Genomic DNA, 52,143 nt, shown 5'->3' with positions numbered 1-52,143 from the left:
CAGGTCGCGCCGGCTGATGCGCCGCGCCAGCGGATGTCGGTTGTGCCACGCCACCACCTGCGCCGCGAGCAGCCGCCGCGGCGACGGCAGGCCGTGCGCCCGGCCCGCATGCACGCGCGCCGGGACATGCACCCGCGACGCCGCCGACCGGGTGTGGCGGCTGCGCGCGGGACGCTTGGGTGTCGGGGGCACGGTCATGGGGGGCACCGACCGGGATGGTGCGCTCAGAATTCCAGCCACTTCATGGCTACGCCGCGGCGCGCCAGCACCTCGGCCAGGCGCTCGGCGTCGGCCTGCGTCGGCAAGGGCCAGATCGTGACGACATAACCTTCGGGTGACGGCATGATCTGTGCCTGCAAGTGGGCCATCGCCGGGCCGAGCACCTGGTGGACCTGGGCCAGGGTGGCCTCGGCCGCCGCGCGCTTCTTCGCCGGCGCCGAGACCAGGGCGAAATGCGGGCCGGACGGCGCGGCCGCCGGCGGCACGCTCGCCCCGCTGGCCGCCACGGAGGCGGGCACCGGGACCGCCGGCACGGCCGTCGACGCCGGCAGTGGCACCGGCGGGGCGACGGCCGATGCGACCGCCGGCGCCGCGGCGATCGGCGCCGAAGCCGCAGCCGCAGCGGGGCGTGCAGGCGCCGGCGCCTGGCGTGGGCCCCCGCGCAGCACCAGCGCCGCGGCGGCGGCCAGTGCCATCAGCACGGCCAGCGCCGCCAGCCCGATGCGCAGCCGGCTCAGCTCACGCCGGCCCCAGATCGCGGCCCCCTCGGGCGCGATCAGCAGCCGGCGCGGCATCGCGCTGCGCGCGCGGGTGTCGTTGATCGCAGCGGTGAGCAGGTAGCGCGTCTGGGGCGCCGGCTCGGTCGAGGCATCGGCCCGCTCGACGGCGCGCTGCGGCCAGTCGGCCGCGCCAGGGCGGTAGGGCACGGCATGGCGCTGCGCGAAGTCGACCAGTGCGCGGTGCGACAGCCCCGGCAGCAGCCGCGGCTGGTGGTACAGCGGCGCCGGCTCGCCTGCGCCGCCGGCCGGGCCGTACGGCAGGGCGATGACGCCGAGCCCCGCCACCTCGCCGGGCTCGACGCGGCGCGCGAGCGGGTGCCGGTGCTGCCAGGCGCACACCCGCAGGGCGAGCCGGCGTGCGGCATCGCCGCTGTCCTGGGCCGGGAGGCTGTCGGTCAGCGGCAGGTCGACCATCGCTATTTGGGGTCGATTCGCGGGCCGATCGGCCGGGGGGTCAGCGCAGCGGCGCCAGGCCGCGCAGGGTGCGCACCGCGCCTTCGCCGATCGAGGCGCCGAAGCGCTTGGCCAGGCGCTCGGCCACGTTCTCCTGCGGCGTGTAGTCGACCACGTCCTCGTAGCCGACGACCTCGCGGGCCACGTAGTCGAGGTTGCCGAAGTGATCGGCCAGACCGAGCTTGACCGCCTCCTCGCCGTTCCAGAACAGGCCGGAGAAGGTCTCGGGCGTCTCCTTCAGGCGGCTGCCGCGACCGTCGCGCACGACCTTGATGAACTGCTGGTGGATCTGCCCGAGCATCGCCTTCGCGTACGCGGTCTGCTTCGGGTCCGCGGGCGAGAACGGATCGAGCATGCCCTTGTTCTCGCCGGCGGTCAGCAGGCGGCGCTCGATGCCGAGCTTGTCCATCAGGCCGGTGAAGCCGAAGCCGTCCATCAGCACGCCGATCGAGCCGACCAGGCTGGCCTTGTCGACATAGATCTCGTCGGCGGCCACCGCGATGTAGTAGGCGCCCGAGGCGCAGGTCTCTTCGACGACGGCGTAGACCTTCTTCTTGTGCTTGGCCTTCAGGCGCTTGATCTCGTCGTTGATGATGCCGGCCTGCACCGGGCTGCCGCCGGGCGAGTTGATGCGCAGCACGACCGCGCGCGCACCGTCGTCTTCGAAGGCGGTGCGGATCGACGAGACCAGCAGCTCGGCGCTCGCCTCGGTGTCGGCGGCGATCTCGCCACGCACCTCAACCAGCGCGGTGTGCGGGCCGGTGGGCGCGCTGGGGTGCCCGCCGCGCTGCGTCGCGATGCCCCAGACGATAGCCAGCAGCAGACCGAACCAGCCCAGGCGCAGCATCAGGTTCCAGCGCCGGGCGCTGCGCCGCTCGCGCAGCAACTCGCCGGAGACCTGGCGCACCAGGCTTTCCATGCTGGCCAGCGCGTGCGCCGTGTCGGCCGCCGCGGGGGCCGCCGGGGCCGGGGCGGGCGGGGGTACCGGGTCTGCCGCGGGCGCGGGCGCGGCTTGCACGGGTTCTGCGGCCGCGGGCGGTTCCGCCGGGGGCGGGGGCGCGGCGTCGTCGGGAAGGCTCATCGGAAGCTCGGTGGGGGCGTGAAGGAGGCGTGGAAGGGGCAATGGCCGTGCCGGATGTGCTGTCTTCAGTCGAACACGACCGGTCGGATGTCGGGGCTAGGATACCAATACACCTGCCCGTCACGCTCCACCACGTCGAGCGGCATCAGGTGCTCGCCGCGGCAGGGCCCGGCGATGCAGTAGCCGTCGGCCGGCTCGTAGGTGGCGCCGTGGATCGAGCAGATGATCCAGCGCTTGTCGAGGTCGAGGAACTCGCCGGGCTGCCAATCGAGCTCGGTCGGCACGTGGGCGCAGCGGTTCATGTAGGCCACCACGCGGCCGTCGAAGCGCAGCGCGAAGGCCCGCGCCGGCTGGCCCCACAGCAGCACGTCGAACACGACCGCCTTGCCGCGCTCTTCGAGGTCGGCGCTGGCGCACAGAGCTTGTTCAGCCATTCGTGACCAGCCAGTCGTGCAGGTCGCGCGTCGAATGGGCGACGAACAGCGGCGAGAAGGGCTGGAACGACTCGTGGTCGTGCGCGCCGAAGCTGACGCCGACGCACGCGGTGCCGGCGTTGGCGGCCATCTGCAGGTCGTGCGTCGTGTCGCCGACCATCAGCGTGCGCTCGGGCTCGATGCCGAACTCGGCCATCAGCTCCTGCAGCATGCGCGGGTGCGGCTTGGAGAAGGTCTCGTCCGCGGTGCGCGAGCCGTCGAAGACGCCGCGCAGCTCGGTCAGCGCGAGCACGTCGTCCAGCCCGCGCCGCGTCTTGCCGGTGGCCACGGCGAGGAAGTGGTGGCGCGCCTTCAGCGCATGCAGCATCTCCAGCGTGCCGGAGAACAGCGTCAGCGCGTGCTGGCTGGCCAGGTAGTGGCGGCGGTAGCTGGCACCGAGCTCGGAATAGCGCTCGGGCGGCAGGCCCGGCACGGCATATTCGAGCGCGTCGCGCAGGCCCAGGCCGATCACGTAGGCCGCGCGCGCGGTGTCGGGCACCGGCGCCCCGATGTCGGCGCAGGCCTGCTGGATGCAGTGCACGATCAGCGCGGTGGAGTCGAACAGGGTGCCGTCCCAATCGAAGGCGATCAGGTCGAAGCGGCGGATGCGGGTCATGCAGGGGTCAGTCTGGCGAGGCAACTCAGGAGTGTCTCGCATTCGAGGGGCAGCGGCGCCGACAGTTCGACCCGCTCGCCGCTGGCCGGGTGGTCGAAGGCCAGGCGGCGCGCGTGCAGGAACATGCGGTCGAAGCGGCAGTCGGCCACCAACCGGCCCGAGGCCAGCGCCTTGTTCAGCGCGAACTGGCCGTACTTCTCGTCGCCGACGATCGGGTGGCCCTCGTGCGCGAGGTGGACACGGATCTGGTGCGTGCGGCCGGTCTTGATCGTCACGTCCAGCAGCGTGAAGCCCGGCGCGGGTGCCGGGTAGGCCTGGGCCACCCGCACCAGCGAGATCGAGCGCTGCGCCTGCTCGTGGTCGGCCGCCACCGCGCGCACCCGGCGCTCGCCGGCCGCGTCGAGGTACTTGTGCAGCGCGACGTCGACGACCCTTTTGTTGGCTGGCCACGCCCCGCTGACCAGCGCGGCGTAGGTCTTGCCGGTCTCGCGCTGGCGAAACTGGTCCTGCAGGTGCGTCAAGGCACTGCGCCGCTTGGCGAGCATCAGCAGGCCCGAGGTTTCCTTGTCGAGCCGGTGCACGAGCTCGAGGAATTTCGCCTCGGGCCGCGCGCGGCGCAGCTGCTCGATGACGCCGAAGCTGACGCCGCTGCCGCCGTGCACGGCCACGCCGGCCGGCTTGTCGATGACCAGCAGGTGCTCGTCCTCGAACAGCACCGGAAACTCGCGCGGCGGGACGGCCTCGGGGTGCGAGGCCGGATCCGGCGTGGCCACCCGCACCGGCGGCAGCCGCACCTCGTCGCCCGGCTCCAGCCGGGTGTCGGCGTGGGCCCGGCCCTTGTTCACCCGCACCTCGCCGGAGCGGATGATGCGGTAGACGTGGGTCTTGGGCACGCCCTTGAGTTCACGCAGCAGGAAGTTGTCCAGCCGCTGGCCAGCCGAGCCCTCGTCGACGGTGACGCGGCGTACCGCGGGGGCATCCAGTGAAGCCTTCAACCGTGGCGCGGATTTGGCCTTTATAATGGTCTGCGCCACGATAGAGCCGTAAGTGCTTGATTTTCAAGAGTTTACCCGGGCATTGCGGGTCAGGGTGGCGGCAGGCGGACAGTGAGGCCTGCTTTTTCAAGGTGATGCAACGCATCCAACCGCGCTGCGGAATGGCGGGCCCCAAAGTGGCCCGGCGGCCGTGGCGCCGGATGCGGCAGAGAAACATCGGATGTGCCGCCTTGCCAAGCACTGAGTGTGCGGCAGGGATCCACCAAGGTTTTTGGCACGAGGCACCAGGCGCGACCCGCTTGATGTGCCTCGCCGCCAGCAATGACAACAAAAACGCGCCGTTCGCGCATGTGTTCCCCCCTCCTCCCAAGGTTTGCTGACCCCTGGCCCCGGCAATGGATTGCCGGCGCGGCCGCGGGTGACGGCTGGCCTGCACCTGGCGCTGGCCGCCGGGCGGGAGCCGGGCCGAACCTGCGCCGGCGCCGCTTCGCCGTCATCGCACGCGCCAACGCTGCCTCGCCAGTTCCGCACACCGCGGCCTGAGGCAGTCCAGGGCGATTCCTTCTCCCGGCCGTTCCGTCGTCTTCTCGTGCATCGGTCGAGGTGTCGGCCGGCCCGCGTGATTCGGGGCCGCCGGCGCCTCTCACCTCGCGCCGCCCCGTCGCTTCGGGGCAGCGCGTGACGAGGAGTGCACATGAAGCGAATGCTGATCAACGCGACGCAGCCCGAAGAGCGGCGCCTCGCGATCGTCGACGGCCAGAAACTGCTCGATTTCGAGACCGAGATCGAGGGCCGCGAACAGCGCAAGGGCAACATCTACAAGGCCGTCGTCACGCGCGTCGAGCCTTCGCTCGAAGCCTGTTTCGTCGACTACGGCGAAGACCGCCACGGTTTCCTGCCGTTCAAGGAAATCTCGCGCAACTACTTCAAGGAAGGCGTCTCGGTCCGCGACGCGAAGATCCAGGACGTCATCTCCAACGGCCAGGAACTGCTGGTCCAGGTCGAAAAGGAAGAGCGCGGCAACAAGGGCGCGGCGCTGACCACCTTCGTCTCGCTGGCCGGCCGCTACCTCGTGCTGATGCCCAACAACCCGCGCGGTGGCGGCGTTTCGCGCCGCATCGAGGGCGAGGACCGCGAGGAGCTGAAGGAGAACCTCGATCAGCTCGAGTACCCCAAGGGCATGAGCCTGATCGCCCGCACCGCCGGCATCGGCCGCTCGGCCCCCGAGCTGCAGTGGGACCTGAACTACATGCTCAAGCTGTGGGACGCCATCGACGGCGCCTCCAAGGCAGGCAAGGGCGCGTTCCTGATCTACCAGGAGTCGTCGCTGGTGATCCGCGCAATCCGCGACTACTTCACCTCGGATGTCGGCGAGATCCTGATCGACACCGACGACATCTACGAGCAGGCGCAGCAGTTCATGAACCACGTGATGCCGGAATCGGCCTCTCGCGTGAAGCGCTACCGGGATGACGCGCCGCTGTTCTCGCGCTTCCAGATCGAGCACCAGATCGAGACCGCGTTCAGCCGCACGGTGAACCTGCCGTCCGGTGGCGCGATCGTGATCGACCACACCGAGGCGCTGGTGGCGGTCGACGTGAACTCCGCGCGCTCGACGCGCGGCACCGACATCGAGGAAACCGCCACCCGCACCAACCTCGAAGCCGCCGACGAGATCGCCCGCCAGTGCCGGCTGCGCGACCTGGGCGGCCTGATCGTCGTCGACTTCATCGACATGGAGGAGTCGAAGAACCGCCGCGAGGTCGAGCAGCGCCTGCGCGACGCGCTGCGCCAGGACCGCGCCCGCGTGCAGTTCAGCTCGATCAGCAAGTTCGGCCTGCTGGAGCTGTCGCGCCAGCGCCTGCGCCCGGCGCTTTCCGAAGGCAGCCACATCACCTGCCCGCGCTGCAACGGCACCGGCCACATCCGCGACACGGAGTCGTCGGCGCTGCAGATCCTGCGCATCATCCAGGAAGAGGCGATGAAGGAGAACACCGCCGCCGTGCACGTGCAGGTGCCGGTGGAGGTGACCTCGTTCCTGCTCAACGAGAAGCGCACCGAGATCACCAAGATCGAGCTGAAGCAGCGCACCACCGTGCTGCTGGTGCCGAACAAGCACCTCGAGACGCCGAACTACAAGCTCGAGCGCCTGCGCCACGATGACCCGCGGCTGGAGAACCTGCAGGCCAGCTACACGATGATCGAGGAGCCGGACGACGAGGTCGCGATCTCGCGCCGCGAGAAGACCAAGGCCAAGCAGGAGCCGGTGATCAAGGGCGTGCTGCCCGACCAGCCGGCCCCGGTGGCCCCGCCGCCGGCCCCGGCACCGGCGCCCGCCACCGCGGCGCCGGCCGCCGAGCCGCAGCCCCAGTGGGCTCGGACGCCCGCAGCCGCACAGGCCGCCGCCGGCGGCGGCTTCTTCGGCTGGCTCAAGCGCCTGTTCGGTGCCGACGAGGCGCCGGTGGCGCCCACGCCGGCAGCCGCGCCGGCCGCGCAGCCCGGCCAGCGCACCGGTGGCCGTGAAGGCGGGCGCGAGGGCGGCCGCGAAGGTGGCCGTGAAGGCGGCCGCGGCGAACGCAAGGGTGGTGGCCGCGACGGCCGCCGTGGTGAGCGCGGTGAACGCGGTGAGCGTGGCGGGCGCGAGGGCGCCAAGGCCGGCGACACCGCACGCCAGGGCGGCCGCGAGGCCCGCGCCGAAGGCGGCCGGCAGGAGGGGCGCCAGGAGCGTCCGGAACGCCAGGAAGGTCGCCAGGAAGGTCGCCGAGAGGGGGGCCGTGGCGAGCGCCGCGACAACCGTCGCGGCGCCGCCCCCGCCGTGGCGCCGGCCGAGAGCGACAAGTTCGAGGCCACCCAGCCCTTGCCCGCGGTGCGCGGCGAGGAAGCCGGTGCCAAGCGCCCGCCGCGCCCCGCGCCGGAACGTGAGCAACCCGCTGGCGCCGAGGCCGAAGCGGCCGAGGGCCTGACGATGGCCGAGGCGGGCCTGGCCGGCCCCGAAGGCGAGCGCCCCGAGGGCGACCGTGGCGAGGGCGAAGGCCGCCGCCGCCGCCGCCGCCGTGGCCGTGGTGGCCGCGACGAGGCCCGCGAAGGCCAACGCCCCGAAGGTGAGGGCGAGCTGGCCGTTGCCGAGGGCGCCGAGGCGACCGGCGAAGAGCCGGGCGTCGAAACGCCGGTGGCCGAAGCGGCCGAGGCGGAGCGCCGTGAACCTCGCGAGCCGCGTGAGCCCCGTGAACGCCGTGAACGGCGCGAGCGCACCGACCGCGGCGAGCGCCGCGAGCCGGTCGAGGCCGCCGTGGCCGAAGCCCCGGCCGCCGAAGCTGCCGTGGCAGCCGAGTGGGCAGCGCCGGCCGAAGCGCCCGCCGCGCCGGTGCCGGCCCCGGCCCCGGCCCCCGCGGTGGTTGCGGCAGCCCCGGCGCCTGCGCCGGTGCGTGTCGAGCCCTATGTGCTGGCGCTCGACGAGCTGCAACGCATCGCCGAGACGGCCGGCCTCACCTGGGTCAACTCCGACGCCGACAAGATCCGCGCGGCGCATGAGGCGATGGCCGCCGAGCCGAAGCCGGTGCACGTGCCGCGCGAGCGGCCGCCGCTGGTCGTCGTCGACGAGGGCCCGCTGGTGCTCGTCGAGACCCGCAAGGACCTGAGCCAGCTCACGCTGCCCTTCGATCCGCAGCGCAGCACCACGGCCTGAGCAAGACGCTCTCGGCACGGCGCCACCTTCGGGTGGCGTTTTCTTTTGTCGTTTCGGGCGGCGCTACTGCATCAGCACCGGCGGCCGACCGGCCGGCACACAGCGCCCGGCTTCGCAGCGCGCGCCGGGGTCGGTGACGAGCGCGCAGTCCGACACCCGGCCGGACTTCTGAACGTCGTTGCGCCGCGCCGCGGTGTAGGCCTCGGCCAGCGCGCGCAGGCGCGTTGCATCGGTCACCTGGCTGGACCAGACGAGGTAGGCCTCGGGCCCGCCACAGGCCTTGTGGCCGACCGCCAGCGTGTGGCACTGGTCGGCCGCGCTGCAGGCGGCGTCGCCGATGGCGTCGCGGATCTGCTGATGCAGCGCGGCGCTGTCGGCAGGACGCGCCTTGGGCGGCGGCGCCTCGGCCGCCACGCACGCCGCCAGCATGAGCCCGAGGCCCGAACCTGCCGCGACCACCAGCCGGCGGCTGCAACCCATCGTCATGACGTACCTCCTTCGAGTGACTTCGAACTAGGGAGAAAGTGTGACACCGACCGGCGGCGACCTCCCCAGCCGCGGCGCTAAGCGCTAGGGTGCCGGGCGGCGCATCCACAGGCCGCCGTCCGTCTGCGATGACCCCGCCGAAGCGGCCCGACCCGGGCCGCCCTCGAGGGCCTTGTTCGTCTTTGATCACCAACGAGGAATCGACATGGCTACAGCTTTCACGAGAGGCCCGATCGGTCTGGCCTGCCTGCTCGCCCTGGCCGGCGGCAGCGCCCACGCGGCCGGCCAACCCGCCCGCTCCTACATCGTCCAGCTCGCCGACCCGCCGGCCGCGTCCTACCGCGGCGGCCTGCCCGGGCTGGCGGCCACCCAGGTGGCCGAAGGGCAGCGGCTGCGCGCGAACGCGCCGCAGGTCCGTGCCTATGTGGCGCATCTGGACAAACAGCAGCAGGCCGTGCTGGCCAGGCTGCGCAGCCCGACGCGCGTGCTGCACAGCTACCACTACAGCTTCAACGGCTTCGCCGCCGTGCTGAGTGCAGCGCAGGCGAGGCAGCTGGCGCGCACGCCCGGCGTTGTCTCGGTGACGCTGGACACCCCGCGCGAGCCGGTCACGAACTACACGCCGCACTTCCTCGGCCTGGACATCCCCGGCGGCGTCTGGTCGCTCGACCGCAAGGGTACGCTGGTCAAGGGCGAGGACGTGGTCATCGGCATGGTCGACACCGGCTTCCAGCCCGAGAACTCGTCCTTCTACGACCAGGTCGATGCGAACGGCAAGCCGGTCAAGTCGGGCGGCACGCTGGCCTACGGCCCGCCGCCCGCCGGCTGGGGTGGCGCCTGCGTCGCCGCACCGGGCTTCGACCCCGCCACCGGATGCAACAACAAGGTCATCGGCGCACGCGCCTTCGATGCCTCGTTCAAGTCCAGCGGCGTGCCGGTGGCCTGGTACGAGTTCCCGGGCGCACCGCGCGACGTGGCCGGCCACGGCAGCCACACGGCGTCGACGGCGGGCGGCAACTGGGGATCGGACGCGATCTCGCACACGCAGAACGTCGGGCCCATCTCGGGCATGGCACCGCGCGCGCGGCTGGCGATGTACAAGGTCTGCTGGACCTGGCTCGACAAGAGCTCGCTGTCGTACCAGACCAATTGCTGGACCGGCGATTCGGTCGCGGCCATCGACCAGGCGGTGGCCGACGGCGTGGACGTCATAAACTTCTCGATCAGCGGCTCGCAGACCGACCTGCTGGACCCGGTCGAGCTGGCCTTCCTGAATGCCTCGGCGGCCGGTGTGTTCGTCGCGGCCGCCGCAGGCAACTCGGGCCCCGGCACGGCAGTCGCCCACAACAGCCCGTGGCTGACCACCGTGGCCGCGTCGACCCACGACCGCTTCCTCACCGCCGACGCCACGCTCGGCGACGGCAGCGTCTACCACGGTGCCTCGCAGTCCAAGGGGCTGCCGATGACCGCGATGATCCTGTCGACCGACGCGGTGGCCAAGGGCGGTACCGCCGAGAGTGCGCGGCTGTGCAACATCGGCTCGCTGAACCCCAACAAGGTGGCCGGCAAGCTCGTCGTCTGCGACCGCGGCATCATCGCGCGCGTCGACAAGAGCCAGGCGGTGCTGCAGGCCGGTGGCGTCGGCATGATCATGACCAACACGCCCGCCAGCCTGCCCGGCGGCGGCGCGACGACGCTGAACGACGACGCCCACTGGGTGCCCACCGTGCACCTGCCGGTCGAGGACCGCGACGCAATCCGCGCCTACGCCGGCGGCTCCCAGCCCATGGGCGCGCTCGGCGTCGCGGCACAGGAACCGGGCGTGGTCGCGCCGATCGTGGCCGAGTTCTCGTCGCGCGGCCCCAACATGGCGACCGCCTCGGTGATGAAGCCGGACATCGCCGCGCCGGGCGTCGCCGTGCTGGCCGCCGTCGCGGTGACGCAGCCGAACCAGGCCTACCACGACGGCATCATCGACGGCTCGATCATTCCCGACCCGGTCGCCGACTACCTGGACGGCACCTCGATGGCCACGCCGCACATCGCCGGCATCGCGGCGCTGCTCAAGCAGAAGCACCCGAACTACTGGGGCCCGGCGTCGATCCGCTCGGCGCTGGTGACCAGCGCCGGCCCGCTCAAGCTGGCCGACGGCAGCAACGACCCGGACTTCCGCGGCTACGGCGCGGGCCAGGTGAACCCGAACGGGGCATTCGATTCAGGCCTGATCTACCCGATCGATCCGACCGACTACTGGCGCTTCCTGTGCGGCGACGGCTGGTTGGCGCCGCACTCGCCGACCTGCGAATCGGTCGGCTCGATCGCGGCCAGCGACCTGAACCTGGCCTCGTTCAGCGCCGACGTGCCGGGCGTGATCACCTTCCGCCGCACGGTGCGCAACCTTGGCAACTCGACGGCGACCTACAACGCGAGCATCGGTGTGGACGGCTTCACCGCCACGGTGAACCCGCCCAGCCTGACCCTCGACAAGGGTCAGAAGGGCCGCTTCGAGGTGACGCTCACCGCCAATGGCGCGCCGCTCGGTGAATGGCGGCAGGGGGCGCTGGTCTGGAGCGACGGCAGCCACCAGGTGCGCAGCCCGATCGTCGCGCGCTACACCTACCTGACCGGGCCGACGAACCTCGCGAGCAGCAACAGCGCCGACACGCTGAACGTGCGCTACCAGTTCGGCTACACCGGCGATCTGAGCTCGCAGACCGGCGGGCTGCTGGCGGCCACCCGCACCGATGCGGTGGTGACCAAGGCCACCAACCGGGACGGCGACGCCGCCTGCCGCGCCGACGCGGCCGGCACGGTGAAATTCGCCTTCAGCGCCCCAGCCGGCACGCTGGCGGCCCGCTTCGCGACCTATGACGCCGACACCTCGGGCCACGGCGCCGACGACCTCGACCTGTTCGTCTACGACGCGGCGAACAACCTGGTCGGCTCCAGCGCCGGCGCGACCGCGGAGGAACGGGTCACGCTGATGGCGCCCACGGCCGGCGACTACACGGCCTGCGTGCACGGCTTCGCGCCGGCCGATGGCGTGAGCACCGCCTTCACGCTGTCGTCGTGGATCCTGACGCCGGGCAGCGGCACCGTGCCGCTGCATGTGCGCGGCCTGCCGGCGCAGGTGATGCCCGGCGACTCGGCCAAGGTCAAGCTCGGTTGGCACGGCGCCGAAGCCGGCGTGCGCTACCTTGGTGCGCTGCGCCTGGTGCAAGGCGCCGACCCGGACACCGGTGCCACGCTGGGCGTGACCTTGCTGTCGGTCGAGCCAGGGTTGCCTCAGGGCGTGCGCGGCATCCCGAGCGCGCGCAAGGCAGCCTTGCTCAAGCGGCGCTAGGCGGGGCAGCGCTCCGGCTCGCAAGCCCCCATGAGGGGGAGGCCCCCACGGGGCCTCCCCCGACCTTTGCTGCCGCGCCATGCGGCACAATCCCAGCTCCCGGTTCCGTTCTTCTTTCTCTCCCGTCTTCCCAGGAGCGCCCGCATGGCCTCGATCAACAAAGTCATTCTCATCGGCAACCTGGGGCGCGACCCCGAGGTGCGCTACACCCCGAGCGGGGCGGCGGTGTGCAACCTGCGCCTGGCGACCACGCGCAACTGGAAGAACCGCGACACCGGCGAGCGCCAGGAAGAAACCGAATGGCACTCGGTCGTGCTGTACGACCGCCAGGCCGAAGTGGCCGGTGAATACCTGAAGAAGGGCCGCCCGGTCTACATCGAAGGCCGCCTGAAGACCCGCAAGTGGCAGGACAAGGACGGCAACGACCGCTACACCACCGAAATCGTCGCCGATTCGATGCAGCTGCTCGGCGGCCGCGAAGGCGGCGGTGGCGACGAGGGCTACAGCCGCGACACCGAAGGCGGCGGCGGCTCGAGCCGCCCGGCCCCCGCCCCGCGCGCTCCGGCGCCCCGGCCGGCGCCGAAATCCAGCGCCGGCATCGGCGAGATGGACGACGACATTCCGTTCTGACGGCCCCCACGCCCCCTTCCGGGGGCTGCCCCCCGGGGGGGCTCGCGCAGCGGACCGGCAAAGCCGGATCCGCGCACGCCACTTGGAGGGAGCGGCGCTGCGCGCGCTCCATTGGCGCTTCGATCAGGCGCGGTGGATCCAGGAGTGGACTGTTTCGGCCAGGTCGTCCAGTCCCTGACGTTTCGGGGCGGAGAACAGCAGGATCCCCACATCGGCCGCTTCGGTGGCCAGGTCGGCCAGGCTGTCCTGCGCGCCTTGCAGCGCTGCCGCCTGCTCGCGCTTCGAGAGCTTGTCGGCCTTGGTCAGCAGCACCAGCAGCTTGACCTCGCCGGTGGTGACGCGCGGCGCGACGAACTCCAGCAGTTGCCGATCCAGCGGCGTGAAGCCCAGCCGGCTGTCGACCAGCAGCACCACACCCGCCAGGTTGCGGCGGATCTTCAGGTAGTCGGCCATCACCTGCTGCCAGCGCAGTTTCGCGGTGCGCTCGACGGTGGCGTAGCCATAGCCCGGCAGGTCGGCCAGATAGGCATCGGGCTCGTCTTTCGGCCCGAGCGCGAACAGGTTGATGTGCTGCGTGCGGCCCGGCGTCTTCGACGCGAAGGCAAGCTGGCGGCGCTGTGCCAGCGCGTTGATCGCGGTGGATTTGCCGGCGTTGCTGCGGCCGACGAACGCGAATTCGGGCAGGTCGCCCGGCGGCAGTTGATCGAGCTGGGTGGCGGTGGTCAGGAAGCGGGCCCCGTGGGCCCAGGCCAGTGCGGCACGGGTCTCGACGGAGGGGCCGCCGGCCGGGCGTGACGGGTGGGGGGCCGGGTCGCGGGTCGGGGTGGTCATGGACCATTGTAAAATCCGCGGGTTTTGTTCGAACAACCCCAAGGTCCGCCGAGATGAAGACCCCTGCCGCCTTCTCGATCACCGCCGTCCTCGTTGCCACGCTGGCAGCGCCCATGACGTCAAGCGTTTGGGCCAACGAGCCGGCGGCCGCGCCGAAGGCCGACCTCGCGAAGGGGCAGGCGATGTCGACCAACGTGTGCGGCGCCTGCCACACGGCCGATGGCTCGCGCGGCCTGCCGGCCAACCCGATCCTGCAGGGCCAGCACCCCGAGTACCTCGCCAAGCAGCTGACCGAGTTCAAGGCCGGCAAGCGCACCAACCCGATCATGCAAGGCATGGCCGCGCCGCTGAGCGACGAGGACATCAGGAACGTCGCCGCGTTCTACGCCAGCAAGCAGGCCAAGCCGGGCTTCGCGAAGAGCAAGGAAACGGTCGCGCTGGGCGAAAAGATCTACCGCGCCGGCATCGCCGACAAGCAGGTGCCCGCCTGCGCCGGCTGCCACAGCCCGACCGGCGCCGGCATCCCGGCCCAGTACCCGCGCATCGGCGGCCAGCACGCCGACTACGTCAGCGCGCAGATGCAGGCCTTCCGCGACCACAAGCGCACGAACAGCGTGCCGATGCAGGCGATCGCGGCCCGCATGAACAACGACGAGATCGCCGCCGTGTCCGACTACATTGCCGGATTGAGGTAGGCCCCCACGCTCCCTTCCGGTCGCTGCCCCCCGAGGGGGCTCGCGCAGCGGACCGGCAAAGCCGGATCCGCGCACGCCACTTGATTTGGCCGGTCACTTGACCGGCCTTTTCGTTTTCGCAAGCGCGGGTCTGCGTCCCCTTCGGATAATCCGCCCATGACCGAGCTGACCGGCGCGCCGGACCTTGCCGACACTCCGCCGCCGCGCCCGGCGGCGCCCAGCCGCGCGCGCGAGGCCTTCGAGCTGCTGTCGTCGATGCGCTTCGCGATCACGCTGCTTGCGGTGATCTGCATCGCCTCGGTGATCGGCACCGTCGTTCAGCAGAACGAGCCGTTCAACAACTACGTCAACAAGTTCGGGCCGTTCTGGGCCGAGGTGTTCACGCGCTTCCAGCTCTTCACGGTCTATTCGGCGACCTGGTTCCTCGCGATCCTGGGCTTCCTCGTCGTCTCGACCAGCCTGTGCATCGCGCGCAACGCGCCCAAGATCGTCGCCGACCTGCGCAGCTTCAAGGAGCACGTGCGCGAGCAGTCGCTGGCCGCCTTCCACCACAAGGGCGCGGGGACCTTGCCGCTCGGCCGCGAGGCGGCGCTGGCGCAGGTGGCCGCGGTGCTCGGCCGACACGGCTGGCAGGCCCGTGCGCAGGTGCGCGATGGCGGCACGATGGTCGCGGCCCGCGCCGGCCGCGCGAACAAGCTGGGCTACCTCGCCGCGCACTCGGCCATCGTGCTCGTGTGCCTGGGCGGCCTGGCCGATGGCGACCTGATCGTGCGCGCCCAGATGCTGCTGAGGGCCAAGACCAGCTTCGACGGCGGCTTCCAGTTCATCAAGGACGTGCCGGCCGAGCACCGGCTGCCGGTCGGCAACCCCACGTTCCGCGGCAACCTGCTGGTGCCCGAAGGCGGGCGGGCGGGCGTGGCCACCTTGTCGATGCCACAGGGCATCGTGCTGCAGGAGCTGCCATTCGACATCGAACTGAAGAAGTTCATCGTCGAGTACTACGACACCGGCATGCCGCGCCTGTTCGCCAGCGACATCGTGATCCACGACCACGAGACGGGCCAGGCCACGCCGGCCACCGTCAAGGTCAACGAGCCGGTCTTCCACAGCGGCGTGGCGATCTACCAGAGCAGCTTCGAGGACGGCGGCTCGCAGGTGCAACTGCGGGCCCTGCCGCTGACGCGCGGCGGCCGCCCCTTCGACGTCAACCTCCGCGTCGGCGGCAGCACGCCGCTGGTCAGCAACGATGGCCAGGGCCAGCTGCAGCTCGAGGTCACCGGGCTGAAGGTCATCAACGTCGAGAACCTGGCCGATGCCGGCGCCAAATCCACCGACGTGCGCAAGGTCGACCTCGTCGGCGCGCTGGACAAGCACCTGGGCGCCGGCGTCAACCCGGACAAGACCAAGACGTTGCGCAACATCGGCCCGGCCGTCACCTACCTGCTGCGCGATGCCGCGGGCCAGGCGCGCGAGTTCCACAACTACATGCTGCCGGTCGAGCTCGACGGCCGGCAGGTGTTCCTCGCCGGTGTGCGCGAGGCCACGGCCGACAGCTTCCGCTACCTGCGGATCCCGGCCGACGAGAACCGCAGCCTCGAAGGCTGGATGCGCCTGCGCACGGCGCTGAACGACCCGACCCTGCGCGCGGAAGCCGCCAAACGTTATGCCGCCCAGGCCACGCCCGACGGCCGGCCCGAGATGGGCGAGCAGCTGCGCATCACTGCCAGCCGCGCGCTGGCCCTGTTCGCCGGCCTGGAGGCCCCCGCCGGCGCGGCCCCGACCGGCGGCCTGAACGCCCTCAGCCAGTTCATCGAGACCAGCGTGCCCGAGGCCGAGCGCTCGCGCATCGCCGACGTCATGCTGCGCATCCTGAATGGCGCGCTGTTCGACCTGAACCAGCTCGCGCGGGAACAAGCCGGCCTGAAACCACTCGAACCGGGCCCGGGTACCGAGGCCTTCATGACCCAGGCCGTGCTTTCCTTGTCCGACAGCTTCTTCTACCCTGCCCCTGTGCTGCTCGAGCTGGCCGACTTCACCCCCGTGCAGGCCAGCGTCTTCCAGGTCGCGCGCGCGCCGGGCAAGACGCTCGTCTACATCGGCGCAGTGCTGCTGATCCTCGGCGTGTTCGCGATGCTCTACGTGCGCGAGCGGCGGCTGTGGGTCTGGCTGTCCGATGGCGAGGCCGCCGGCACGACGACCCTGCAGCTCGCGATGTCGACCCCGCGCCGTACGCTCGACATCGACGCCGAGTTCGACACCTTGCGCCGCCAACTGCTGGCCGGAGGCTCCGCTCCATGAACACGACCACCACCACACTCGACCTCGGCCGCCCCGGCCTGATCGGGCGCCGCGCGCCGCTCGACTGGCTGTTCGCCGCGCTCGTCGTCGGCGGCGCGGCCTATGCCTTCCGGCGCTACGGCGCCGCGATGGATGGGTACGAAAAAGGCATCCTCGTCGGCGCGATTCCGGCGCTGATCGCGCTCGGCTGGTTCTGGGGCCCCTTGCGCGGGCTGGCGCTGGGCGTCGGCGCGGCCAGCCTCGTGGCCATCAACCTGTATGCCGGCCACACCGACAGCTTCGGCGCCGACCTGGCGGTGGGCAGCCAGGTCTTCCTGCTGAAGTACCTGTTGTCCAGCCAGAGCGCGATCCTGTGGATGGGGGTGCTGTTCTTCATGAGCACGCTGTTCTACTGGTTCGGCTTCTTCTCGAAGGCGGGCAACGACGCCGCCGGCCTGCGCATCGGCTCGCTGCTGGCCTGGGCGGCCGTGTTCATGGCGCTCACCGGCACGATGGTGCGCTGGTACGAAAGCCACCAGATCGGGCCGATGATCGGCCACATCCCGGTCAGCAACCTGTACGAGGTCTTCGTGCTGTTCAGCTGGCTGACCACGCTGTTCTACCTGTACTACGAGGCCCACTACAAGACCCGCGCGCTCGGGCCCTTCGTGATGCTGGTGGTCTCGGCGGCGGTCGGCTTCCTGCTCTGGTACACGGTCGAGCGCGAGGCGCAGGAGATCCAGCCGCTGGTGCCGGCCCTGCAGAGCTGGTGGATGAAGCTGCACGTGCCGGCCAACTTCATCGGCTACGGCACCTTCGCGCTGGCGGCCATGGTGTCGCTGGCCTGCCTGCTGAAGACCGCGAGCTCACGTTCGCTGTGGATCGGCCTGGTCGCCCTGCCGGGCGGCGTGCTCGTGCTGATGGGGCTGTACGCGCTCGTCGGCGGGCCGGACGAGGCGATGCAGGCGGCCCTGGTCAAGGGCGCGCGCATGATCGGCGGCACCGGTGCCTTCTTCGCGCTGATGATCCTGCTGCGCGGGCCGATCAACACCCGCACGCCATCGCTCGAGCTGATGGACGACCTGATGTACAAGGCCATCGCCGTCGGCTTCGCCTTCTTCACGATCGCCACCGTGCTGGGCGCCTTCTGGGCCGCCGAGGCCTGGGGCGGCTATTGGAGCTGGGACCCGAAGGAGACCTGGGCCCTGATCGTCTGGCTCAACTACGCGGCCTGGCTGCACATGCGGCTGATGAAGGGCCTGCGCGGCACGGCGGCGGCCTGGTGGTCGCTCGGCGGCCTGATCATCACGACCTTCGCCTTCCTCGGCGTGAACATGTTCCTGTCGGGGCTGCACTCCTACGGCACCTTGTGAACAAGCCCCCCTGCGGGCCTGCGGCGGAACCCGCCGGCCCGGCGTAAGGTCTCACCGGCCTGGCCCGACCTAGGGAAGCCTGCCGCCCACCCGAGAGACCCCATGCACCAGCTGAAGGACCGCGGTTTCGACCACCGCACCCCGTCGGAGATCACCCCCGCTGCCGTCTACCACGCGCGCCGTGAATGGCTGCAGCGCGCCGCGCTGGGCCTGGCGGGGGCGGGTCTCGCCCCCTGGGCCGCACGCGAGGCCTTCGCCCAAGGTGGCGCCCCCGGCAAGCTCGCCGCCCTGCCCGGCGCGCGCAGCGCCGTGGCCGGTGGCCTGGTGATGGACAAGGCGACGCCCTACGACGACGTCACGAGCTACAACAACTACTACGAGTTCGGCACCGACAAGGCCGACCCGGCGCGCACCGCGCACACGCTGAAGCCCCGGCCGTGGACGGTCAGCGTCGAAGGCGAGGTCAAGCGGCCCAAGGTCTACGACCTCGATGAGCTGCTGAAGCTCAGCCCCATGGAAGAGCGCATCTACCGCCTGCGCTGCGTCGAGGGCTGGTCGATGGTGGTCCCCTGGGTGGGCTATTCGCTGGCCGAGCTGATCAGAAAGGTCGAGCCCACCGGCAACGCGAAGTTCGTCGAGTTCACGACCCTGGCCGACAAGGCCCAGATGCCCGGCCTGCGCTCGTCGGTGCTCGACTGGCCCTACACCGAGGGCCTGCGGCTGGACGAGGCGATGCACCCGCTCGCGCTGCTGGCCTTCGGCCTGTATGGCCAGGTGCTGCCGAACCAGAACGGCGCCCCCGTGCGTGTCATCCTGCCGTGGAAGTACGGCTTCAAGAGCGCGAAGTCGATCGTGAAGATCCGCTTCGTCGAGAAGCAGCCGGTCAGCAGCTGGGAGCGTGCGGCGCCGCAGGAATACGGCTTCTACTCAAACGTGAACCCGCAGGTCGACCACCCGCGCTGGAGCCAGGCGAGCGAGCGCCGCATCGGCGAAGGCGGCGGGCTTGGGGGCCTGTTCACCAAGCGCCGGCCCACGCTGATGTTCAACGGCTACGAGCCCCAGGTCGGCCAGCTGTACGCGGGCATGGACCTGAAGAAGTTCTACTGACGATGAACCGTCTGCTCGCCCACCCGGCTGCCAAGCCCCTCGTCTGGACGCTGCTGGCCCTGCCGCTGGCCTGGCTGGTCTGGCGCGCCGTGGCCGACCAGCTCGGCGCCAACCCGGCCGAAGCGCTGATCCGCTCGCTGGGCGACTGGACGCTGCGCGGCCTGGTGCTGACGCTCGCCATCACGCCGCTGCGCCAGTGGACCGGCTGGCACCAGCTGCTGCGCCACCGGCGCGCGATCGGCGTCGCGACCTTCTGCTACGCCACGCTGCACTGGCTGGCCTACGGCTGGCTCGACCAGGGCTTCGAGCTCGATGCGCTGCTGAAGGATGTCGCCAAGCGCCCGTTCATCCTCGTCGGCACACTGGCCTGGCTGCTGCTGCTGCCGCTGGCCGCAACCTCGTTCAACCGCGCGGTGAAGGCGCTGGGCGCGAAGCGCTGGCAGGCGCTGCACAAGGCGGTCTACGCGATCGCGGGGCTGGCCATCCTGCACTTCTTCTGGATGCGCTCGGGCAAGCACCTGTACGGCGAGGTTGCCGTCTACGGGTCGATCCTCGCCGTGCTGCTCGGCTGGCGGGTTCAGCAGGCCTGGCGCCGGCGCGCGCAGGCGGGGCTGCCCGCGCGCGCGGCCGGTGCCCCGGCCACGGCCATTACCGCGGCCCGAGGAAGCTGAAGGTCCCGTCGCGCCGGATCTCTTCGGCCGCGGCCTTCGCCGCCTTCATCGCCACGCGGTACAGCGAGGTCGCGAGGCTGATGCGCTTGACGCCCGCCGCTTCGAGCTCGGCCACGCTGAACGACTTGCCCGGGATGCCGACCATGAAGCTGAACGGCTTCGTCAGCGCGCTGCACACCGCCGCCACCGCCTCCAGGCTGGGCAGGCCGGGCGCGAACAGCACATCGGCCCCGGCGGCCTCGTAGGTCTGCAGGCGGCGGATCGTGTCGTCCAGGTCGCTGCGGCCGTGCAGGAAGTTCTCGCAGCGGGCCGTCAGCGTGAACGGCCGGCCGAGCGCGCGTGCCGCCTCGACCGCCGCGCCGACCCGCTCGACCGCCTGGCCGAAGTCGTAGATCGGTCGCTCGGTCTCCTGGCTCGCATCCTCGATCGAGCCGCCGGCCAGACCGGCCTCGGCCGCGAGGCGGATCGTCTCGGCCACCGCCTCGGGCGGGTGGCCGAAACCGTTCTCCAGGTCGGCCGACACCGGCAGGTCGACGGCGGCGGCGAGGCTGCGGGCATGGGCCAGCGCCTCGTCACGTGTGAGCTGGTAGTCGGTGCGCCCCAGCGCCATCGCGGACGCGGCGCTCGAGGTCGCCAGCGCCTCGAATCCGACACCGGCCAGCAGGCGGGCCGAGCCGGCATCCCACGGGTTGGGCATCACGAACACGCCGGGGCGCCGGTGCAGCGCGGCGAAGGCAGCGGCCTTGTCGGCCACGGATGAGCTCATGCAGGTCTCCTTGGGTGTGTGGATCGAGCCGCGATGCTGCACCAGGCCCGCGATACCCGCTCGCCGCAAGCGGACATCACCCTGCCCACCATGGGACACTTCGCCCATGGTTTCGTCGCACGCCCACGACCACGCCCACGGCGACCACCACCACGGGCACGCCCATGGCGACCCGAAGCAGGCCGGCCGCGCCTTTGCGATCGCGATCGGGCTGAACGCGGCTTTCGTCGGCGTCGAGTTCGCCTGCGGCCTGGTCGCCAACTCGACGGCTCTGATGGCCGACGCCGGCCACAACCTGTCGGACGTGCTGGGCCTGGCGCTGGCCTGGGGCGCGGCGATGCTGTCGCGGCGCGCGCCGAACGAGCGCTTCACCTTCGGGCTGCGCGGCAGCTCGATCCTGGCCGCGCTGGCCAATGCGACGCTGCTGCTGGTGGCTTGCGGCGGCATCGGCTGGGAGGCGCTGCGCCGCTTCGCCGAGCCGCCGGTGGTCGCCAGCGGGCTGGTGATGGCGGTGGCCGCGGTCGGCATCGTCGTCAACGGCGCCTCGGCCTGGCTCTTCGCCTCGGGCAGCCAGCACGACATGAATGTGCGGGGCGCCTTCCTGCACCTCGTGGCCGACGCGGCGGTGTCGCTCGGCGTCGTCCTCGGCGGCCTGGTGATGCGCGAGACGGGCTGGTACCTGGTCGACCCGCTGCTCAGCGTCGTGATCGTCGTCGTGATCCTGGCGAGCACCTGGGGCCTGCTGCGCGAATCGCTCCGGCTCGCGCTGGCCGCCGTGCCGCCCCACGTGGACGTGGCCGCCGTGCGCGGCTACCTGCGCAAGCTGCCGGGCGTCAGCGACGTGCACGACCTGCACATCTGGGCGGTGTCGACCACCGAGACCGCCCTCACGGTGCATCTGGTGGTGCCGCAGGGCCTGCCCGGCGACGCCTTCATCGACGAGGTCGCCGATGAACTGGAGCGGCGCTTCGCGATCCACCACAGCACGCTGCAGATCGAGCGCGGCGACACCACGCACGCCTGCCGGCTGCATGCACCGGCCCGAGGGCAGCGACCTGCGGATGGACATGGGCATGACCACGCCCATGAACACGCCCACGGCCACGCGCACGATCACCCCCGCGATCACCCTCACTGAATGCGTTAGGCCGTTCACGTTGCAGCAACGTGGCGGCCGCAGACTGCGGCCTCCGGCACCGTCGAAGGAGGAAGCCATGAACCCGAGTGAGCCGCCCTTCACCCCCAGCCGCCGCGAGGCGCTGGGCGCGTTTGGTGCCTTGTCGGCCGCGCCGCTGTTCTCGTTCGCCGGCCCGGCCGATGCCGAGGACGTGTGGGCCGGGCAGTTCGATGCCTTCGATTTCGCCGCCGCGCGGCAATGCGCGCTGATCCCGCAGGAGACGGCCGGCCCGTTTCCGCTGCTCGAGGCACTCGACATGGCGGCGATGGTTCGGCGCGACATCACCGAGGATCGCCCGGGGGTGCCGCTCGCGCTGGCGCTCAAGCTCGTCAACGTGAACGCGGCCTGCGCGCCGCTGGCCAACGCCGCGGTCTACGTCTGGTATTGCGACAAGGACGGGGCCTACTCGGGCTACCGGCAGGCCGGCCACGACACCCGCGGCCAGACCTTCCTGCGCGGCGTGCAGCTCAGCGACGCCCGGGGCCTGGTGCGTTTCGCGGGCATCTTTCCCGGCTGGTACCCGGGCCGCATCACGCACGTCCACTTCCAGGTCTACCCGAACGCCGACACCCGCCGCCACGCCACCGCCACCTCGCAGATCGCCTTCCCGCAGGAGGTGACCAAGGCGGTCTACGCCTCGCCGCTGTATGCCGCGCGCGGCCAGAACCGCTCGGTGCCCGAGATCGCCGACGACGGCATCTTCAGCGACGGCGCGAGCTACCAGATCGCGAAGATGAAGGGCTCGGTCGAGGCCGGCTACGCCGCGAAGCTGCTGGTCGGCGTGGCGGCCTGAAGGCTCTGGCCCCCTACGCCGCCTTGGGGCGGCCCGGCGGCGGCTGAACTCCTGCGGGTCAGCCGTTCTTCAGCACGTCGCGCCCGATGATGAGCTGCTGGACCTCGGTCGCGCCCTCGTAGATGCGCAGCGCGCGGATCTCGCGGTACAGCCGCTCGACGGTCTCGCCGCTCTTGACGCCCAGCCCGCCCCAGAGCTGCACCGCGGCGTCGATCACTCGTTGAGCGCCTTCGGTGGCGAACATCTTGGCCATCGCGGCCTCGCGTGTCACGCCCTGGCCCTGGTCGCGCTGCCAGGCGGCGCGGTAGACCAGCAGCGCCGCCGCGTCCAGCGTGGTCGCCATCTCGGCGAGCTTGGCCTGGGTGAGCTGGAAGTCGCCCAACACCTGGCCGAACATCGACCGGCTGCGGGCCCGTGCCAGGCCCTCGTCCATCGCGCGGCGGCCGAAGCCGAGCGCGGCGGCCGCGACGCTGGTGCGAAACACGTCGAGCGTGCGCATCGCGACCTTGAAGCCTTCGCCGCCTTCGCCGATGCGGTGACTCAGGGGCACGCGGCAGTTCGTGAAGCGCAGCCGCGCCAGCGGGTGCGGCGCGATCACCTCGATGCGCTCGGCGATCTCGAAGCCAGGCGTGCCGGCCTCGACGACGAAGGCCGAAATGCCCCGCGCACCCGGCGCCTCGCCGCTGCGGCAGAAGACCACATGGACGTCGGCGATGCCGCCGTTGGAGATCCAGGTCTTCTCGCCGTCGAGCACCGCCCAGTCGCCCTCGACGCGCGCCGCGCACTGCATCGCGGCCACGTCGGAGCCAGCGTCCGGCTCCGAGAGCGCGAAGGCCGCCAGCGCCTCGCCCGAGGCCACCTTCGGCAGCCAGCGCGCCTTCTGCGCCGGCGTGCCAGCCAGCGAGATCGCGCCGGAGCCGAGGCCCTGCATCGCGAATGCGAAGTCGGCCAGCCCGCTGTGGCGCGCCAGCGTCTCGCGCGCCAGGCAGATCGTGCGGGTGTCGATGGCCGCGGCTGCGCCGCCGAACTCGCGGCCGGCCACGGCGTGCTTCAGCCAGCCGCCCTCGCCGAGCTGCCTGACGAGGCGGCGGCAGGTGGCGTCGAGATCGTGGTCGCCGTGCACGTCGTGCACCTGAGCCGCGGCCCAGGCGTCGAGCTCGGCGGCGAAGCTGCGATGCCGCGCCTCGAAGAAGGGCCAGTCGGTGCGGTCGGTCGCCATGGTGTCAGTTGCCCTCGAAAACGGGCTTCTGCTTCGCGACAAAGGCCCGGTAGGCGCGGCCGAAATCCTCGGTCAGCATGCACAGCGCCTGCGCCTGCGCCTCGGCCTCGATGGCCTGGTCGATCGACATGCTCCACTCCTGGTGCAGCATGGTCTTGGTGATGCCGTTGGCGAAGGTGGGCCCGGCGGCGAGTTGCGCGGCGAGCGCCTGCGCCTCGCCGGCCAGCGCCTCGGGCGCCACCAGCCGGTTGAAGAAGCCCCAGCGCTCCGCCTCTTCGCCGCCGAGCGCGCGGCCGGTGTAGAGCAGCTCGGCAGCGCGCCCCTGGCCGACGATGCGCGGCAGCATCGCGCAGGCGCCCATGTCGCAGCCGGCCAGGCCGACGCGGTTGAAGAGGAAGGCCGTCTTCGAGCGCGTCGTGCCCAGGCGCAGGTCCGAGGCCATCGCGAGGATCGCGCCGGCGCCGGCGCAGACGCCGTCGATCGACGCGACGATGGGCTGCGGGCAGGCGCGCATGGCCTTGACCAGATCGCCGGTCATGCGGGTGAACATCAGCAGCTCGGGCGCCTTCAGCCGGATCAGCGGGCCGATGATCTCGTGCACGTCGCCGCCGGAGCAGAAGTTGTCACCGGCGCCCTGCAGCACCACCACGTGCACGTCGGTCGCGAAACGCAGCTGGCCGAACAGGTCACGCAGCTCGGCGTAGGACTCGAAGGTCAGCGGGTTCTTGCGCTCGGGGCGGTTCAGCGTGATGGTCGCCACGCCTTCGCTCGCCTGCCAGCCGAAATGGCGGGCGGCGTAGCCGGCGAGCGACACGCGGTTGCCGGCGGCCAGGGCCGGGTCGACGCGGTCGGGTTCGTTGATGCTCATGCTTGGTTCTCCTGGGATTGCGACAGGTGCACCCGCAGGCGCCCCAGCAGGTCGTGCAACTCGAGCTTCTGCTCGATGCCGAGCCCGGCCAGCAGCTCGACGACCCAGCCCTCGTGCACCTGGGCGACCTTCTCGAAGGCCTTGCGCCCGGCCGCCGTGAGCGCGACCTTGAACGAGCGGCGGTCCTCGGCATCGGTCTCGCGCACGACCAGGCCCTCGGCCTCGAGGTCGTCGGTGAGCGCGGTGACGTTGCCGCCGGTGACCATCAGGTAGCGCGACAAGGCGCTCATGCGCAGGCCATCGGGGTGGCGATGCAGCTGGGCGAGGTAGTCGAAGCGGGCCAGCGTGATGCCGAATTCCTTGCGCAGCCGGCGGCGGATCTCGGTTTCGATCTGGGTCGTGCAGGCCAGCAGCCGCAACCAGACCTTCAGTGCCTGGTGGTCGGCGTCGCCGGCGCGCGCCTCGATGCCGATCTGGTCGTCGTCGAGCAGGCGCACTGCCTTCAGCGTCGCTTTCTTCACATCGTCTCCCCGCCGCAGACGGCGATCGCCTGGCCGTTCACCGCGCCGGCCCCGGCCGAGCATAACCAGCGCACCGCGGCCGCCACCTCGTCGGGCTGCACCAGCCGGCCCTGCGGGTTGCCCTGGGTGAAGCCGGCACGCGCCTCGGCCTCGCTGCGGCCGGTCTTGGCGACCACCTTGGCGATGCCGTCGCGCACGATGTCGGTCTCGGTGTAGCCAGGGCAGACGGCATTGACGGTGGCGCCGTCCCTGGCCAGCTCGAGCGCGAGCGCGCGCGTCAGGCCGAGCACGCCGTGCTTGGCGGCAACGTACGCCGAGACGTAGGCATAGCCCTTGAGCGCCGCGGTGCTGGCGATGTTGACGATACGGCCACCCTGTCCGCTGGCACCGGACGCGCGGATGTCGGCCAGCGCGGCCTGGCAGCACAGGTAGGGCCCGGTCAGGTTGACGGCCAGCATGCGCTGCCAGAGCTCCGGCGTGGTCCTGGCGAACGGCGCGGTCTCGACCGCACCCGCGTTGTTGACCAGCGCCGTCAACGGCCCCTGCGCGGCGCGCGCGGCAGCGAAGGCCGCGGCCACCGAGTCGGGCTCGGCCTGGTCCATCGCCACGGCGAAGGCGTCGAGCTCGGCGGCGAGCACGGTCGGTGCCTCGCGGCCGGTCAGCGTCAGGCGCCAGCCGTCGTCGGCCAGACCGCGGGCGATCGCCGCCCCGATGCCGCGGCTGGCGCCGGTGATCAAGGCATGGCGGGTCATGTGCCGGCAGCGGCCAAGGCCCGCTCGCGCTGGATCAGCGTTTCCATCTGGCCCTTCCCAGCCCGGTACTGCACCGGCCAGTCGAGCGCGGTGTAGCCGATCTTCGCGGCCTCCTGCAGCGTCCAGGCCGGGTTGGCCAGGTGCGGGCGCGCCACTGCGCACAGGTCGGCCCGGCCGGCGGCAATGATCGAGTTGACGTGGTCGGCCTCGCTGATCGCGCCGACGGCGATCGTCGCGATGCCCGCCTCGTTGCGCACGCGGTCGGCAAAGGGCGTCTGGTACATGCGGCCGTAGACCGGCTTCTGCTCGGGGCTGACCTGGCCCGACGAGCAGTCGATCAGGTCGGCGCCGGCCGCCTTGAAGGCCTGCGCGATCTCGACCGCGTCGGCCGGCGTGATGCCGCCTTCGACCCAGTCGTGTGCCGAGATGCGCACCGACATCGGCTTGTGCGCGGGCCACGCGGCACGCATCGCGGCGAAGACCTCGAGCGGGTAGCGCAGCCGGTTGGCGAGCGCGCCGCCGAACTCGTCCGTGCGGTGGTTGGTCAGCGGCGAGATGAAGGCCGACAGCAGGTAGCCGTGCGCGCAGTGCAGCTCCAGCCAGTCGAAGCCGGCCGCGTCGGCGCGGCGCGACGCGGCGACGAACTCATCGCGGATGCGCTCCATCTCGTCGCGCGTCAAGGCATGCGGTGTCGCGGTCACGCCGGGCTCGTAGGGCTGCGCCGAAGCCGAGACGACCGGCCAGTTGCGGTCCTGGCCATCGATGGGTGCCAAGGGCTTGTCGGCCCCCGCCCCGACCCAGGGCTCGTTGGTCGAGCCCTTGGGGCCCGAGTGGCCGAGCTGCATCGCGATCTTCGCGTCGGAATGGCCGTGCACGAAGTCGACGATGCGCTTCCAGGCGTCGCGCTGCGCGTCGTTCCACAGGCCCGGGCAGCCCGGGGTGATGCGGGCCTCGGGACTGGGGCAGGTCATCTCGGCGAAGACCAGTCCGGCGCCCCCGAGCGCGCGCGCGCCCAGGTGCACGAGGTGGTAGTCGCCGGGGATGCCGTCGACCGCCGAGTACTGCGCCATCGGCGAGACGACGACGCGGTTCTTCAGCGTCAGCCCGCGCACGGTGTAGGGCGTGAACATCGGCGGCACGGCGTGGTGATCCGCCGGCTCGGGCAGGCCGGCGCGCCGGGCGATCCAGCGCTCGTAGCCTTCCAGCCAGGCCTTGTCGCGCAGGCGCAGGTTCTCGTGGCTGATGCGCTGGCTGCGCGTGAGCATCGAGTACATGAACTGCTCGGGCTCGAGCTGGTCGCAGTAGCGCTCGCCGCAGACCTCGAACCATTCCATCGCGTTCCAGGCCGCGTTCTGCAGCCGCAGCACGTCGATGCGGCGCTCGGCCTGGTAGTTGCGCAGCACCTCGGCGATGTGCTCGGGGGCGTCGCCGTGGTCGCGGAACTGTTTCGTCAGCTCGATCGCGTCTTCCAGCGCGAGCTTGGTGCCCGAGCCGATCGCGAAGTGCGCCGTGTGCACCGCGTCGCCCATCAGCACGACGTGGCTGCGGCCGTTGAACATCGACCACTGCTCGCAGGTGACGCGCTGGAAGTTCAGCCAGGCCGAGCCGCGCAGGTGGCGCGCGTTGGTCATCAGCCGCTCGCCCTGCAGGTTGGCGGCAAAGAGCTTCTCGCAAAAGGCCACCGAATCGTCGGCCGTGGCCTGGTCCAGCCCGTGCGCCTTCCACACGTGCTCCGGGCACTCGACGATGAAGGTCGAGGTGGTGTCGTCGAACTTGTAGATGTGGGCCTGGAACCAGCCGTGTTCGGTCTTCTCGAACAGGAAGGTGAAGGCGTCGTACAGGCGCTGGGTGCCCAGCCAGATGTAGCGGTTGGGCCGGGTGACGATGTCGGGCTTGAAGACGGCCGCGTGATTCGTGCGCACCCGGGAGTTGATGCCGTCGCTGGCGATGACCAGGTCGGCGTCGGGGTAGTCGGCGTCCGAGTCGGGCTCGGTCTCGAACACCAGCTTGACGCCCAGCGCCTCGCAGCGTGCCTGCAGGATGTTGAGCAGCTTCTTGCGCCCGATGCCGACGAAGCCGTGGCCCCCGGAGCGGATCACCCGGCCCTTGAAGTGCAGCTCGATGTCGTCCCAGTGGTTGAAGGCCTGCTGGATCTCGTCGGCCGTGACCACGTCCCACTCGCGCATGTGCTCCATCGTCGCGTCGGAGAAGACCACGCCCCAGCCGAAGGTGTCGTACGGGCGGTTGCGCTCGACGACGGTGATGTCGTGGGCGGGGTTCTGCTGCTTCATCAGCAACGCGAAATACAGGCCGGCGGGGCCGCCGCCGATGCAAACGATCTTCATCTGGCCACCTCTGAAATTACTTTAATTGTGAAACATTCAGGTGTCAACCAGTTCGCCACAACCGCCTCAGCGGCGTACATTCATCGCCAGAGGTGGATGGATGAACCCGAACGAGCAGGACCGGGTCAACCAGGCGTGGTACGCCGACCCGTGGTCGGTGGATGGGATGGCGCGCCGCCAGGGTTTCACCGACGAGGGTGAGCGCAGCGCCTTCTGGCGCATTGCCGACGAGATGCGCGGCCGCCCCATCCTCGACCTCGGCGTCGGCCCCGGCCGCACGATCACGCTGCTGCGCGCGCTGAGCGCCGACTACGTGGGCATCGACTACCTGCCGACCATGGTCGATGCGGCCCGGGCGCGCCACCCGTTTGCCGACATCCGGCTCGGCGATGCGCGCAGCCTGGGCGGCTTCGCTGCCGGCCGCTTCGCCCTCGTCGCCTTCAGCTACAACGGCATCGACTCGGTCAGCCACGCCGACCGGCAGCGCGTGTTGGCCGAGGTGTTCCGGGTGCTCGCGCCCGGCGGGGTCTTCTGGTTCTCGACGCTCAACCTCCATGGCCCGGCCCGGCGCTACCGGCCGTGGCGGCCGCCCGCGCCGCGCCGGCCGCAACGCGCCCTGGGCTGGTTGCGCTACGCGCTGGAGGGCCTGCGCGGGTACGCCCGCGTACCGGCGCACTGGCGGCACTACCGGCAGGTGTTGCCGCTGGCCGAGCAGGGCGAGGGCTGGGCGGTGGCGCCCTTCTTCGCCGGCGAGTGGCGTCTGCTGACCCACTACGTGAGCCTGGCGCGCCAACTCACGGACCTGGCCGCGGCCGGCTTCGCGGCTGCGGCCGAGGTCTATGACGACGCCGAGGGCCGCGGCATCGGCCCGGACGATGCGCTGGACGAGGTGTTCTCGTTCAACCTGCTGGCGCGCAAACCCTGAGTCGCGCCCGTGCCTCGCTGTCGCTCAGGGGCGCACGGCGATCTCGTTCTTGACGGACTTCACGCCGTTCACCTTGCGTGCGATGCTCTCGGCGGTCGAGCGCTCGTTCTCGCTCTTGGCAAAGCCCGACAGCATCACGACGCCGTTGAGCGTCTCGACGCGGATGCTGCTGGCATCGACCTCTCGGTTGTCGACGAAGCGGGCCTTGACCGCGGTGGTGATGGCCGTGTCGTCGACGTAGGCGCCAACCGATTCCTGGCCACGCGTGACGGCGCAACCGGTGGTGGCAGCGAGCGTCAGCGCGGTCAGCGTGGCGGCGAGGAGATGGCGGGTGTTCATGGTGTGTTGCTTTCTTCAGAGGAGGGAAACCAGCGTGAAGCTCTTCAACTCACGCTGGGCCCCAGGCTAGCCGCCAGCGACACCGGGGTCTGTTCGCTGCCGCACACATGGAGTACGCTGGCCAGTCGAGACCGCATGTGGCATGACCGCCCTGACCCATCCCCGCCAGAACCACCTGCTCGCCGCGCTGCCCGAGGCCGAGTGGCAGCGCTGGCTGCCGCAGCTCGAGTGGACCGACATGCCGCTCGGGCAGGTGCTGTACGAATCGGGCCGGCTCCTGAGCCATGTGTACTTCCCCACGACGGCCATCGTCTCGCTGCTGTACGTGATGGAAGACGGCGCCTCGGCCGAGATCGCGGTGACCGGCAACGAAGGCATCGTCGGCATTTCGCTGTTCATGGGCGGTGAGTCGACGCCCAGCCGGGCGGTCGTGCAAAGCGCCGGCCAGGGCTATCGCCTGCGGGCGGCCACGATGCTGGAGGAGTTCAACCGCGCCGGGCCGGTGATGCACCTGCTGCTGCGCTACACCCAGGCGCTGATCACGCAGATGGCGCAGACGGCCGTGTGCAACCGCCACCACTCGCTCGACCAGCAGCTGTGCCGCTGGCTGCTGCTCAGCCTGGACCGGCTCCAGGGCAGCGAGCTGATCATGACCCAGGAGCTGATCGCCAACATGCTCGGCGTGCGGCGCGAGGGGGTCACCGAGGCGGCACTGAATCTGCAGAAGCTCGGCCTGATCCGCTATGCACGCGGCCACATCTCGGTGCTCGACCGCCCCGGCCTGGAGGCGCGCACCTGCGAGTGCTACGAGGTGGTCCGCAAGGAATACGCGCGCCTGCTGCCGGACCGCCCGGCGATCTGAATTCACGCCGCAATGTGCGCTGGCGCACAGTCGGCGGGCCAGGCGGGAGAACAGACTGGCGGCACCGATCGGCCTGGCGGAACCCGCGGGCCGGCCCAGGGACCCCGGGGCCCTGGGCCGGCCCGTCCGCCTTCCCCGATCGGACCAGTTTGCTGCGCACTGCGCCCCACCCGCGAGGCCCGCTTGTCCCCTGCCGAGAACCACCTGATCGCACAACTGCCCGCCACGGACCGCAAGCGTCTGCTGGCCCTGTGCGAGCCGGTCCAGCTGGTGATGGGCGAGGTGCTGTGCGAGGCCGGCCAGGCCACCCACCACGCCTACTTCCCGATCGACGGGTTCATCTCGCTGATGGCACGGGTCGACGGCCACCCCGGCCTCGAAGTGGCCATGGTCGGCCGCGAGGGCATGCTCGGCGCGCCGCTGGTGCTGGGCGTGGCCACGGCCCCGCTGCGCGCGCTGGTGCAGGGGCCGGGCAGCGCCTGGCGCATCGCCTCGGCCAACTTCCTGCGCGAACTCGCGCACAGCGAAGCGCTGCAGCGCAGCCTGGGCCGCTACCTCTACATGCGCCTGACCCAGCTCGCCGTGGCGGCAACCTGCCTGCGCTACCACCTGATCGTCCCGCGACTGGCGCGCTGGCTGCTGATGAGCCAGGACCGCGCCCATGCCGACCACTTCCACGTCACCCACGAGGTCCTGGCCGCCATGCTGGGGGTGCGCCGCGTCGGCATCACGGTGGCCGCCGGCACCTTGCAGCGCAGCGGCCTGATCGCCTACCACCGCGGCGACGTCTGCGTGCTGGACCGGCCGGGGCTCGAAGCCGTGGCCTGCAGCTGTTACGAGGCCGATCGTCTGGCCGGCGCACGCACGGCACGGATGTCGACCACCGGCCACCTCCACCTTGAACCCGCGAGGAGCACATCATGAGCCTTGGCACCATCCTGCTGATCGTCCTGATCCTGATGCTGGTCGGCGTCATGCCCACCTGGCCACACAGTTCCGGGTGGGGCTACGGCCCGAGCGGCGCACTCGGCGTGATCGTCGTGATCCTGCTGGTGCTGCTGCTGCTCGGCAAGATCTGAAGCCCCAGACCGCCTGCGAGGGTCCGCCGTGGCGCCCATGACGGCGGCGTGGACCACCGCCCTGGCGCGGTATGCCTTGGCCTGCGCCGGGCTGGCGCTGGCGGCTGGCTGCAGCGTCGTGCCCGCCCTGGTGCCCGACCTCGCCCTGCCGCGCGGCCAGGCGCTGCGCATGGAAGGCGCACGCGGGCCGCTGACGCTGGCCCAAAGCCGGGCCGTGCTCGACGGCCTGCGGCGCCAGAACCCGGCCGCCGATGCGCTCGACCGCCATCTCGCGATCGAAGAGGCCATCGTCGGCAGCCCGCTGACCACGGGCAACCACGCCGTGCTGCTGCAGGACGGCCCCGCCACCTACCAGGCGATGTTCGGCGCCATCGCGGCAGCGCACGACCACATCAACATGGAGACCTACATCCTCGACGACGACGAGGTCGGCCAGCGCTTCGCCCAAGTGCTGATCGACAAGCAGCGCGAGGGTGTCCAGGTCCACCTGATTCGCGACAGCGTGGGCACCCTCGGCACGCCGGCCGCCTTCTTCCAGCGCCTGAGCGACAGCGGCGTGCAGGTGCTCGAGTTCAACCCGCTCAACCCGCTGGTCGCGCGCAAGGACTGGGAGCTGAACCAGCGCGACCACCGCAAGCTGCTGGTCGTCGACGGGCACACCGCCTTCCTCGGTGGCATCAACATCAGCAGCGTGTATTCGGGCGGCTCGTTCGGCCGCCGGCCCAAGCCAGGCGCCGCGCAGCCCGACGCCGCGCCGACCTGGCGCGACACCGACCTGCAGCTGCAAGGCCCGGTGGTGGCCGAGCTGCAGAAGATGTTCCTCGCGGCATGGACCGCCCAGCATGGCCCGCCGCTGGCCGAGCGGGCCTGGTTCCCGCCGCCGCAAGTGGCCGGCCGGCAGGTGGTGCGCGCCATCGGCAGCTCGCCCGACGAGCCCGTGAGCCTGATCCACTCGACGCTGTTGTCTGCGATCGACAACGCCGAAACCAGCGTGCAGCTCACCAACGCCTATTTCGTGCCGGATCCTCAGCTGCTCGCCTCGCTCGTGGCCGCGGCGCGGCGCGGTGTCGCCGTCCGCCTGATCCTGCCTGGCCACACCGACTCGTGGCTGACCCTGTACGCCGGCCGAGCCCACTACGCCCGCCTGCTGGAGGCTGGCGTGCGCATCTTCGAGCGCCGCGGTGCCATCCTGCATGCCAAGACCGCGCTGGTCGACGGCGTGTGGGCCACGGTGGGCTCGACCAACCTCGACTGGCGCAGCTTCGTGCACAACCACGAGCTCGACGCGGTCGTGCTGGGCACCGAGTTCGGCCAGCAGGTGCAGGCCATGTTCGACCGCGACCTGGCCGAGTCCGATGAGGTGCTGCTCGCCCAGTGGGCCGCGCGGCCGCCGACCCTGCGGCTGCTGGAGTGGTTCAGCGGTCTCTGGGCGTACTGGCTCTGAGGGTCGTGCCATAGGTGCGCTACCGCACCGACGGTCGGCCGAGGGCACGCTACAAGGGAACAAGACGCCATGACCCATTGGCGTTAGGCAGCCCGACTCGCCGGCTCGCCCGTTACCCAGGTCGCTGAAGGTTTCCCGATGTCCACGTTCCCGTTCGCCCTGCCCCCCGGATCGACTCCGCGCGCCCGCCGCCGTTGGCACTGGTTGCTCGTGGCCGCGCCGGCGGCGCTTGCCATGCTGGCCGCGCCGGCGCCGGCGCACGCCGGGGCCGACGGCGGCGCGAGCCTGGTCAGCGGGGAGGCCGGTGGCCCGACCGCCGACGAGACCCCGCTCGGTTCGCCGTACGCGGCGTTCGCGCTCAACGCCAACGACGCAGCAACGACCAAACTCAGTCCGACGCAGACCCGCTCGATCGTCAACGGCATGCGCACCGAGTTGAGTTGGCAGGCCCGGACCGACGACTGGCTGGCCACGACCAGCGTCCCCGAGCCGCAAACCTACGCGCTGTGGCTGGCCGGCCTGGCGGTCATCGGCTTCGTTGCGCACCGGCGCGCCGGCCGTTGAAATCTCATTGTCGTCAACCCTGGAGCGTGCATGCTGACCTCTGAAAGCCAGCGGCCTGACCGCCGCAGCCGGCAACTCGACAGCGTGAACCTCCAGTCGACATCGCCATCGCCGGCCGGGCCCACCCCGCCATCGCCGACAGCCGTCGTGCTCGACTGGCCCACGGCGCCCGACCTGCTCCAGGCCATGCTGGGCCGCCAACGCGACCGCCTGGGCTGGCTCGAGGGTGAATTGCGCAGCGCCCAGCGCGAGCTGGCCCAGGCCAGGGCCGAGCTCGCCGGCACCCGGGCCAGCGCGCGCCACGCGCACCACCTGGCCCTGCACGACAGCCTGACCCAGCTGCCCAACCAGCGTTGCTTTCACGATCACCTGGCCAAGGCACTGACCCGGCTGCCGCCCGTGCCAGGCAGCGTGACGGTGCTCTACATCGATCTGGATGGCTTCAAGGCCATCAACGACGACCATGGCCACGACACCGGCGACGAGTTGCTGCGCATCGTGGCGGCTCGCCTGGGCCGTGCGACGCGTGCGGGCGATCTCGTCTGCCGCGTCGGCGGCGACGAGTTCGCGTGCCTGCTGACGGGCGGGATCCCTCATGAACAGCTGCGCCACCTGGCCTGCAAGTTGATCGAAGCGGTCTCGGCGCCCTTGTCCATCGACACGCTGCAACTGACGGTCAGCCCCAGCATCGGCATCGCCACCGGGCCGATACCGGCCGAGAGCGCACAGGCCCTGCTCAAGCGCGCCGACGCCGCGATGTACCGCGCCAAGCGCGAACGCAGCGGCTACGCCTTCTGCCACACCCTCGCTGCGCTCGACCCCGTGGCACGGGGTGGGCCCGAGCGGGCCGCCGCGCTGATGTAGGCCCAGCCCGGCCGGCCGGGCTGGCGTTCAGCCCATCGGCGGCGCGTTCTTCCGCTCGCCGATCAGATCGGAGAGCAGCCCCAGTTGCCTCTGCTGCAACGCGAGCAGCTCCTGCCACTGCGCCTGACGCAGTTCGTCCAGCTTCTCATGCAGCAGCATGATCTCCAGCTCGGCCTTCAGGTTGACCTCGTAGTCGTGCTCGGCGCCGATCCGGTCCTTCTCGGCCTGCCGGTTCTGCGACATCAGGATGATGGGCGCCTGGATCGCCGCGAGCATCGACAGGAACAGGTTGAGCAGGATGTACGGGTAGGGATCGAAGGTCTCGCCGTGCCGCGACATCAGCCAGCCGTTCAGCCCCACCCAGACGAGCATCGCCGCGCCGAACAGGCCGACGAAGGTCCACGAGCCGCCGAACCGGGCCACCGCGTCGGCTGCACGCTGGCCGCGGGTGGGCCGCCGCTCGTCGCCCTCCTGCGCGAGGTTGCGGGCGATGTGCTGGCGCTCGGCCACGTGGCGTGCCACCTTCTGCGCGCGCGCATCGAGCCGGTCGTAGGGCGCCTTGAGCAGTCGGGCGGCGATCTCTTCGGGTCGATGGTGCATGGTCGGGCCTCGTCGTTCGGGCGGTTCAGCGCCCCCGCGCGGCCCGGCGGCGCGACAGGTAGCGCTGCATCAGCGGTTGCGCGGTGAGCCCATGCACGATGACCGAAGCGGCGACCGTCCACAAGGTCAGCGAGACCAGCACGTCGGCGACGCGGCCCGCGAGCCCCAGGTGCAGCGCCAGCAGCAGGTAGAACACCGAGCCGATGCCGCGCATGCCGAACCACCCGATCAGCACCCGCTGCGAGCGCGTCAGGCGCTCGCCCAGCGTCGCCGCCAGCACCGACAGCGGGCGCAGCACGCCCAGCAGCAGCGGCACGAACCACCAGACGGCCGGCAGGGGCTTGGCATAGGCCAGCATCGCGCCCACCACCAGCACCAGCGCCAGCTCGGCGAGCTTCTCCAGCTGCTCGTTGAAGCCGCGCACCGAGTCGCGCATGGTGGCGCTGGCATGGTGCGAGTGCGTGGCCAGCGTCTCGTAGGAATGGCCCTGCGAATCGGTCGCCGCCGGCAAAGGCCGGCTGCCCGAGCGCGGCCGCTCGCGCACCCGCTGCAAGGCCAGGCCGGCCGCGAAGACGGCGAGGAAACCCGAGGCCTGGCCGAGCTGGGCCACGCCATAGGCCAGGGCCAGCAGACCCAGGCCGAGGAACTCGTCCAGCCCGACGGCTTCGTCATGGCGGCTGCGCAGGTAGACGACGAGCCGGCCGGTGGCCGCGCCCAGCAGGCCACCGATGGCGACGCCACCGCCGGTGGCCCAGACGAGGTCGACGCTCCACCAGCGCCAGCCGACGGGGCCCAGCTCGTGCAGGCCGAGCAGCCCCAGGCCCAGCATCACGAAGGGGAACGCCGCCCCGTCGTTCAGGCCGCCCTCGCCGGCCAGGCTGAAGCCGAGCCGGTCGGGCTTGGCGCCGCGGTCCGACGGCACGCCGGCGGCCAGCACCGGGTCGGTCGGCGACAGGATGGCACCCAGCAGCACCGCGGCGCCCACTGGCAGGCCGAGCCAGGCCACGCCGACCGCCGCCACCATCGCCACCATCGCGGCCATCGACACGAAGGCCAGGCGCAGCGGCAGGCGCCAGCGCCAGTCGCGCAGCGGCACGCCCAGCTGCAGCCCGACGGCGAACAGCGAGATCAGCAAGGCCACCTCGGCCAGCGCCTGCAACGCGGCGGCGTGGGCGTAAGGGTCCGGGCGCAGCACGTCGGCCACGCGCGGGCCGAGCAGCCAGCCCAGCACCAGGTAGATCATTGCGCCGGTCAGCGGCAACCGGCCCAGCAGCGTGCCGGCCAGCACCATGCTGACCAGCAGCACGCCGACGAAGAACGACCACTCGGGCAGCGACATCGTGATCGGGCGGAGGGCGGAGCGCGGCTCAGCCCGCCGCGCAGGCCCAGGGATGCCGGGGCATGGCGGTGTGGTGCATGCCGTGCTTGTAGCCCGGCGGGCCACGGATGGTCTGTGCGCTGACGAACAGACGCCTTGCGCCACGCCCGGCAGGCTGCGCTTCAGGCCGGGCACGCGCCTTGCCCGATTCCCGAAGGCAACCCAGGAGGCTTCATGGAGCTGCACACCAACGTCTTTCGCCGCCTGGCCGTCCTCTCGGTCGGCCTGGCCCTGGCCGTCTTCTGCAACGCCGTGGCTGCCGACCCGCCCGGCCGCGTGGCGCGGCTGGCCTACATCAGCGGCGCGGTCAGCTTCTCGCCGGCCGGCGAAGAGGATTGGGACGAGGCCACGATCAACCGGCCGCTGTCCCCGGGCGATCGCCTGTGGGCCGACACCGGCGCGCGCACCGAGCTGCAACTCGGCGGCACGATGGTTCGCCTGGGCGATGCCACCGCGATCTCGCTGTTGAACCTGGACGACGACATCGCCCAGGTGCAGCTGACGGAAGGCCGCCTCGACGTGCGCGTGCGGCGCCTGGAGCCGGGGCAGTCGGTCGAGATCGACACGCCGCACCTGGCCTTCACCCTGCGCCAGCCCGGCGCCTACCGGATCGACGTGGAGCCCGACGGCGCCGCGACGACCATCCGCATGCGCGACGGCGAAGGCGAGGTCACCGGCGAGGGCGGCGCCTACCTCGTGCAGGCGCCCCAGATCCGGCGCTTCGTCGGCGACGCGATCCCCGACGACGCCTACGCCGGCGTCGCCCAGCCGCCCGACGACTTCGACCGCTGGGCCATCGAGCGCGATCGTCGGGCGCAGCAATCGCTGTCGGCGCGCTATGTCTCGCCCGACGTGATCGGCTACGAGGACCTCGACGACGAGGGCAGCTGGTCCGTCGAGGCCAGTTACGGCAACGTCTGGTACCCGCGGCGCGTCGCCGTCGACTGGGCGCCTTACCGCCAGGGCCACTGGACCTGGATCGACCCGTGGGGATGGACCTGGGTCGACGATGCCCCCTGGGGCTTCGCCGTCTCGCACTACGGCCGCTGGGCCCACATCCGCGGCCGCTGGGGCTGGATCCCCGGGCCGGTGCGCACCCGCGCCTACTACGCGCCGGCGCTGGTGGTGTTCATCGGCGGGCCGAACTTCAGCCTGAGCATCTCGGCCGGCGGCAGTGGCGGCATCGCCTGGTTCCCGCTCGGCCCGCGCGAGGTCTACCGGCCGGCCTACCGGGTCAGCCCGCGCTACTTCGAGCAGGTCAACGTGAGCAACACGGTGATCAACAAGACCGTGATCCAGAACACCTACGTGACCAAGGTGACGAACATCACCAACGTCACCTACGTGAACCGGCGGGTGCCGGGCGCGGTGGTCGCGGTGCCCAACACCGCCTTCGCGCAATCGCAGTCGGTCGCCAAGGTGGTCATCAAGCCGTCGAAGGAAGTGATCGAAGGGCGCACCGTGGTCACCGCGGCCCCGGTGGCCCCGACCGAGAAGAGCGTGCGCGGCACCGCCCTCAAGGGCCACGAGCCGCCGCCGCGCGCCTTCGCCCGCACGGTGGTGGCGCGCACCGCGCCGCCGCCGCCGAAACCCAGCTTCGCCGTGCAGCGCGAACGGCTGGCCGCGCAGCCCGGCCAACCGCTGGACGACGAGCAACGCCAGGACCTGCGGGCGGCCAGCAGCCGCGGTGGCGCCTCGGCGCCGGCGGAAAAGGCCGCGCCGCCGGCACCGGCCGTGAAGGTGGTGGGTGCCAAGACACCGGCGCCCGCCCCGGCAGCAGCGCGCGAGCCGGCCCGCGCCGAGGGCCGTGCCAGCCAGCCTGGCGCGGAGCCTCCCGCACGGCCCCGCGCGCAGTCGCCTGCCAGCGCCCCTCGCGAGGCGCGCGCGAGCGAGCCGACGGCAGCGCCCGAGCCTCGCGAGGCGCCGAAGGTCCGCAAGGCCGTGCCGACCGCCAAGGTGCCCTCGCCGGCCCAGGAGGCGGGCAGCGCGGTGCGCGAGCGACCTGAGGTGGCACCGCCAACGTCGACCCCGGCGGCCCGGCCGCCACGCCCGGCCGCTTCGGCCGCCGAGCGCCGCCCGCCGGCCGCTGAACGGCGCCCGCCAACAGCGGAACGGCAGCCGCCCGCGGCGGCCGAGGGTCGCGCCCCGGCACCATCACCCGAGTCACGCCAGGCCGAACGCGCCCAGCGTCGTGCCGAGAAGGCATCGGCGGCGGCCGAGAAGGCCAGCGAGCCGCGCCGCCAGCGCAACGCGGACGGAGGCTGACCCCCGAGGGCTTGCCTCGCCGCTCAGGCCGTGACCGGCTTGGTGTGGTTGAACAAACCCTCCGGGTCGAAGCGCTGCTTCAGCGCCGCCAGCCGGTCCAGCGTGAGCTGGCCATAGGCGGCCTGGATGCGGTCGGCGCCCTCTTCCTCGGTGAGGAAGTTGATGTAGGTGCCGCCGGTCGAGCAGCTGCGCGTGGCCTCGAAGGCGGCACGTGCCCAGGCGATGTTGGCCGCGTCGTCCGCGGGCTTGTCCCAGGAACCGGCGATGTTCAGCACGTAGGCTGCATCGCGATTGCCCGCCGGTGAGTGGCCGGCAGGCAACTCGTTCAGCGCGCCACCGATCTGGAACAGCAGGATCGCGGAGTGCGGCGACACGATCTTCGCCGCATGCTCGACCGCCAGGCCGGCCAGCTCGGGGCTGACGCGCGCCAGGTAGTGCGATTTCCAGTAGTAGCGCCGGCCCTTGGGCTGCGTGGCGTCGAGCAGGCTCTGCATCTGCGTGTAGGGACGGCGCGTGACGATGTCGGCCACGGGCGAGCCGAGCTGGCGCAGCGGTGCGAGCAGGGCCTCGCCTTCTTCGATGCCGCCGGTGTGGCAGATGAAGATGGCCACGATCGGCTGGCCGTGCACCTCCTTCGGCAGCCAGGGCGCCGGCGGCGCGATGCGCAGCACCGCGACGCTGGTCAGCTCGCGCGGCGCCGCGGCGCTGAACTCGCGGTAGGCATCGAGCACCTCGCGCGCGTCCTGGCCGCGCCAGGCGAGGGCGCCCCCGTAGATCTCGGGCCCGACCGGGAACAACCGGTACTCGAATGACGTCACGATGCCGAAGTTGCCCGAGCCGCCGCGCAGCGCCCAGAACAGCTCGGCGTTCTCGTCGGCCGACGCCCGCACGATCTGCCCGTCGGCCGTCACGACCTCCATGGCCACCAGGGTGTCGCAGGTCCAGCCATGCCGGCGCGTGAGGTAGCCGAAGCCGCCGCCCACCGTCAGCCCGGCGACGCCGGTGGCCGAGACGAAGCCCATCACCGCGGCCAGGCCGTGGGCCTGGGTTTCGCGGTCCAGGTCGGCCAGCGTGCAGCCGGCCTGGGCGATGGCCGTGCGGCCGGCGGCATCGACGAACACGCCGCGCAGCAGCGACATGTCGATCATCAGCCCACCTTCCGCCACGGCCAGGCCGGCGATGTTGTGGCCGCCGCCGCGCACCGACAGCAGCAGCCGGTTCGTGCGCGCGAATCGCACGGCCTGCACCACGTCCACCGTGCCGCTGCAACGCACGATCAGCCCCGGCCGGCGATCGATCATCGCGTTCCAGACCTTTCGCGTTTCGTCGTAGGCCGCGTCCTCGGCCGTCAGCACCGTGCCCTTGAAGCCGGCCTTGAAGGCCTGCAGGGCCTCGGCGGCGATCGCCACCGTGCCGCCATCCAGGCTCCTGAGTTCGAGCGCCATGGTCATCACCTCCATCGGTTCGTCGATGGGGCGCAGCATGCGCGTGACGCGCCGCGTCGACCAGTCCAGAATCTGAAGTCTTCGCGCAACGAATTAGGGGGCGCACCGTGGACGACAGCTATGGCCAGTACTGCGCCGTCGCACGCAGCGCCGAGATCCTGTGCGAACGCTGGACGCCGCTGGTCGTGCGCGAGCTGCTGTGCGGCAGCCGGCGTTTCAACGACCTGCACCGCGGCGTGCCGCGCATGTCGACCAGCCTGCTGACGCAGCGTCTGCGCCACCTCGAGCAAAGCGGCATCGTGCGGCGCCAGGCTGTCGGCAAGGTGTGGGAATACCAGCTCACCGAAGCCGGCGAAGCGCTGCGGCCGGTCGTGATGGGCCTGGGCCACTGGGGCGCGCGCTGGATCGAGGGCGGGCTGCGCGACGACGAGCTCGACCCCGGCCTGTTGATGTGGGACATGCACCGTTTCATCCACCTCGACGAACTGCCGGCGTGGCCGGTGGTGGTGCACTTTCGCTTCACCGATGCGCGACCAAGCGAGCAGCAATGGTGGCTGGTGATGGAGGAGGGCCGCGTCGACCTGTGCCTCAAGGACCCCGGCCGCGAGCTGACGCTGGTGGTCGACAGCACGGTGCGGGCGCTGACCGAGGTGTGGATCGGCGAGCGCACACCGGCCGAGGCGCAGCGGTCGGGCAAGCTGCGGGTCGACGGCCCGCCGCGCGACGCGCAGCGACTGTGGGCGTGGCTCGGCACCAGCCTGTTTGCGCCGACACGGGCGGCGGCCCGGCCGGGCGCCGACCTTGCCTGAGCCGGAGTGGCTTGCGCCGGTCGAACGACCGGGATCACGACGCGGGCGAACCGCCCACGTCGCTACCGGCGCTTCAGCCGCGCTTGGCCTTGGCGGCGGGCTTGGTGACCGACTGGGTCACGGCCGTGAAGTTCGCCTCGGCCGCTTCGGTGGCCTGGCGCGTCGCCTTCTGCAGGCTGTCGAAAGTGTTGTTCGCGGTGGCGATGGCCGACTTGAACAGGGCCATGCCGCTGCTCGCACCTTCGGGCGCGTTCTTGGTCGCGCTGTCGACCGCGGCCACGAACGACGCCTGCAACTCGGCGAGATGCTCGGCCGCGGCCTTGTCGAACTCGGCCTTGCTGGCGACGGCGATGTCGTAGACCTGCTTGCCGTAGGCGGCCGACTTCTCGGCGGCGCCTTGCACCAGGCCCGCCTGCACGCTCAGCAGCGACTGCGGGTCCTTGGCGGCCAGCACGGCCTGACTGGCCTGGGCTGCGTCATCGATGCTGGCCTTGGCGGCCTGCAGGTTGAGGGCGGTCAGTTGCTCGACGCCTTCGAAGGCCTTGGAACCGAGCCACACGAGGGCGTCCAGGTTGGCTTGTTGAGCGGCGGTGAATTCAGTGGCGTTCAGCATGGATGGCTCCAGGGAGTTGAGTGAGGGACCGAAGCAGTTTGCTGCACTGCAACATGACTACAGTCTACTCACCTCCGGGGCCAATGCAAGCAGTTTTTGCTGCACTGCAGCATTCTAGGTCCAAGCCCCTAGCGCGAGCTTCAGCGGGCCAGCACCGGCTTCAAGGCCACCCCCGTGTGCGTGCCGGCCTTGACCACCTGCTCCGGCGTCCCCGCCCAGACCACGCGCCCGCCTGCCGCGCCACCCTCGGGGCCGAGGTCGACGACCCAGTCGGCCTCGGCGATCACGTCGAGGTCGTGCTCGATCACCACCACGCTGTGGCCGCCGACGACCAGGCGGTGCAGCACGTGGATCAGCTTCTCGACGTCGGCCATGTGCAGGCCGACCGTCGGCTCGTCGAGCACGTACAGCGTGTGCGGCGGCTTCTGGCCGCGGCGGGTGACGTCGTCGCGCACCTTGCTGAGCTCGGTGACCAGCTTGATGCGTTGCGCCTCGCCGCCGCTGAGCGTCGGCGAGGGCTGGCCCAGCGTCAGGTAGCCCAGGCCCACGTCCTTCAGCAGCTGCAGCGGGTGCGCGATGCTGGGCATGCTGGCGAAGAACTCGACCGCCTCGTCGACCTCCATCGCCAGCACATCGCCGATGCTCTTGCCGCGCCAGCTGACCGCCAGCGTCTCGGCGTTGAAGCGCTGGCCGTGGCAGACGTCGCAAGGCACCTTCACGTCGGGCAGGAAGCTCATCTCGATCGTTCGCACGCCTTGCCCTTCGCAGGCCGGGCAGCGGCCCTGTCCGGTGTTGAACGAGAAGCGCGCCGCGTTGTAGCCGCGTGCCTTGGCCTCGAGCGTCTCGGTGAAGAGCTTGCGGATCTGATCCCAGAAGCCGATGTAGGTGGCAGGGCAGGAGCGCGGCGTCTTGCCGATCGGCGTCTGGTCGACCTCGAGCACGCGGTCGACCAGGCCCCAGCCCTCGAGCCCCGAGCAGCCGGCCAGGATCACCTCGCGCGGCGCGCCGCGGCCCTTGCCGGCCACCAGCGCGGCCACGTTGGCCAGCAGCACGTCGCGCGCGAGCGTGCTCTTGCCCGAGCCCGAAACGCCGGTCACGGCGACCAGGCGCTGCAGCGGGATGTCGATGTCGACCTGCCGCAGGTTGTGCAGGCTCGCGCCGCGCAGCGCGAGCTTCGGCGTCGTGGTGCCGACCGCGCGGCGCTCGAGCAGCGGGTGCTTCAGCGGCGTGGCGAGGAAGCGGCCGGTGAGCGAATCCGGATGGCTCGCGAGATCGGCGGCCGTGCCTTCGGCGATCAGCCGGCCACCGCGCTTGCCGGCGCCGGGGCCGATGTCGATGATGTGGTCGGCGCGGCGGATGGTGTCTTCGTCGTGCTCGACGACGACCAGCGTGTTGCCCTTGTCGCCCAGCTTGTGCAGCGCGTTGAGCAAGATGGCGTTATCGCGCGGATGCAGGCCGATGGTCGGCTCGTCGAGCACATAGCACACGCCCTGCAGGTTGCTGCCCAACTGCGCCGCCAGGCGGATGCGCTGCGCCTCGCCGCCCGACAGCGTGGGCGCCGCACGGTCCAGCGTCAGGTAGCCCAGGCCGACTTCCTCGAGGAACTCCAGCCGGCTGCGGATCTCGGTGATCACGTCGCGCGCGATGCCGGCCTCGCGGCCCACCAGCTCGAGCGCATTGACCCAGGCCCGCGTGTCGCGCACCGACCATTGCGCGACTTCGTGAATGCCCTTGGCACCGAAGGTCACCGCGCGTGACACCGGGTTGAGCCGTGCACCGCCGCAATCGGTGCAGGGCTCGCCGGCCACGCCTTCGACCTCGGGCTCCTCGCTCGGGAAGCTCTGCTCGCGGCCCTTGTCGTCCTTGTCACGCCGGCTGTCGTCGAAGGCCTGGCGCTGCTCGCGGGTCAGCGTGAGCCCGGTGCCGACGCAGCTGGTGCACCAGCCGTGCTTGCTGTTGTAGCTGAACATGCGCGGGTCCAGCTCGGGGTAGCTGGTGCCGCAAACCGGGCAGGCACGCTTGGTGGAGAACACCGTCACCTGCCCGATGCGGGCGGTGCTGCCGCCGGCGGCCATGGTGCCGGCCAGGCCGTCGAGCGGGTGCAGCAGATGCAGCACGCCCTTGCCGAGCTCCAGCGCCTGGCTCAGCAGGCCGCGCAGCTCGGCCTCGTTGTCGCGCCGCACGATCAGGTCGCCCACCGGCAACTCGAGCGTGTGCTCCTTGAAGCGGTCCAGCCGCGGCCACGGGTCGACGGGCAGGAACTCGCCGTCGACGCGCAGGTGCGAGTGGCCGCGCGCCTTGGCCCACTTGGCGAGGTCGGTGTAGACGCCCTTGCGGTTGACCACCAACGGCGCCAGCAGGCCCACATGCTCGCCGGCATGGTCGCGCAGCAATTGCGCGGCGATGCTCTCGGCGCTCTGCGGCATCACCGGCGCACCGTCCTTCACGCAATGCTGCAGGCCGAGCTTGACCCACAGCAGGCGCAGGAAGTGCCAGACCTCGGTGGTGGTGGCCACCGTGCTCTTGCGGCCGCCGCGCGACAGGCGCTGCTCGATCGCCACCGTCGGCGGGATTCCCCAGACCGCGTCCACCTCGGGCCGGCCGGCCGGCTGCACGATGCTGCGGGCGTAGGCGTTGAGCGATTCGAGGTAGCGGCGCTGGCCCTCGTTGAACAGGATGTCGAAGGCCAGTGTCGACTTGCCCGAGCCGGAGACGCCGGTCACCACGCTGAACTTGCCGCGCGGGATGTCGACCGACATCGACTTCAGGTTGTGCTCGCGGGCGTTGACGATGCGGATGGCGTCGTCTTCCGGCCGGTGCTCGCGGATCTTGCGGCCGAGGTAGGCGCCTTCGAGCTTCTCGCTCACGCCGAGCGCGCCGTCGTAGTCGCTCAAGGCCTTGCCGGTGTGGGAGGTGGCGTGTGCGCGCAGGTCTTCCGGCGTGCCCACGGCCACCACCTCGCCGCCGGCGTCACCGCCCTCGGGGCCGAGGTCGATCAACCAGTCGGCCGCGCGGATCACGTCGAGGTTGTGCTCGATCACCAGCAGTGAATGGCCGGCATCGAGCAGCTTGCGCAGCGCGCGCATCAGCTTGGCGATGTCGTCGAAGTGCAGCCCCGTGGTCGGCTCGTCGAAGATGAAGAGCTGGCCCTTCTTTGCCAGGGCCTGGCGCGAACCGGCCGCCGCCTCGGCCAGGTGGCCGGCGAGCTTCAGCCGCTGCGCCTCGCCGCCGGACAGCGTGGGCACCGGCTGGCCCAGGCGCACGTAGTCGAGGCCAACGTCGACGATGGGCTGCAGCGTGCGCACGACCTCGCGGTCACCCTTGAAGAGCTGCACGGCCTCGCTCACCGTCAGCTCCAGCGTGTCGGCGATGCTCAGCTGCCGATCGCCGCGCACGATCTTCACGTCCAGCATCTCGGCGCGGTAGCGGCGGCCGTCGCAATCCGGGCAGCGCAGGTACACGTCGGAGAGGAACTGCATCTCCACGTGCTCGAAGCCCGAGCCGCCGCAGGTCGGGCAGCGGCCGTCGCCGGCGTTGAAGCTGAACATGCCCGCGCCGTAGCCGCGCTGCACGGCCAGCGGCGCCTGCGCGAACAGCTTGCGGATCTCGTCGAAGGCGCCGACGTAGCTCGCCGGGTTGGAGCGCGCGGTCTTGCCGATCGGGCTCTGGTCGACGAACACCGCGCCGGAGAGGAAATCCATGCCCAGCAGGCGGTCGAACTCGCCCGGCGCCTCGGTGGCCTCGCCGAAGTGGCGGAACAGCGCGGGCACGAGCACGTCCTGCACCAGCGTCGACTTGCCGGAGCCGGAGACGCCGGTCACCACCGTCAGCCGCTGCAGCGGGAACTCGACGTCGACGTTCTTCAGGTTGTGCTCGCGCACGCCTTCGAGCAGCAGCCGCGGCGTGGCCTCGTCGACGAAGCGCTTGAAGCCCATGCCCACAGTCTTCCTCGCGCCGAGGTAGGCGCCGGTCAGCGTGTCGGCGTGGCGGGCTTCGCTCGGCGTGCCGTCGAAGACGATCTGGCCGCCGCGCTCGCCCGGGCCCGGGCCCATGTCGATCAGCCGGTCCGCCGCCAGCATCACCGCCGGGTCGTGTTCGACGACGACCAGCGTGTTGCCCGCGTCGCGCAGCCGGTGCATGGCCTCGACGATGCGGTTCATGTCGCGCGGGTGCAGGCCGATGCTGGGCTCGTCCAGCACGAACATGGTGTTGACCAGCGAGGTGCCGAGCGCGGTGGTGAGGTTGATGCGCTGCACTTCGCCGCCGGACAGCGTGCGGCTTTGCCGGTCGAGCGTCAGGTAGCCCAGGCCGACGTCGCAGAGGTATCTGATGCGCGTCCTGACCTCGTCGAGCAGCAGCTTGAGTGCCTCGTCGCGCAGCGCGTCGGGCAGCGTGAGCTGGTCGAAGAAGGTGCGCAGCCGGGTGATCGGCAGCAGCATCAGGTCGTGCAGGTTCAAACCGGGCAGGCCCTCCAACTGCGCGCGCGACCACGCGGTGCCGACCGGCATGACGCGTTTCGAAGGTGCGAGCACGCCGTCGGCTTCCTTCTTGCCGCCCAGGCGCCATAACAGTGACTCCAGCTTCAGCCGCGCGCCGCCGCACACCGTGCATGGCGTATAGCTTCTGTACTTCGACAAGAGCACCCGGATGTGCATCTTGTAGGCCTTGCTCTCGAGGTACTCGAAGAAACGGCGCACGCCGTACCACTGCTTGTTCCAGTTGCCGTTCCAGTGCGGCGAGCCTTCGATGACCCAGTCGCGCTGGGCGGGCGTGAGCTGGCTCCAGGCGGTGTCGCGCGGGATGCCGGCGTCGCCGGCGTACTTCATCAGGTCGTCCTGGCACTCCTTCCAGGCCGGCGTCTGCAACGGCTTGATCGCGCCCGAGCGCAGCGTCTTGCGCTCGTCCGGAATCACCAGGCCAAAGTCGACGCCGATCACGCGGCCGAAGCCGCGGCAGGTGTCGCAGGCACCGTAGGCCGAGTTGAACGAGAACAGCGCCGGCTGCGGGTCGCCATAGCGCAGGTCGCTCTCGGGGCAGTGCAGGCCGGTGGAGTAGCGCCACAGGTCCGGTTCGCCTTCCTCTTTCAGCGCGTAGACCGAGAGGCGCCCGCTGCCGCGCTTCAGGCCCAGCTCGATGGCTTCCATCACCCGCACGCGCTCGGCATTCGAGAAGCGGAAGCGATCGGCCACCACGTCGAGCATCTTTCGTTCGCCGACGACCCGCTCGGCCTGCACGCGGGTGAAGCCGCTGGCGGCCAGCCATTGCTCGAGTTGCTCCGCGGTCGTGTTGGCGGGCAGTTCGACCGGAAAGGTCACGACCAGCCGCGGGTCTCCGGCCGCTGCCGCTCGCTGTTGCAGGTCAGCGTGGATGGTCTCCGGCGAGTCGTGTCGCACCCGAAGCGCGGTCTGCTTGTCGAACAGCTCGCCGGCCCGCGCGAACAACAGCTTCAGGTGGTCGTTCAGCTCGGTCATCGTGCCGACCGTCGATCGGCTGGTGCGCACCGGGTTGGTCTGGTCGATGGCGATCGCCGGGGGCACGCCATCCACCTTGTCGACCGCCGGCCGGTCCATGCGGTCGAGGAACTGGCGGGCATAGGCCGAGAAGGTCTCGACGTAGCGGCGCTGGCCTTCCGCGTACAGCGTGTCGAACACCAGGCTGGACTTGCCCGAGCCCGACGGCCCGGTGACCACCGTCATCTCGCCGGTGCGAATGTCCAGGTCCAGGTTCTTCAGGTTGTGCTGGCGCGCACCGCGGATGTGGATGGTTCCGGACGACATGGAAGGTGTTCGGGCGGGGTAGAACCCGCTATGTTGGCATGGCGCCGTGCCAACTGCTGCAACGGGGGAAAGCGTGAGAAAGCTGGCACGCACGCCGGTCGGGGTGCGTGGTGCCCCTCACCCGGCCAGGCCGATGCTGCCCAGAATCGGGGGTTCGCGTCGGGAGACATATCGATGAAACAGATCGTTCGTTGGGTGGCTGCAGCAGCCTGTGCGGTGGCCAGTGCGGCCGCCATCGGTCAGATCCGCATCGGCCAGACGGCCGGCTTCACCGGCGCGGTGGCCGCCGGCGTGAAGGAAGTCAGCGTCGGCGCCAAGCTCTACATCGACGCGGTCAACAAGGCCGGCGGCGTCGGCGGCCAGCAGATCGAGCTGATCTCGCTGGACGACAAGTTCGAGCCGGCACTCGCCGCCGAGAACGCGCGCAAGCTGATCGACCAGGGCGTGGTCGCGCTGTTCCTCACCCGCGGCACGCCGCACACCCAGGCGATCATGCCGCTGCTGACGCAGTACAAGGTGCCGTTGATCGGGCCGTCCACCGGCGCGATGGCGCTGCACAGCCCGGTGCACCCCTGGCTGTTCAACGTGCGCGCCACCTACCAGCGCGAGGCCGAGCGGGCGGTGCGCCATCTGAGCCTGATCGGCATGGACCGCATCGCGCTGATCCAGGTCGACGACAGCTTCGGCGCCGACGCGGCCACCGGCGCGCTCAACGGCTTCACCGCCGTGGGCAAGCAGCCGATCGTGCACGAGAAGTTCGACCGCACGAAGCCTGACATGGCGCCAATCATCCCGAAGATCGTCAAGTCCGAGGCGCAGGCCGTGATCTTCATCGGCTCGGGCAACATGGTGGCCGACGGCGTGAAGCTGCTACGCAATGCAGGATCGCGGGCGCAAGTCGTCACGCTGTCGAACAACGCGTCCTCGGGTTTCGTCAAGTCACTCGGCGACAACGCCCGCGGCACCGTGGTCAGCCAGGTCTTCCCGTACGAGCGCTCGCTGTCGGCCCCGATCGTGAAGGAGGCCACCGAGTTCGCCCACGAGCACGGCGGCATCGAGGTGACGCCCGCGATGCTGGAGGGCTACGCCGCGGCCAAGGTGCTGGTCGAGGGCCTGAGGCGCGCCTCGCCGGGCGTCACCCGCGAGAAGCTCAAGGCCGCCCTGGAGACCTTCAAGCGCGTCGACATCGGCGGGCTGGAGGTCAGCTACAGCACCAGTGACCACAGCGGGCTCGACTACGCCGACCTGTCCATCGTGGGCGAGGACGGCAAATTCAAGCGTTGAATGAGGCCCCCACGCCCCCTCCGGGGGCTGCCCCCCGGGGGGGGCTCGCGCAGCGGACCGGCGAAGCCGGATTCGCGCACGCCACTTGATGGGGCGCGCGCGGTGCGCGGCGCCCGTTGGGTTGCGCGTTAGCGAAAGTGGTGCGGCGCTTGGGTCATGAAGGGTCGAGCTCGGCCCGGCGCGGCAGGTCGGCGCCGCGGCGGCTGCAGGTGATGGCCGCGGCGCGCGCCGCGAAGCCCAGCACTTCGGCCCAGGCCGCGTGCGGCAGCGCCCGCAGTGCGCCGGGCGCCAGGGCATCGCGCTCGGCCAGCGCGGTGAGCAGCGCGGCCTGGAAGGTGTCGCCCGCGCCGACGGTGTCCACCACCGAGACCGGCACCGGCGCCACCGCCAGCTCGCCGCCATCCAGGTAGGCGCGCGCGCCCTCGGCGCCGCGCGTCACGACCACGGCCGCGACACCGGCCGCCTGCCAGGTGGCCGCCAGCTCGGCATGTGGCACCCCGGGATACAGCAGGCCCAGGTCCTCGTCGCTGACCTTCAGCACGTCGGTGCGGGGCGCCATCCAGGCGATCGCCTCGCGCCAGCGCGCCAGCGCGGGCTCGACGTTCGTCCGCACGTTCGGGTCGTAGGCCACCAGTGCCTGGCCGTGCAGGCGCTCGACCAGCGCGCGCTGCACCGCCGCCACCGGCTCGACCACCATCGCGTACGAGCCGACGTGCAGCGCCCGCGTCGATGCCGGCACCGCGTCGGCAGCGGCCATCGGCAGCATGCGATCCGCCGCGCCTTCGCCGTAGAAGCTGTACGAGGGCACGGCGTCGGCGCCCAGCCCGACCAGGCTCAGCGTGGTCGGCGCGTCCAGCCGCTGCACCAGGCCTGCGCCGATGCCCTCGTCGGCCAGGGCCTGCATCAGCCGCTCGCCGAGGAAGCCGCGCGACACCCCGCCGAAGAAGGACACCGGCTGCCCCATCCGGGCCAGCCCCAGCGCGACGTTGAACGGCGAGCCGCCGATGCGCGCATCCAGCGCCAGCCCGGTGGGCGTGGCGCCGGCGGCAAACACGTCGAACAAGGCTTCGCCACAGACCACGAACATGAATCACTCTCCCGATAGAAGAAGGCAGACGGATGGGTGCGCAGCATGCCGCGGCCGGCCGGTCACCGGGCCTGGGGTTTTCCATTACTAAATCAACTTGATTTATTTAATACGATCCGGTCGCGCCGGCTCGGACCAGGCGCTCGCCACCCGACCCCAGTCGCCCCGGGCTGCCGCAAAGCGGCTCGGGCGCTCGAAGGAGACATGTTCATGCCCCGTCTGTCTGCCCACCCTGCCCTGCGCCTGGCGGCCGTCGCCGCCGCGTTGGGCCTTGCCGGCATCTCGGCCCGCGCCGCCGACACCCCGGTGATCGGCCTGATCACCAAGACCGAGACCAATCCCTTCTTCGTGAAGATGAAGGAAGGGGCCACCGAGGCCGCCAGGGCCCAGGGGGCCCGCCTGCTCACCGGTGCCGGCAAGACCGACGGCGACAACGCCGGCCAGGTGACGGCGATCGAGAACATGGTCGCCGCCGGCGCCAAGACCATCCTGATCACGCCGAACGACGCCAAGGCCATCTTGCCGGCGGTGAAGAAGGCGCGCGACCGGGGCGTGATGGTGATCGCGCTGGACAGCCCGACCGACCCGGCCGACGGCACCGATGCGCTGTTCGCGACCGACAACTACCAGGCCGGCGTGCTGATCGGCCAGTACGCCCGGTCGGCCCTGGGCGGCAAGCCGGCGAAGATCGTCACGCTCGACCTCCATCCAGGCCACCCGGTGGGCGCGCAGCGGCACAACGGGTTCCTCAAGGGCTTCGGCCTGGCCGCGCCCGACGCGAAGAGCAACGAGCTGGGCCGCGACCCGGCCATCGTCTGCATGGCCGACAGCTACGGCGACCGCGCCAAGGGCCAGACGGCAATGGAGAACTGCCTGCAGAAGGCGCCCGAGGTCAACGTGGTCTACACGATCAACGAGCCCGCCGCGGCAGGCGCCTACAACGCGCTCAAGCGCCTGGGCAAGGACAAGGGCGTCATCATCGTCTCGGTCGACGGCGGCTGCGAGGGCGTGGCCAACGTCGGCAAGGGCGTGATCGCCGCGACCTCGCAGCAGTACCCGCTGCGCATGGCTGCGATGGGCGTCGAGGCCGGCATCGCCTACGCGAAGAGCGGCAAGAAGGTCGGCGGCTACACCGACACCGGCGTGGCGTTGATCGCCGGCACGCCGGTGGCCGGCGTCGACAGCAAGGACGTGGCCACCGGCGCCGCGCTGTGCTGGGGCAAGAAGTGAAGGCCGCCGCCATGCGCACGCCGCTGCCCGGCCTGCACGGCCGCCTGCCGCCGCTGGGCCAGCTCGGCCCCTTCATCGCGCTGGCCCTGGCCTGCGCCTTCTTCGCCGCCAGCACCGAGCGCTTCTTCAGCGGCGAGAACCTGTCGCTGATCCTGCAGCAGGTGATGGTGGTCGGCGTGATCGCGATCGGCCAGACGCTGATCATCCTGACCGCCGGCATTGACCTGTCCTGCGGCATGGTGATGGCGCTGGGCAGCATCGTGATGACCAAGCTCGCGGTCGAGCTCGGGTTGCCGGTGCCGCTGGCCATCGCGGCCGGCATCGCGGTGACCGCCGGCTTCGGGCTGCTCAACGGGCTGCTCGTCACCCGCATCAAGTTGCCGCCCTTCATCGTCACGCTGGGCACCTTCAACATCGCCTTCGCGATCACCCAGCTGTACTCGGGCGCCCAGACCATCACCGACCTGCCCGACGCGATGACCTGGCTCGGCGGCACCTTCTCGCTGGGCGGCGCCGCCGTGTCCTACGGCACGGTGCTGATGGTCGGGCTCTACCTCGGCGTGTGGTTCTGGCTGCGCGAGACGGGGGCCGGCCGCCACGTCTACGCGGTGGGCAACAACCCCGAGGCCACCCGGCTGGTGGGCATCCCGACCGAGCGCGTGCTGCTGGGCACCTACGTGCTGGCCGGGGCGTTCTACGGCGTGGCCTCGCTGCTCGCGGTGGCACGCACCGGCGTCGGCGACCCGAACGCCGGCCAGACGGAGAACCTGGATGCGATCACCGCGGTCGTGCTGGGTGGCACCAGCCTGTTCGGCGGGCGTGGTTCGGTGCTGGGCTCGCTGGCCGGTGCGGTGGTCGTCGGCGTGCTGCGCAATGGGTTGACCTTGATGGGTGTGTCGTCGGTCTACCAGGTGCTGGTGACCGGCATCCTCGTGATCCTGGCGGTGGCAGTCGACCAGCTGTCGCGCCGCGGAGGGCGTTGAGATGAGCTCGAACCGTACCGTGCTGCAAGCCCGTGGCCTCGTGAAGCGCTACGGCCCCGTGACCGCGCTGGACGGCGCCGATTTCGACCTGCAGGCCGGCGAGATCCTCGCGGTGATCGGCGACAACGGCGCCGGCAAGTCCAGCCTGATCAAGGCGCTGTCCGGCGCCGCGCCGCCGGATGCCGGCGAGATCCGCCTCGACGGCCGTCCGATCCGCTTTCGCAGCCCGATCGACGCGCGCCGCCTGGGCATCGAGACCGTCTACCAGGACCTGGCCGTCGCCCCGGCCATGAGCATCGCCGAGAACCTGTTCCTCGGCCGCGAGCTGCGCCGCGAGGGATGGGCCGGCCGGGTGCTGCGCATGCTGGACAAGAAGAAGATGCTCGAGATCAGCATCGCCCGACTGCAGGAGCTCAAGGTCGGCATTCGCTCGATGACCCAGGCCGTCGAGACGCTGTCGGGCGGCCAGCGCCAGTGCGTCGCGGTGGCGCGCGCCGCGGCGTTCGCCGAGCACGTCGTGATCCTCGACGAGCCGACCGCGGCGCTCGGCGTCAAGGAAGGCAACATGGTGCTCGAGCTGATCCGCCGCGTGCGCGATAAGGGCCTGCCGGTGATCCTCATCTCGCACAACATGCCACACGTGTTCGAGATCGCCGACC

General features: G+C 71.1%; 43 protein-coding genes and 1 pseudogene. 23 read left to right on the top strand and 21 right to left on the bottom strand.

What is annotated here, in order from left to right; translation table 11 throughout:
* The 6 genes from VJ693_RS05020 to VJ693_RS04995 form a co-directional block, all read right to left on the bottom strand.
* Positions 1 to 198 (bottom strand): hypothetical protein (locus VJ693_RS05020; RefSeq protein WP_324152383.1); only part of this gene is annotated, 198 nt, incomplete at its 3' end.
* A 26-nt stretch (positions 199 to 224) separates the two neighbouring features.
* Entirely contained in the window at positions 225 to 1,193 is a 969-nt protein-coding gene (locus VJ693_RS05015) for a hypothetical protein (RefSeq protein WP_324152381.1), read from the bottom strand.
* A 40-nt stretch (positions 1,194 to 1,233) separates the two neighbouring features.
* Positions 1,234 to 2,313: a S49 family peptidase gene (locus VJ693_RS05010; protein WP_324152380.1), complete on the bottom strand. Its 1,080-nt coding sequence runs from the start codon at positions 2,311 to 2,313 to the stop codon at positions 1,234 to 1,236.
* A 65-nt stretch (positions 2,314 to 2,378) separates the two neighbouring features.
* Positions 2,379 to 2,747 carry a Rieske (2Fe-2S) protein gene (locus VJ693_RS05005; protein ID WP_324152379.1) on the bottom strand — a complete coding sequence of 123 codons (369 nt, stop codon included), beginning with the start codon at positions 2,745 to 2,747 and terminating at the stop codon, positions 2,379 to 2,381.
* Complete coding sequence (locus VJ693_RS05000; RefSeq protein ID WP_324152378.1) at positions 2,740 to 3,402, bottom strand: HAD-IA family hydrolase; 663 nt, start codon at positions 3,400 to 3,402, stop codon at positions 2,740 to 2,742. Before VJ693_RS05000 ends, VJ693_RS05005 begins: the two co-directional genes overlap by 8 nt.
* On the bottom strand, positions 3,399 to 4,397 hold the full coding sequence (locus VJ693_RS04995; protein WP_324152377.1) for an RluA family pseudouridine synthase: 999 nt from the start codon (positions 4,395 to 4,397) through the stop codon (positions 3,399 to 3,401). Before VJ693_RS04995 ends, VJ693_RS05000 begins: the two co-directional genes overlap by 4 nt.
* Positions 4,398 to 5,091: 694 nt before the next feature.
* On the opposite strand from VJ693_RS04995, the gene VJ693_RS04990 reads away from it, so the two are divergent.
* Positions 5,092 to 8,082: an Rne/Rng family ribonuclease gene (locus VJ693_RS04990; RefSeq protein ID WP_324152375.1), complete on the top strand. Its 2,991-nt coding sequence runs from the start codon at positions 5,092 to 5,094 to the stop codon at positions 8,080 to 8,082.
* A gap of 63 nt (positions 8,083 to 8,145) precedes the next feature.
* Here the strand turns inward: VJ693_RS04990 and VJ693_RS04985 are convergent, their stop codons facing one another.
* Entirely contained in the window at positions 8,146 to 8,568 is a 423-nt protein-coding gene (locus VJ693_RS04985) for a hypothetical protein (protein WP_324152374.1), read from the bottom strand.
* Between the two features lie 205 nt (positions 8,569 to 8,773).
* On the opposite strand from VJ693_RS04985, the gene VJ693_RS04980 reads away from it, so the two are divergent.
* Complete coding sequence (locus VJ693_RS04980) at positions 8,774 to 11,911, top strand: S8 family serine peptidase (protein WP_324152373.1); 3,138 nt, start codon at positions 8,774 to 8,776, stop codon at positions 11,909 to 11,911.
* A 144-nt stretch (positions 11,912 to 12,055) separates the two neighbouring features.
* Entirely contained in the window at positions 12,056 to 12,541 is a 486-nt protein-coding gene (locus tag VJ693_RS04975; protein ID WP_324152372.1) for a single-stranded DNA-binding protein, read from the top strand.
* Between the two features lie 123 nt (positions 12,542 to 12,664).
* Here VJ693_RS04975 and yihA read toward each other — a convergent pair whose 3' ends face one another.
* Positions 12,665 to 13,372: a ribosome biogenesis GTP-binding protein YihA/YsxC gene (gene yihA, locus VJ693_RS04970; protein WP_324152370.1), complete on the bottom strand. Its 708-nt coding sequence runs from the start codon at positions 13,370 to 13,372 to the stop codon at positions 12,665 to 12,667.
* 53 nt (positions 13,373 to 13,425) lie between these two features.
* On the opposite strand from yihA, the gene VJ693_RS04965 reads away from it, so the two are divergent.
* From VJ693_RS04965 to VJ693_RS04945, 5 genes are all read left to right on the top strand, one after another.
* A complete protein-coding gene (locus tag VJ693_RS04965; protein WP_324152369.1) occupies positions 13,426 to 14,067 on the top strand; it encodes a c-type cytochrome in 642 nt (213 codons plus the stop codon).
* 156 nt (positions 14,068 to 14,223) lie between these two features.
* A complete protein-coding gene (locus VJ693_RS04960) occupies positions 14,224 to 16,365 on the top strand; it encodes a cytochrome c biogenesis protein ResB (RefSeq protein WP_414652230.1) in 2,142 nt (713 codons plus the stop codon).
* Positions 16,362 to 17,717 (top strand): c-type cytochrome biogenesis protein CcsB, encoded by a 1,356-nt coding sequence (ccsB, locus tag VJ693_RS04955; RefSeq protein WP_324152368.1) that lies wholly within the window; start codon positions 16,362 to 16,364, stop codon positions 17,715 to 17,717. Before VJ693_RS04960 ends, ccsB begins: the two co-directional genes overlap by 4 nt.
* Positions 17,718 to 17,819: 102 nt before the next feature.
* Positions 17,820 to 18,824 (top strand): protein-methionine-sulfoxide reductase catalytic subunit MsrP, encoded by a 1,005-nt coding sequence (msrP, locus tag VJ693_RS04950; RefSeq protein ID WP_324152367.1) that lies wholly within the window; start codon positions 17,820 to 17,822, stop codon positions 18,822 to 18,824.
* Between the two features lie 2 nt (positions 18,825 to 18,826).
* Positions 18,827 to 19,495 carry a protein-methionine-sulfoxide reductase heme-binding subunit MsrQ gene (locus VJ693_RS04945; protein ID WP_324152365.1) on the top strand — a complete coding sequence of 223 codons (669 nt, stop codon included), beginning with the start codon at positions 18,827 to 18,829 and terminating at the stop codon, positions 19,493 to 19,495.
* On the opposite strand, the gene VJ693_RS04940 is transcribed toward VJ693_RS04945, so the two are convergent.
* Positions 19,473 to 20,261: an isocitrate lyase/phosphoenolpyruvate mutase family protein gene (locus tag VJ693_RS04940; protein ID WP_324152364.1), complete on the bottom strand. Its 789-nt coding sequence runs from the start codon at positions 20,259 to 20,261 to the stop codon at positions 19,473 to 19,475. The two genes, VJ693_RS04945 and VJ693_RS04940, sit on opposite strands and share 23 nt — an antisense overlap.
* A gap of 106 nt (positions 20,262 to 20,367) precedes the next feature.
* Between VJ693_RS04940 and VJ693_RS04935 the strand changes: the two genes are divergently transcribed.
* Both VJ693_RS04935 and VJ693_RS04930 read left to right on the top strand, forming a co-directional pair.
* Positions 20,368 to 21,399: a cation diffusion facilitator family transporter gene (locus VJ693_RS04935; protein ID WP_324152363.1), complete on the top strand. Its 1,032-nt coding sequence runs from the start codon at positions 20,368 to 20,370 to the stop codon at positions 21,397 to 21,399.
* A gap of 76 nt (positions 21,400 to 21,475) precedes the next feature.
* A complete protein-coding gene (locus VJ693_RS04930) occupies positions 21,476 to 22,231 on the top strand; it encodes a hypothetical protein (RefSeq protein ID WP_324152361.1) in 756 nt (251 codons plus the stop codon).
* A 58-nt stretch (positions 22,232 to 22,289) separates the two neighbouring features.
* Here the strand turns inward: VJ693_RS04930 and VJ693_RS04925 are convergent, their stop codons facing one another.
* The 5 genes from VJ693_RS04925 to VJ693_RS04905 are packed head-to-tail and all read right to left on the bottom strand — an operon-like array spanning position 22,290 to position 27,936.
* Positions 22,290 to 23,450 (bottom strand): acyl-CoA dehydrogenase family protein, encoded by a 1,161-nt coding sequence (locus tag VJ693_RS04925; RefSeq protein WP_324152359.1) that lies wholly within the window; start codon positions 23,448 to 23,450, stop codon positions 22,290 to 22,292.
* Between the two features lie 4 nt (positions 23,451 to 23,454).
* Positions 23,455 to 24,318, bottom strand: a complete 864-nt coding sequence (locus tag VJ693_RS04920) for an enoyl-CoA hydratase family protein (protein ID WP_324152358.1) — start codon at positions 24,316 to 24,318, stop codon at positions 23,455 to 23,457.
* Positions 24,315 to 24,839, bottom strand: coding sequence for a MarR family transcriptional regulator (locus tag VJ693_RS04915; protein ID WP_324152357.1), 525 nt, complete (start codon positions 24,837 to 24,839; stop codon positions 24,315 to 24,317). The genes VJ693_RS04920 and VJ693_RS04915 overlap by 4 nt, the downstream gene beginning before the upstream one ends.
* Positions 24,836 to 25,591 carry an SDR family NAD(P)-dependent oxidoreductase gene (locus VJ693_RS04910; RefSeq protein ID WP_324152356.1) on the bottom strand — a complete coding sequence of 252 codons (756 nt, stop codon included), beginning with the start codon at positions 25,589 to 25,591 and terminating at the stop codon, positions 24,836 to 24,838. Before VJ693_RS04910 ends, VJ693_RS04915 begins: the two co-directional genes overlap by 4 nt.
* The gene (locus VJ693_RS04905) at positions 25,588 to 27,936 is read right to left on the bottom strand and encodes a bifunctional salicylyl-CoA 5-hydroxylase/oxidoreductase (protein ID WP_324152354.1); all 2,349 of its coding nucleotides are present in this window, start codon (positions 27,934 to 27,936) and stop codon (positions 25,588 to 25,590) included. The genes VJ693_RS04910 and VJ693_RS04905 overlap by 4 nt, the downstream gene beginning before the upstream one ends.
* 100 nt (positions 27,937 to 28,036) lie before the next feature.
* Here VJ693_RS04905 and VJ693_RS04900 point away from each other — a divergent pair, with 100 nt between their 5' ends.
* Positions 28,037 to 28,861 carry a class I SAM-dependent methyltransferase gene (locus VJ693_RS04900; protein WP_324152353.1) on the top strand — a complete coding sequence of 275 codons (825 nt, stop codon included), beginning with the start codon at positions 28,037 to 28,039 and terminating at the stop codon, positions 28,859 to 28,861.
* 24 nt (positions 28,862 to 28,885) lie between these two features.
* Here the strand turns inward: VJ693_RS04900 and VJ693_RS04895 are convergent, their stop codons facing one another.
* Positions 28,886 to 29,200, bottom strand: coding sequence for a BON domain-containing protein (locus VJ693_RS04895; RefSeq protein ID WP_324152352.1), 315 nt, complete (start codon positions 29,198 to 29,200; stop codon positions 28,886 to 28,888).
* Positions 29,201 to 29,342: 142 nt separating this feature from the next.
* Here VJ693_RS04895 and VJ693_RS04890 point away from each other — a divergent pair, with 142 nt between their 5' ends.
* The 6 genes and pseudogenes from VJ693_RS04890 to VJ693_RS04865 all read left to right on the top strand — a co-directional run bounded on the left by VJ693_RS04890 (position 29,343) and on the right by VJ693_RS04865 (position 34,013).
* A complete protein-coding gene (locus VJ693_RS04890; protein WP_324152350.1) occupies positions 29,343 to 30,062 on the top strand; it encodes a Crp/Fnr family transcriptional regulator in 720 nt (239 codons plus the stop codon).
* 183 nt (positions 30,063 to 30,245) lie between these two features.
* The gene (locus VJ693_RS04885; protein ID WP_324152349.1) at positions 30,246 to 30,986 is read left to right on the top strand and encodes a Crp/Fnr family transcriptional regulator; all 741 of its coding nucleotides are present in this window, start codon (positions 30,246 to 30,248) and stop codon (positions 30,984 to 30,986) included.
* Positions 30,983 to 31,141 (top strand): DUF3309 family protein, encoded by a 159-nt coding sequence (locus tag VJ693_RS04880; RefSeq protein WP_324152348.1) that lies wholly within the window; start codon positions 30,983 to 30,985, stop codon positions 31,139 to 31,141. Before VJ693_RS04885 ends, VJ693_RS04880 begins: the two co-directional genes overlap by 4 nt.
* Positions 31,142 to 31,178: 37 nt before the next feature.
* Complete coding sequence (locus VJ693_RS04875) at positions 31,179 to 32,585, top strand: phospholipase D-like domain-containing protein (RefSeq protein ID WP_324152384.1); 1,407 nt, start codon at positions 31,179 to 31,181, stop codon at positions 32,583 to 32,585.
* Positions 32,586 to 33,059: 474 nt separating this feature from the next.
* A pseudogene (locus tag VJ693_RS25700) lies at positions 33,060 to 33,149 on the top strand (PEP-CTERM sorting domain-containing protein); the annotation flags it as partial.
* Between the two features lie 30 nt (positions 33,150 to 33,179).
* A complete protein-coding gene (locus VJ693_RS04865) occupies positions 33,180 to 34,013 on the top strand; it encodes a GGDEF domain-containing protein (RefSeq protein WP_324152346.1) in 834 nt (277 codons plus the stop codon).
* Positions 34,014 to 34,040: 27 nt separating this feature from the next.
* On the opposite strand, the gene VJ693_RS04860 is transcribed toward VJ693_RS04865, so the two are convergent.
* Together VJ693_RS04860 and VJ693_RS04855 are read right to left on the bottom strand one after the other, a co-directional pair.
* A complete protein-coding gene (locus VJ693_RS04860; protein ID WP_324152345.1) occupies positions 34,041 to 34,613 on the bottom strand; it encodes a DUF1003 domain-containing protein in 573 nt (190 codons plus the stop codon).
* A gap of 25 nt (positions 34,614 to 34,638) precedes the next feature.
* On the bottom strand, positions 34,639 to 35,952 hold the full coding sequence (locus VJ693_RS04855; RefSeq protein WP_324152344.1) for a cation:proton antiporter: 1,314 nt from the start codon (positions 35,950 to 35,952) through the stop codon (positions 34,639 to 34,641).
* A gap of 213 nt (positions 35,953 to 36,165) precedes the next feature.
* On the opposite strand from VJ693_RS04855, the gene VJ693_RS04850 reads away from it, so the two are divergent.
* On the top strand, positions 36,166 to 38,256 hold the full coding sequence (locus VJ693_RS04850) for a DUF6600 domain-containing protein (RefSeq protein WP_324152343.1): 2,091 nt from the start codon (positions 36,166 to 36,168) through the stop codon (positions 38,254 to 38,256).
* 23 nt (positions 38,257 to 38,279) lie between these two features.
* Here the strand turns inward: VJ693_RS04850 and VJ693_RS04845 are convergent, their stop codons facing one another.
* Positions 38,280 to 39,740: an FAD-binding oxidoreductase gene (locus tag VJ693_RS04845; protein ID WP_324152342.1), complete on the bottom strand. Its 1,461-nt coding sequence runs from the start codon at positions 39,738 to 39,740 to the stop codon at positions 38,280 to 38,282.
* A 68-nt stretch (positions 39,741 to 39,808) separates the two neighbouring features.
* On the opposite strand from VJ693_RS04845, the gene VJ693_RS04840 reads away from it, so the two are divergent.
* Positions 39,809 to 40,510, top strand: coding sequence for a winged helix-turn-helix transcriptional regulator (locus tag VJ693_RS04840; protein ID WP_324152341.1), 702 nt, complete (start codon positions 39,809 to 39,811; stop codon positions 40,508 to 40,510).
* Between the two features lie 73 nt (positions 40,511 to 40,583).
* On the opposite strand, the gene phaP is transcribed toward VJ693_RS04840, so the two are convergent.
* Positions 40,584 to 41,123: a TIGR01841 family phasin gene (gene phaP / locus VJ693_RS04835; protein WP_324152340.1), complete on the bottom strand. Its 540-nt coding sequence runs from the start codon at positions 41,121 to 41,123 to the stop codon at positions 40,584 to 40,586.
* A 140-nt stretch (positions 41,124 to 41,263) separates the two neighbouring features.
* Complete coding sequence (gene uvrA, locus VJ693_RS04830) at positions 41,264 to 46,900, bottom strand: excinuclease ABC subunit UvrA (protein ID WP_324152339.1); 5,637 nt, start codon at positions 46,898 to 46,900, stop codon at positions 41,264 to 41,266.
* Between the two features lie 174 nt (positions 46,901 to 47,074).
* On the opposite strand from uvrA, the gene VJ693_RS04825 reads away from it, so the two are divergent.
* Positions 47,075 to 48,184 (top strand): ABC transporter substrate-binding protein, encoded by a 1,110-nt coding sequence (locus VJ693_RS04825; RefSeq protein ID WP_324152338.1) that lies wholly within the window; start codon positions 47,075 to 47,077, stop codon positions 48,182 to 48,184.
* A 154-nt stretch (positions 48,185 to 48,338) separates the two neighbouring features.
* Here the strand turns inward: VJ693_RS04825 and VJ693_RS04820 are convergent, their stop codons facing one another.
* A complete protein-coding gene (locus tag VJ693_RS04820) occupies positions 48,339 to 49,271 on the bottom strand; it encodes a carbohydrate kinase (RefSeq protein WP_324152337.1) in 933 nt (310 codons plus the stop codon).
* 210 nt (positions 49,272 to 49,481) lie between these two features.
* Here VJ693_RS04820 and VJ693_RS04815 point away from each other — a divergent pair, with 210 nt between their 5' ends.
* The 3 genes from VJ693_RS04815 to VJ693_RS04805 all read left to right on the top strand — a co-directional run.
* On the top strand, positions 49,482 to 50,501 hold the full coding sequence (locus VJ693_RS04815; protein ID WP_414652229.1) for a sugar ABC transporter substrate-binding protein: 1,020 nt from the start codon (positions 49,482 to 49,484) through the stop codon (positions 50,499 to 50,501).
* 11 nt (positions 50,502 to 50,512) lie between these two features.
* On the top strand, positions 50,513 to 51,484 hold the full coding sequence (locus VJ693_RS04810) for an ABC transporter permease (RefSeq protein WP_324152335.1): 972 nt from the start codon (positions 50,513 to 50,515) through the stop codon (positions 51,482 to 51,484).
* 1 nt (position 51,485) lies between these two features.
* The coding region (locus tag VJ693_RS04805; RefSeq protein ID WP_324152334.1) for an ATP-binding cassette domain-containing protein at positions 51,486 to 52,143 on the top strand (658 nt) is incomplete at its 3' end.

The sequence above is a fragment of the Ideonella sp. genome (assembly GCF_035254525.1).
In the GTDB taxonomy this organism is placed as follows: domain Bacteria; phylum Pseudomonadota; class Gammaproteobacteria; order Burkholderiales; family Burkholderiaceae_C; genus Ideonella.
Note: the sequence above shows the minus strand (reverse complement) of the source record. Positions and strands in the feature narration are given on the sequence as shown.

What these genes read in the sequence shown, in the direction of transcription:
- VJ693_RS04965 (WP_324152369.1), top strand. Translation starts at nt 13,426, where the DNA reads ATGAAGACCCCTGCCGCCTTCTCGATCACCGCCGTCCTCGTTGCCACG.
- VJ693_RS05010 (WP_324152380.1), bottom strand. Translation starts at nt 2,313, where the DNA reads ATGAGCCTTCCCGACGACGCCGCGCCCCCGCCCCCGGCGGAACCGCCC.
- VJ693_RS05000 (WP_324152378.1), bottom strand. Translation starts at nt 3,402, where the DNA reads ATGACCCGCATCCGCCGCTTCGACCTGATCGCCTTCGATTGGGACGGC.
- VJ693_RS04815 (WP_414652229.1), top strand. Translation starts at nt 49,482, where the DNA reads ATGCCCCGTCTGTCTGCCCACCCTGCCCTGCGCCTGGCGGCCGTCGCC.
- ccsB (WP_324152368.1), top strand. Translation starts at nt 16,362, where the DNA reads ATGAACACGACCACCACCACACTCGACCTCGGCCGCCCCGGCCTGATC.
- VJ693_RS04820 (WP_324152337.1), bottom strand. Translation starts at nt 49,271, where the DNA reads ATGTTCGTGGTCTGTGGCGAAGCCTTGTTCGACGTGTTTGCCGCCGGC.
- VJ693_RS04990 (WP_324152375.1), top strand. Translation starts at nt 5,092, where the DNA reads ATGAAGCGAATGCTGATCAACGCGACGCAGCCCGAAGAGCGGCGCCTC.
- VJ693_RS04890 (WP_324152350.1), top strand. Translation starts at nt 29,343, where the DNA reads ATGACCGCCCTGACCCATCCCCGCCAGAACCACCTGCTCGCCGCGCTG.
- VJ693_RS04910 (WP_324152356.1), bottom strand. Translation starts at nt 25,591, where the DNA reads ATGACCCGCCATGCCTTGATCACCGGCGCCAGCCGCGGCATCGGGGCG.
- VJ693_RS04875 (WP_324152384.1), top strand. Translation starts at nt 31,179, where the DNA reads ATGACGGCGGCGTGGACCACCGCCCTGGCGCGGTATGCCTTGGCCTGC.
- VJ693_RS05005 (WP_324152379.1), bottom strand. Translation starts at nt 2,747, where the DNA reads ATGGCTGAACAAGCTCTGTGCGCCAGCGCCGACCTCGAAGAGCGCGGC.
- VJ693_RS04940 (WP_324152364.1), bottom strand. Translation starts at nt 20,261, where the DNA reads ATGAGCTCATCCGTGGCCGACAAGGCCGCTGCCTTCGCCGCGCTGCAC.
- VJ693_RS04905 (WP_324152354.1), bottom strand. Translation starts at nt 27,936, where the DNA reads ATGAAGATCGTTTGCATCGGCGGCGGCCCCGCCGGCCTGTATTTCGCG.
- phaP (WP_324152340.1), bottom strand. Translation starts at nt 41,123, where the DNA reads ATGCTGAACGCCACTGAATTCACCGCCGCTCAACAAGCCAACCTGGAC.
- VJ693_RS04925 (WP_324152359.1), bottom strand. Translation starts at nt 23,450, where the DNA reads ATGGCGACCGACCGCACCGACTGGCCCTTCTTCGAGGCGCGGCATCGC.
- VJ693_RS04855 (WP_324152344.1), bottom strand. Translation starts at nt 35,952, where the DNA reads ATGTCGCTGCCCGAGTGGTCGTTCTTCGTCGGCGTGCTGCTGGTCAGC.
- VJ693_RS04895 (WP_324152352.1), bottom strand. Translation starts at nt 29,200, where the DNA reads ATGAACACCCGCCATCTCCTCGCCGCCACGCTGACCGCGCTGACGCTC.
- VJ693_RS04880 (WP_324152348.1), top strand. Translation starts at nt 30,983, where the DNA reads ATGAGCCTTGGCACCATCCTGCTGATCGTCCTGATCCTGATGCTGGTC.
- VJ693_RS04920 (WP_324152358.1), bottom strand. Translation starts at nt 24,318, where the DNA reads ATGAGCATCAACGAACCCGACCGCGTCGACCCGGCCCTGGCCGCCGGC.
- VJ693_RS04860 (WP_324152345.1), bottom strand. Translation starts at nt 34,613, where the DNA reads ATGCACCATCGACCCGAAGAGATCGCCGCCCGACTGCTCAAGGCGCCC.
- VJ693_RS04960 (WP_414652230.1), top strand. Translation starts at nt 14,224, where the DNA reads ATGACCGAGCTGACCGGCGCGCCGGACCTTGCCGACACTCCGCCGCCG.
- VJ693_RS04930 (WP_324152361.1), top strand. Translation starts at nt 21,476, where the DNA reads ATGAACCCGAGTGAGCCGCCCTTCACCCCCAGCCGCCGCGAGGCGCTG.
- VJ693_RS04945 (WP_324152365.1), top strand. Translation starts at nt 18,827, where the DNA reads ATGAACCGTCTGCTCGCCCACCCGGCTGCCAAGCCCCTCGTCTGGACG.
- VJ693_RS04850 (WP_324152343.1), top strand. Translation starts at nt 36,166, where the DNA reads ATGGAGCTGCACACCAACGTCTTTCGCCGCCTGGCCGTCCTCTCGGTC.
- VJ693_RS04825 (WP_324152338.1), top strand. Translation starts at nt 47,075, where the DNA reads ATGAAACAGATCGTTCGTTGGGTGGCTGCAGCAGCCTGTGCGGTGGCC.
- VJ693_RS04865 (WP_324152346.1), top strand. Translation starts at nt 33,180, where the DNA reads ATGCTGACCTCTGAAAGCCAGCGGCCTGACCGCCGCAGCCGGCAACTC.
- VJ693_RS05015 (WP_324152381.1), bottom strand. Translation starts at nt 1,193, where the DNA reads ATGGTCGACCTGCCGCTGACCGACAGCCTCCCGGCCCAGGACAGCGGC.
- VJ693_RS04975 (WP_324152372.1), top strand. Translation starts at nt 12,056, where the DNA reads ATGGCCTCGATCAACAAAGTCATTCTCATCGGCAACCTGGGGCGCGAC.
- msrP (WP_324152367.1), top strand. Translation starts at nt 17,820, where the DNA reads ATGCACCAGCTGAAGGACCGCGGTTTCGACCACCGCACCCCGTCGGAG.
- VJ693_RS04935 (WP_324152363.1), top strand. Translation starts at nt 20,368, where the DNA reads ATGGTTTCGTCGCACGCCCACGACCACGCCCACGGCGACCACCACCAC.
- VJ693_RS04980 (WP_324152373.1), top strand. Translation starts at nt 8,774, where the DNA reads ATGGCTACAGCTTTCACGAGAGGCCCGATCGGTCTGGCCTGCCTGCTC.
- VJ693_RS04845 (WP_324152342.1), bottom strand. Translation starts at nt 39,740, where the DNA reads ATGCTGCGCCCCATCGACGAACCGATGGAGGTGATGACCATGGCGCTC.
- yihA (WP_324152370.1), bottom strand. Translation starts at nt 13,372, where the DNA reads ATGACCACCCCGACCCGCGACCCGGCCCCCCACCCGTCACGCCCGGCC.
- uvrA (WP_324152339.1), bottom strand. Translation starts at nt 46,900, where the DNA reads ATGTCGTCCGGAACCATCCACATCCGCGGTGCGCGCCAGCACAACCTG.
- VJ693_RS04810 (WP_324152335.1), top strand. Translation starts at nt 50,513, where the DNA reads ATGCGCACGCCGCTGCCCGGCCTGCACGGCCGCCTGCCGCCGCTGGGC.
- VJ693_RS04900 (WP_324152353.1), top strand. Translation starts at nt 28,037, where the DNA reads ATGAACCCGAACGAGCAGGACCGGGTCAACCAGGCGTGGTACGCCGAC.
- VJ693_RS04985 (WP_324152374.1), bottom strand. Translation starts at nt 8,568, where the DNA reads ATGACGATGGGTTGCAGCCGCCGGCTGGTGGTCGCGGCAGGTTCGGGC.